Source organism: Rhizobium sp. TRM96647 (genome assembly GCF_025780115.1).
Classification (GTDB): Bacteria; Pseudomonadota; Alphaproteobacteria; order Rhizobiales; family Rhizobiaceae; genus Mycoplana.
Genome location: NZ_JAOXHF010000005.1, coordinates 228,892 through 285,344 on the forward strand (window position 1 = coordinate 228,892; position 56,453 = coordinate 285,344).

The 56,453-nt window shown below is 66.8% G+C and carries 51 protein-coding genes and 1 other RNA gene (2 of these 52 only partly in view); 26 read left to right on the forward strand and 26 right to left on the reverse strand.

All coding sequences use genetic code 11. The features are described from left to right. The 4 genes from OCK02_RS11640 to OCK02_RS11655 all read right to left on the reverse strand — a co-directional run. Positions 1 to 2,149, reverse strand: the 5' portion of a protein-coding gene (locus OCK02_RS11640; protein WP_263813202.1) for an ATP-dependent helicase. 545 nt of this gene lie to the left of the window's left edge; 2,149 of the gene's 2,694 nt are visible here — the first part of the coding sequence; the start codon lies at positions 2,147 to 2,149; its stop codon lies off the left edge, out of view. A 105-nt stretch (positions 2,150 to 2,254) separates the two neighbouring features. Beyond that, positions 2,255 to 2,941 (reverse strand): L,D-transpeptidase, encoded by a 687-nt coding sequence (locus tag OCK02_RS11645; protein ID WP_263813203.1) that lies wholly within the window; start codon positions 2,939 to 2,941, stop codon positions 2,255 to 2,257. A gap of 213 nt (positions 2,942 to 3,154) precedes the next feature. Further along, positions 3,155 to 3,562, reverse strand: a complete 408-nt coding sequence (locus OCK02_RS11650; protein WP_263813204.1) for a carboxymuconolactone decarboxylase family protein — start codon at positions 3,560 to 3,562, stop codon at positions 3,155 to 3,157. A 75-nt stretch (positions 3,563 to 3,637) separates the two neighbouring features. After that, on the reverse strand, positions 3,638 to 4,456 hold the full coding sequence (locus tag OCK02_RS11655) for a cyclase family protein (protein WP_263813205.1): 819 nt from the start codon (positions 4,454 to 4,456) through the stop codon (positions 3,638 to 3,640). Positions 4,457 to 4,745: 289 nt separating this feature from the next. Here OCK02_RS11655 and OCK02_RS11660 point away from each other — a divergent pair, with 289 nt between their 5' ends. From OCK02_RS11660 to OCK02_RS11670, 3 genes are all read left to right on the forward strand, one after another. Then, entirely contained in the window at positions 4,746 to 5,924 is a 1,179-nt protein-coding gene (locus OCK02_RS11660) for an efflux RND transporter periplasmic adaptor subunit (protein ID WP_263813207.1), read from the forward strand. Next, positions 5,924 to 9,112, forward strand: a complete 3,189-nt coding sequence (locus OCK02_RS11665) for an efflux RND transporter permease subunit (protein WP_263813208.1) — start codon at positions 5,924 to 5,926, stop codon at positions 9,110 to 9,112. The genes OCK02_RS11660 and OCK02_RS11665 overlap by 1 nt, the downstream gene beginning before the upstream one ends. Positions 9,113 to 9,353: 241 nt before the next feature. After that, on the forward strand, positions 9,354 to 11,003 hold the full coding sequence (locus OCK02_RS11670; RefSeq protein ID WP_263813209.1) for an MJ1477/TM1410 family putative glycoside hydrolase: 1,650 nt from the start codon (positions 9,354 to 9,356) through the stop codon (positions 11,001 to 11,003). A gap of 81 nt (positions 11,004 to 11,084) precedes the next feature. Here the strand turns inward: OCK02_RS11670 and OCK02_RS11675 are convergent, their stop codons facing one another. Next, a complete protein-coding gene (locus OCK02_RS11675; RefSeq protein WP_263813210.1) occupies positions 11,085 to 11,318 on the reverse strand; it encodes a hypothetical protein in 234 nt (77 codons plus the stop codon). Positions 11,319 to 11,485: 167 nt separating this feature from the next. Here OCK02_RS11675 and OCK02_RS11680 point away from each other — a divergent pair, with 167 nt between their 5' ends. Next, positions 11,486 to 12,898, forward strand: a complete 1,413-nt coding sequence (locus OCK02_RS11680) for an FAD-binding oxidoreductase (protein ID WP_263813211.1) — start codon at positions 11,486 to 11,488, stop codon at positions 12,896 to 12,898. Between the two features lie 131 nt (positions 12,899 to 13,029). Next, positions 13,030 to 16,761: an AsmA family protein gene (locus OCK02_RS11685; protein ID WP_263813212.1), complete on the forward strand. Its 3,732-nt coding sequence runs from the start codon at positions 13,030 to 13,032 to the stop codon at positions 16,759 to 16,761. A 39-nt stretch (positions 16,762 to 16,800) separates the two neighbouring features. Here OCK02_RS11685 and OCK02_RS11690 read toward each other — a convergent pair whose 3' ends face one another. From OCK02_RS11690 to ssrA, 4 genes are all read right to left on the reverse strand, one after another. Then, positions 16,801 to 17,025, reverse strand: a complete 225-nt coding sequence (locus tag OCK02_RS11690; RefSeq protein ID WP_230804846.1) for a ribbon-helix-helix domain-containing protein — start codon at positions 17,023 to 17,025, stop codon at positions 16,801 to 16,803. 112 nt (positions 17,026 to 17,137) lie between these two features. Beyond that, positions 17,138 to 17,323 carry a DUF4169 family protein gene (locus OCK02_RS11695; protein WP_230804847.1) on the reverse strand — a complete coding sequence of 62 codons (186 nt, stop codon included), beginning with the start codon at positions 17,321 to 17,323 and terminating at the stop codon, positions 17,138 to 17,140. Positions 17,324 to 17,333: 10 nt separating this feature from the next. After that, positions 17,334 to 17,858, reverse strand: a complete 525-nt coding sequence (locus OCK02_RS11700) for an SspB family protein (protein WP_263813213.1) — start codon at positions 17,856 to 17,858, stop codon at positions 17,334 to 17,336. Positions 17,859 to 18,056: 198 nt separating this feature from the next. Beyond that, positions 18,057 to 18,415: a transfer-messenger RNA gene (ssrA, locus tag OCK02_RS11705) on the reverse strand. A gap of 181 nt (positions 18,416 to 18,596) precedes the next feature. Here ssrA and OCK02_RS11710 point away from each other — a divergent pair. The 8 genes from OCK02_RS11710 (at position 18,597) to OCK02_RS11745 (ending at position 25,320) form a co-directional block, all read left to right on the forward strand. Beyond that, positions 18,597 to 18,908: a DUF2853 family protein gene (locus OCK02_RS11710; protein WP_230804850.1), complete on the forward strand. Its 312-nt coding sequence runs from the start codon at positions 18,597 to 18,599 to the stop codon at positions 18,906 to 18,908. 135 nt (positions 18,909 to 19,043) lie between these two features. Next, positions 19,044 to 19,838, forward strand: coding sequence for a thymidylate synthase (locus OCK02_RS11715; protein WP_263813214.1), 795 nt, complete (start codon positions 19,044 to 19,046; stop codon positions 19,836 to 19,838). A 63-nt stretch (positions 19,839 to 19,901) separates the two neighbouring features. Further along, positions 19,902 to 20,489 (forward strand): glutathione S-transferase family protein, encoded by a 588-nt coding sequence (locus OCK02_RS11720; protein WP_263813215.1) that lies wholly within the window; start codon positions 19,902 to 19,904, stop codon positions 20,487 to 20,489. Between the two features lie 29 nt (positions 20,490 to 20,518). Further along, the gene (locus tag OCK02_RS11725; RefSeq protein ID WP_263813216.1) at positions 20,519 to 21,040 is read left to right on the forward strand and encodes a dihydrofolate reductase; all 522 of its coding nucleotides are present in this window, start codon (positions 20,519 to 20,521) and stop codon (positions 21,038 to 21,040) included. Between the two features lie 169 nt (positions 21,041 to 21,209). Continuing rightward, positions 21,210 to 22,340, forward strand: a complete 1,131-nt coding sequence (hflK, locus tag OCK02_RS11730; RefSeq protein ID WP_263813217.1) for an FtsH protease activity modulator HflK — start codon at positions 21,210 to 21,212, stop codon at positions 22,338 to 22,340. Beyond that, positions 22,340 to 23,281, forward strand: coding sequence for a protease modulator HflC (gene hflC / locus OCK02_RS11735; RefSeq protein ID WP_263813218.1), 942 nt, complete (start codon positions 22,340 to 22,342; stop codon positions 23,279 to 23,281). Before hflK ends, hflC begins: the two co-directional genes overlap by 1 nt. 11 nt (positions 23,282 to 23,292) lie before the next feature. Then, the gene (locus tag OCK02_RS11740; RefSeq protein WP_263813219.1) at positions 23,293 to 23,478 is read left to right on the forward strand and encodes a DUF2065 domain-containing protein; all 186 of its coding nucleotides are present in this window, start codon (positions 23,293 to 23,295) and stop codon (positions 23,476 to 23,478) included. A gap of 225 nt (positions 23,479 to 23,703) precedes the next feature. Beyond that, on the forward strand, positions 23,704 to 25,320 hold the full coding sequence (locus OCK02_RS11745; protein WP_318530104.1) for a DegQ family serine endoprotease: 1,617 nt from the start codon (positions 23,704 to 23,706) through the stop codon (positions 25,318 to 25,320). A 265-nt stretch (positions 25,321 to 25,585) separates the two neighbouring features. Here OCK02_RS11745 and OCK02_RS11750 read toward each other — a convergent pair whose 3' ends face one another. Both OCK02_RS11750 and serB read right to left on the reverse strand, forming a co-directional pair. Continuing rightward, a complete protein-coding gene (locus OCK02_RS11750; RefSeq protein WP_263813220.1) occupies positions 25,586 to 26,170 on the reverse strand; it encodes a GNAT family N-acetyltransferase in 585 nt (194 codons plus the stop codon). Further along, positions 26,167 to 27,069 (reverse strand): phosphoserine phosphatase SerB, encoded by a 903-nt coding sequence (gene serB, locus OCK02_RS11755; protein WP_263813221.1) that lies wholly within the window; start codon positions 27,067 to 27,069, stop codon positions 26,167 to 26,169. Before serB ends, OCK02_RS11750 begins: the two co-directional genes overlap by 4 nt. On the opposite strand from serB, the gene miaA reads away from it, so the two are divergent. Further along, a complete protein-coding gene (gene miaA / locus OCK02_RS11760; protein ID WP_263813222.1) occupies positions 27,068 to 27,982 on the forward strand; it encodes a tRNA (adenosine(37)-N6)-dimethylallyltransferase MiaA in 915 nt (304 codons plus the stop codon). The two genes, serB and miaA, sit on opposite strands and share 2 nt — an antisense overlap. Positions 27,983 to 28,133: 151 nt before the next feature. Here miaA and OCK02_RS11765 read toward each other — a convergent pair whose 3' ends face one another. Further along, complete coding sequence (locus tag OCK02_RS11765) at positions 28,134 to 30,188, reverse strand: ATP-binding protein (protein WP_263813369.1); 2,055 nt, start codon at positions 30,186 to 30,188, stop codon at positions 28,134 to 28,136. A 399-nt stretch (positions 30,189 to 30,587) separates the two neighbouring features. On the opposite strand from OCK02_RS11765, the gene OCK02_RS11770 reads away from it, so the two are divergent. Then, positions 30,588 to 32,366 carry an acetolactate synthase 3 large subunit gene (locus OCK02_RS11770; protein WP_230804877.1) on the forward strand — a complete coding sequence of 593 codons (1,779 nt, stop codon included), beginning with the start codon at positions 30,588 to 30,590 and terminating at the stop codon, positions 32,364 to 32,366. A 22-nt stretch (positions 32,367 to 32,388) separates the two neighbouring features. After that, positions 32,389 to 32,961, forward strand: coding sequence for an acetolactate synthase small subunit (gene ilvN, locus OCK02_RS11775; RefSeq protein ID WP_230804886.1), 573 nt, complete (start codon positions 32,389 to 32,391; stop codon positions 32,959 to 32,961). A gap of 12 nt (positions 32,962 to 32,973) precedes the next feature. Here the strand turns inward: ilvN and OCK02_RS11780 are convergent, their stop codons facing one another. From OCK02_RS11780 to OCK02_RS11790, 3 genes are all read right to left on the reverse strand, one after another. Beyond that, positions 32,974 to 33,456 (reverse strand): DUF2269 family protein, encoded by a 483-nt coding sequence (locus tag OCK02_RS11780; protein ID WP_263813223.1) that lies wholly within the window; start codon positions 33,454 to 33,456, stop codon positions 32,974 to 32,976. Further along, positions 33,453 to 34,727, reverse strand: a complete 1,275-nt coding sequence (locus OCK02_RS11785; RefSeq protein ID WP_263813224.1) for an SDR family oxidoreductase — start codon at positions 34,725 to 34,727, stop codon at positions 33,453 to 33,455. Before OCK02_RS11785 ends, OCK02_RS11780 begins: the two co-directional genes overlap by 4 nt. 62 nt (positions 34,728 to 34,789) lie before the next feature. Then, a complete protein-coding gene (locus tag OCK02_RS11790) occupies positions 34,790 to 35,635 on the reverse strand; it encodes an aldo/keto reductase (protein WP_263813225.1) in 846 nt (281 codons plus the stop codon). Between the two features lie 121 nt (positions 35,636 to 35,756). On the opposite strand from OCK02_RS11790, the gene OCK02_RS11795 reads away from it, so the two are divergent. After that, positions 35,757 to 36,350 (forward strand): LysE family translocator, encoded by a 594-nt coding sequence (locus OCK02_RS11795; protein WP_263813226.1) that lies wholly within the window; start codon positions 35,757 to 35,759, stop codon positions 36,348 to 36,350. A 13-nt stretch (positions 36,351 to 36,363) separates the two neighbouring features. Here the strand turns inward: OCK02_RS11795 and OCK02_RS11800 are convergent, their stop codons facing one another. Genes OCK02_RS11800 through OCK02_RS11810 form a run of 3 tightly spaced genes read right to left on the reverse strand, consistent with a single transcriptional unit; the run spans position 36,364 to position 38,130 of the window. Next, positions 36,364 to 37,176, reverse strand: a complete 813-nt coding sequence (locus OCK02_RS11800; protein WP_263813227.1) for an anti-sigma factor family protein — start codon at positions 37,174 to 37,176, stop codon at positions 36,364 to 36,366. After that, a complete protein-coding gene (locus tag OCK02_RS11805) occupies positions 37,173 to 37,754 on the reverse strand; it encodes an RNA polymerase sigma factor (protein ID WP_263813228.1) in 582 nt (193 codons plus the stop codon). The genes OCK02_RS11800 and OCK02_RS11805 overlap by 4 nt, the downstream gene beginning before the upstream one ends. Next, on the reverse strand, positions 37,738 to 38,130 hold the full coding sequence (locus OCK02_RS11810) for a hypothetical protein (RefSeq protein ID WP_412178809.1): 393 nt from the start codon (positions 38,128 to 38,130) through the stop codon (positions 37,738 to 37,740). The genes OCK02_RS11805 and OCK02_RS11810 overlap by 17 nt, the downstream gene beginning before the upstream one ends. Before the next feature lie 230 nt (positions 38,131 to 38,360). On the opposite strand from OCK02_RS11810, the gene OCK02_RS11815 reads away from it, so the two are divergent. Beyond that, positions 38,361 to 39,170: a Ku protein gene (locus OCK02_RS11815; RefSeq protein WP_263813229.1), complete on the forward strand. Its 810-nt coding sequence runs from the start codon at positions 38,361 to 38,363 to the stop codon at positions 39,168 to 39,170. A gap of 36 nt (positions 39,171 to 39,206) precedes the next feature. On the opposite strand, the gene ligD is transcribed toward OCK02_RS11815, so the two are convergent. The 3 genes from ligD to OCK02_RS11830 all read right to left on the reverse strand — a co-directional run bounded on the left by ligD (position 39,207) and on the right by OCK02_RS11830 (position 43,959). Continuing rightward, on the reverse strand, positions 39,207 to 41,822 hold the full coding sequence (ligD, locus tag OCK02_RS11820) for a DNA ligase D (RefSeq protein WP_263813230.1): 2,616 nt from the start codon (positions 41,820 to 41,822) through the stop codon (positions 39,207 to 39,209). 3 nt (positions 41,823 to 41,825) lie between these two features. Then, entirely contained in the window at positions 41,826 to 42,716 is an 891-nt protein-coding gene (locus OCK02_RS11825; protein WP_263813231.1) for a Ku protein, read from the reverse strand. A gap of 157 nt (positions 42,717 to 42,873) precedes the next feature. Then, positions 42,874 to 43,959, reverse strand: a complete 1,086-nt coding sequence (locus OCK02_RS11830; RefSeq protein WP_412178810.1) for an AbrB family transcriptional regulator — start codon at positions 43,957 to 43,959, stop codon at positions 42,874 to 42,876. Between the two features lie 206 nt (positions 43,960 to 44,165). Between OCK02_RS11830 and OCK02_RS11835 the strand changes: the two genes are divergently transcribed. Beyond that, positions 44,166 to 45,293 carry an ATP-dependent DNA helicase gene (locus OCK02_RS11835; protein ID WP_230804903.1) on the forward strand — a complete coding sequence of 376 codons (1,128 nt, stop codon included), beginning with the start codon at positions 44,166 to 44,168 and terminating at the stop codon, positions 45,291 to 45,293. Between the two features lie 50 nt (positions 45,294 to 45,343). Here OCK02_RS11835 and OCK02_RS11840 read toward each other — a convergent pair whose 3' ends face one another. Further along, positions 45,344 to 46,018: a MerR family transcriptional regulator gene (locus OCK02_RS11840; protein ID WP_230804906.1), complete on the reverse strand. Its 675-nt coding sequence runs from the start codon at positions 46,016 to 46,018 to the stop codon at positions 45,344 to 45,346. A 211-nt stretch (positions 46,019 to 46,229) separates the two neighbouring features. Next, positions 46,230 to 47,348 (reverse strand): hypothetical protein, encoded by a 1,119-nt coding sequence (locus tag OCK02_RS11845; RefSeq protein ID WP_263813233.1) that lies wholly within the window; start codon positions 47,346 to 47,348, stop codon positions 46,230 to 46,232. Positions 47,349 to 47,620: 272 nt separating this feature from the next. On the opposite strand from OCK02_RS11845, the gene OCK02_RS11850 reads away from it, so the two are divergent. Further along, positions 47,621 to 48,373, forward strand: coding sequence for a pyridoxine 5'-phosphate synthase (locus OCK02_RS11850; protein ID WP_263813234.1), 753 nt, complete (start codon positions 47,621 to 47,623; stop codon positions 48,371 to 48,373). 70 nt (positions 48,374 to 48,443) lie between these two features. Here the strand turns inward: OCK02_RS11850 and OCK02_RS11855 are convergent, their stop codons facing one another. After that, positions 48,444 to 49,331, reverse strand: coding sequence for an SDR family oxidoreductase (locus OCK02_RS11855; protein ID WP_263813235.1), 888 nt, complete (start codon positions 49,329 to 49,331; stop codon positions 48,444 to 48,446). Positions 49,332 to 49,479: 148 nt separating this feature from the next. Between OCK02_RS11855 and OCK02_RS11860 the strand changes: the two genes are divergently transcribed. Both OCK02_RS11860 and OCK02_RS11865 read left to right on the forward strand, forming a co-directional pair. Further along, on the forward strand, positions 49,480 to 49,896 hold the full coding sequence (locus OCK02_RS11860; protein ID WP_263813236.1) for a winged helix-turn-helix transcriptional regulator: 417 nt from the start codon (positions 49,480 to 49,482) through the stop codon (positions 49,894 to 49,896). Between the two features lie 140 nt (positions 49,897 to 50,036). Continuing rightward, a complete protein-coding gene (locus OCK02_RS11865; protein WP_263813237.1) occupies positions 50,037 to 51,359 on the forward strand; it encodes an NAD(P)/FAD-dependent oxidoreductase in 1,323 nt (440 codons plus the stop codon). A 111-nt stretch (positions 51,360 to 51,470) separates the two neighbouring features. Here OCK02_RS11865 and OCK02_RS11870 read toward each other — a convergent pair whose 3' ends face one another. Together OCK02_RS11870 and OCK02_RS11875 are read right to left on the reverse strand one after the other, a co-directional pair. Then, on the reverse strand, positions 51,471 to 51,680 hold the full coding sequence (locus OCK02_RS11870; RefSeq protein ID WP_230804918.1) for a cold-shock protein: 210 nt from the start codon (positions 51,678 to 51,680) through the stop codon (positions 51,471 to 51,473). A gap of 302 nt (positions 51,681 to 51,982) precedes the next feature. Further along, a complete protein-coding gene (locus tag OCK02_RS11875) occupies positions 51,983 to 52,366 on the reverse strand; it encodes a hypothetical protein (RefSeq protein ID WP_230804920.1) in 384 nt (127 codons plus the stop codon). Between the two features lie 448 nt (positions 52,367 to 52,814). On the opposite strand from OCK02_RS11875, the gene OCK02_RS11880 reads away from it, so the two are divergent. The 4 genes from OCK02_RS11880 to OCK02_RS11895 form a co-directional block, all read left to right on the forward strand. After that, on the forward strand, positions 52,815 to 53,501 hold the full coding sequence (locus OCK02_RS11880; protein ID WP_263813238.1) for a TetR/AcrR family transcriptional regulator: 687 nt from the start codon (positions 52,815 to 52,817) through the stop codon (positions 53,499 to 53,501). Between the two features lie 45 nt (positions 53,502 to 53,546). Next, a complete protein-coding gene (gene ilvC / locus OCK02_RS11885; RefSeq protein WP_230804923.1) occupies positions 53,547 to 54,566 on the forward strand; it encodes a ketol-acid reductoisomerase in 1,020 nt (339 codons plus the stop codon). 314 nt (positions 54,567 to 54,880) lie between these two features. Continuing rightward, a complete protein-coding gene (locus OCK02_RS11890; protein WP_412178811.1) occupies positions 54,881 to 55,834 on the forward strand; it encodes a glycine betaine ABC transporter substrate-binding protein in 954 nt (317 codons plus the stop codon). Positions 55,835 to 55,875: 41 nt separating this feature from the next. After that, positions 55,876 to 56,453, forward strand: partial view of a L,D-transpeptidase gene (locus OCK02_RS11895; protein ID WP_412178818.1) — the 5' portion only. The gene runs 76 nt beyond the window's last position; the window shows 578 of its 654 coding nt (coding positions 1-578); its start codon is at positions 55,876 to 55,878; the stop codon falls past the right edge of the window.

Sequence of the window (56,453 nt, forward strand, 5' to 3'; positions counted from 1 at the left end):
GGCGCTCCTCCTCCAGCCCCGAGCGGCCGCCTTCGTCGAGGGCGCGCTGGTGCGGGAACAGGCCTTCCTCCCAGCCGGGCAGGAACACGGTCTCGAATTCCAGCCCCTTGGCCGAGTGCAGCGTCATGATCGAGACGGCGTCGAGGTCCTCGTTCTGCTCGGCATCCATGACAAGCGAGACGTGCTCGAGGAAGCCGCGCATGCTTTCGAACTGCTCCATCGAGCGGATCAGTTCCTTCAGGTTCTCCAGTCGTCCGGGGGCTTCCGCCGACTTGTCGTTCTGCCACATCGCCGTGTAGCCGCTCTCGTCGAGGATCTGCTCGGCAAGCTCGGTGTGCGGGGTGTTCTCCAGCAGTTCGGACCAGCGCTTGAAGTCGGCGACGACGTCGAACAGCGCCTTGCGCGCCTTCGGCTTCAGCTCGTCGGTCTCGACGATGTCGCTTGCGGCCGCCAGCATCGGGATGTCGCGGGCGCGGGCATAGTCGTGCAGGTTGCGGACGGTGGTGTCGCCGAGGCCGCGCTTCGGCGTGTTGACGATGCGCTCGAAGGCGAGGTCGTCGGCCGACTGGCAGACGAGGCGGAAATAGGCCATGGCGTCGCGGATCTCGAGCCGCTCGTAGAAGCGCGGGCCGCCGATGACGCGGTAGTTGAGGCCGAGGGTGACGAAACGGTCTTCGAATTCGCGCATCTGAAAGGAGGCGCGCACGAGGATCGCCATGTCGTTGAGGTTGTGGCGCCTGCCGTTCCTGTCCGGCCGCTGCAGGCTCTCGATCGTCTCGCCGACGGCGCGGGCTTCCTCCTCCGAATCCCAGGCGGCATGGACGACGACCTTGCCGTCTTCCGGATCGTGGCGGTCGGTGAACAGCGTCTTGCCGAGCCGGCCCTCGTTGTGCGCGATCAGGTGGCCGGCGGCCCCCAGGATATGGGCGGTGGAGCGGTAGTTCCGCTCCAGCTTGATGACCTTGGCGCCGGGGAAATCCTTCTCGAAGCGGAGGATGTTGTCCACCTCGGCGCCGCGCCAGCCGTAGATCGACTGGTCGTCGTCGCCGACGCAGCAGATGTTTATCTGCTGCTTTTCGTTTGCGCTCACGCTGTCGCCGCTGCGCGGCTCGCTCCGCGGGGACGCGCCATCAGGCGCGACGGCCGCTTGGCCTTGCCGTCCTTCGGACGGATAGGCGCCTACTTCATCCCATGGCCCGGAACTCGGCGCGGCCTGTCCCTCCCCCTCGTGGGGAGGGGGTGGGGAGGGGTTTTTCCTCGCGGATGACCGTTGCGCCAGCAACCGCAGCCACATGTACTGGGCAGTGTTGGTGTCCTGGTATTCGTCGACGAGGATGTAGCGGAACTTCTGGTGATAGTCCTTCAGGATATCGGGATTGGTGCGCAGGATGCGGATCGGGTGCAGCAGCAGGTCGCCGAAGTCGCAGGCGTTCAGCGTCTTCAGACGGTTCTGGTAGGCGGCGTAGAGTTCGCGGCCCTTGCCGTTGGCGAAGGCGCGGGCGTCGCCTTCGGGGATCTGCGCGGGATCGAGGCCCTTGTTCTTCCAGGTGTCGATCATGCCGGCGAACTGCTTGGCCGGCCAGCGCTTGTCGTCAAGCCCCTCGGCCTGGATGATCTGCTTGATCAGGCGGACGACGTCGTCGGTGTCGAGGATGGTGAAGTCCGACCGCAGCCCGGCCAGTTCGGCATGACGGCGCAAGAGCTTGACGCCGATCGAGTGGAAGGTGCCGAGCCAGGGCATGCCCTCGACGGCGCCGCCGACGAGCAGGCCGATGCGCTCCTTCATCTCGCGGGCGGCCTTGTTGGTGAAGGTGACGGCGAGGATCTGCGAAGGATAGGCGCGGCCGGTCGCCAAAATATGGGCGATGCGGGTCGTCAGCACGCGGGTCTTGCCGGTGCCGGCGCCGGCGAGGACGAGCACCGGGCCGTCCAGCGTCTCGACCGCCTCGCGCTGCTCCGGGTTCAGGCCGGAGAGGTAGTCGGGCACGCGGTGCTGGTCGCGAGCGGCCATGGCGCGCGCGGCGATGCCGCCGCCTGCGGGACTGCCGCCCGGGGTCCTGTTGCCGGAACCGGGTGTCGGGGCAGGGGTCTTCTTCAGCGCCGGATCGTCGTCGTCGAAGAAGGGAATGTCGTCGTAACCGCTCATCATGCGGCCCAATGTAGTGATTCGGGACCGAAAGGCCAGTTGCGCGTTCCTCTTTTATTCCGGTCGCCGCGGCTTGCGGGGCGACCGGATCGGAGGAAAACGGGCCGCCTACTGGTAGACGACGATCGGTGCGTGGTACTTCACACGGCCATAGAGGTCGATGACGTCCTGATTCATCAGGCGAACGCAGCCTGAGGAGACCGCCTTGCCGATCGAGCGCCATTCCCGGGTGCCGTGCAGGCGGTAGAGCGTGTCCTGGCCGTTCTGGAAAATGTAGAGCGCACGCGCACCGAGCGGGTTCTTCAGGCCCGGCTCCATGCCGCCGTTCTCGATGGAGTATCTCGCCAGTTCCGGCTGCCGGGCGATCATCTCGTTCGGCGGCTTCCAGCGCGGCCAGGGCTGGCGCCAGTGGATGATGCCCTGGCCCTGCCAGGCGAAGCCTTCGCGGCCGATGCCGACGCCGTAGCGCATCGCCGTGCCGCCGGGTTCGACCACGTAGAGGAAGCGATTGGGCGTGTCGACGACGACGGTGCCTGCCGGCTCGCCGGTCGGGTCGATCACACGCTGGCGGTAGAATTTCGGGTCGATCTCCTGAAAGGGAACCGCGGGGATCAGGAAGCCGCCGTCCTCGACCGGGCCGTACATGACCTGCAATTCCGCATCGCTCGGCGGGATGATGGGGCGGCGGGGGGCGACCGGGACGGGCGCGTTGCGGGCGGGCAGGGAGGTGGAGCAGCTTGCCAGCGCCATCGAGGCTGCTGTCAGCAGGAACGATCTCCGGGAGGTGAACGTCATTTTAGTGCAGGTCTTTCAAGGGATGGTTGGCGTGAGGTCGGAAATCCGTAACGGGATTGTCTGCGCGAACGCAAGACGGGACTGCGATCACATCTTTGTCACGGCGAACGCCGCTGCATCAAGGGAAGCAGCCCGCCAAAACCGGCTGGCGGCGCATGTCCGCGCGCCGGTGGTGCGCTTCGGCAACGCTGTTACCAGGATCCGGCCCCGCGACTAGTTGCGGTCTGCGTCGAAGGCGGGGTCGACGGGGACCTGCAGGGCGGTCGCGAGCTGGTTGGTCCTTGCTGCCAGCGAGATGATCGAGAGAAGCTCGGCGTGCTGGGCCTCGTCCATGCCTTTGGCCTTCGCCGCCGCCGTGTGGGAATGGACGCAGTAGCTGCATCCGTTCGTGGCCGAGACGGCGATGTAGAGCATCTCCTTGACCAGCGGATCGAGCACTGAAGGCGTTGCCATGACGGCCTTGACGTCGCGCCATGTGCTTTCGAGCAGTGCCGGGTCGAAGGCGAGATAGCGCCACATGTTGTTGATGAAGTCGGATTTGCGCGTGGCGCGGATGTCGTCGAAGACGGCCTTGACGCGCGGATCGGCTTCAAGGTCGGCTGCGGGCTTGACGGTGCTCATGGCGTCGCTTCCTTTCGATGCGGGCTTTTCATGCGGATCGGACCGGCGGCGGTGGCCGCCGATCCGGACCAGACCTCAGACAAGGGCGATCACGCGGGACGGGCCGCCCGTGCCGCCGCGCACCTTGGGGGCGCCGACGACGAGCGTGGCGCCCGTTACCGGCAGGCTGTCGAGATTGGCGATGGCCTCGAGGCCCCAGCGGCCGGCCGGAAGCCAGATGTTGTGGGCGGCGAAATCCGGCGAGGGGCCGTAATCGAGCGAGAGCGTATAGACGGCGATGCCGGCCGCCTTCGTCTGCAGCAGGGCCTCGACCGCCTCGGCGTGGAAGCCGGGGAAGTGCATCTTGCCGTCTGCGTCCGCGTTGCGGAACTTGTCGGTGCCGAGATGCTGCGACCAGCCGGAGTTCAGGGCGACGCAGGCATTGTCGGGGATGTCGCCGTTGGCCGCCGTCCAGGCCTTGATGTCGTCGGGCGTCAGCTGCGCGTCCGGGTCGGCCGCGGCCCTTTCGCGAATATCGATGACGACGAGCGGCACGACGAGGTTTTCGACCGGGATCTCCGCGACCGAGAGTCCGTCGGCGGAAAAGTGCAGCGGCGCGCCCAGATGCGTGCCCGTGTGCTCGCCGTAGCGCAGCTCGAAGAGATTGAACGAATGTTCCTTGAAGTTGAACTTCTGCTCGCGGAAAAACTGCTGCGGGCCGAAATAGGTCGGAAATTCCTCATAGAGTTCGTGGGTCAGGTCCGTCACCTTGGTCGGCGCGGCGGCAAGCGCCGGGCTGAGGGCGCCGGTGGCCGCCACGGCGGCCGTGGCCGCTCCGGCAGCGGCGGCACGAAACAGGTTGCGCCTGGAAAGCATGTTCTTCTTGACCGTCTCGATCACACAAGCGTTGCACATCGCAGTCCCCTTTTCGAAAAAGATACACCGTCTCCAAAACAAGGCGAACCCGGTTCGCCGATGCGAAGGCTATCAAGCGGGCGGGGCGCCGTCAGCACAGTGGAATCCTGCAACCGCTACCGGTAGCGAACGAATTTTCGCGCGATCCTTACAATTGCGTTTCGCGCGATCCTTACAATTGCGTAATGATCGCATTCTTTCATTGCCGGTTCATGGGACAGGCATGATACTTGGCCCGTTCGGCGAACCGCCCTGAAGGCGGACGGCCGTGTCATGTCCGGAGTTCTGGATGCGCGTTTGGAAGCAAGTGCTTGTGAGCCTCGCCGTCGTCGGCGTCGGCATCGTCGTCTGGGGACGGCTCGCGCCCGGCGCAGCCGATACCCTGAAGGCCGCAGGCGTTCCTGACGGGGTCGTTTCCTGGGTGGCTCCGGCCGCCGATGCGGGCGAGGGCGGGCAGGGCGGCGGCCGTCGCCAGGCCGGCGGCTTCGGCGGGCCGGCGCTCGTCGTGACGAGGCCCGTCGAGCTCGCGGTCGTCAACGACCGGCTGAACGCGATCGGTGACGGCGAGGCGGTCCGCTCCGTGATCGTGACGCCCTATTCCACCGGCAACCTCATCGAGGTCCTCGTCAGGTCCGGCGACCGGGTGGCGCAGGGACAGGTGATGGCGCGCCTCGACAACGACGAGCAGCGGATCGCCGCCGACCAGGCGCGCCTGACCCGCGAGCGGGCGGAAGACAAGCTGAAGCGCTACGAGAACCTCAAGGCGGCCGCGGCCGTCACGGATGTTGCGATCCAGGATGCGCGCGACGAGCTGAAGGCGGCGGAGCTGGCGCTGCAGAAGGCCGAACTCGACCTGCACCGCCGTGACATCAACGCGCCCTTCGACGGCGTGGTCGGCATCATCCTCGTCAATGTCGGCGACTACGTCACGACCTCGAGCGAGATCGCCCGGGTCGACGACCGTTCCGACATCCTCGTCGATTTCTGGGTGCCGGAGCGCTTCGCCACAAAAGTGCGTGTCGGCGGGCCGATCTCCGCCACCGCGGTCGCGCGGCCGGGCGAAGTGTTCACCGGCTCGGTCCAGGCGATCGACAACCGCATCGACCAGGCGAGCCGCACGCTGAGGATCCGGGCGCGGATCGACAACCCCGAGGACGTCCTGCGTGCCGGCATGTCGTTCTCCGTCAGCATGCATTTCGAGGGCGACCGCTATCCGAGCGTCGACCCGCTGGCACTGCAGTGGAGCGCCGACGGCTCCTACGTCTGGCGGATCGCCGGCGACAAGGCGCAGAAGGTGCCGGTGAAGATCATCCAGCGCAATCCCGACCGGGTGCTCGTCGATGCCGAGCTCGCCGAGAACGAGGTCGTGGCCACCGAGGGCCTGCAGCGGCTGCGCGACGACGCCGAGGTCAAGGTGATGGGGGCGGAAAACAGGGCGCGCGAGCCCGCCGCCGCGGAGGGCACGTGATGGCGGCAAAGGACGATGCAGCGACCGACATCCGTGGCGGGCAGGGCGGCTTCACCGCGCTGTTCGTGCGCCGGCCGATCTTCGCGCTCGTCGTCAACACCCTGATCGTCGTGGCCGGGCTTGCCGCCTTCAACGGCGTGGAAATTCGCGAACTGCCGTCCGTCGACCAGCCGGTCATCAGCATCACCACGGAATTCGAGGGCGCCTCGCCGGAGACGGTCGATCGCGAGCTGACTGATGTCATCGAGGGCGCGGTATCGCGGGTGCAGGGGATCAAGGACATCTCCTCCTCGTCGTCCTTCGCGCGCAGCCGCGTCACCCTGCAGTTTTCCGACACGACCGACGTCAGCCAGGCCGCCAACGACGTGCGCGACGCGCTGGGCCGGGTGGCGAACCAGATCCCCGACGGCGCCGAGGAACCGCGCGTCGTCAAGGCCGATGCCGACAGCCAGCCGATCATGCGGCTGGCGCTCACCTCCGACCGCCTGTCGATGGAGGACCTGACGCTTCTTGCCGAGAACGAAGTCACCGACCGGCTTGCAGCCGTCGAGGGCGTCGCCGACGTGGACGTTTCGGGCGAGCAGGAGAAGGTCTTCCGCGTCGATATCGACCAGGCGAAGCTCGCCAGCCGCGGGCTGACCATCGCCGACCTGCGCAATGCTCTGGCGACGGCCTCCTTCGACGTGCCGGCCGGTTCGCTCACCAGCATGAACCAGGACATCACCGTGCGGGCGACGGCCGACCTGGCCAAGCCGGAAGACTTCGAGAACCTGCTGCTGCAGAACCGCGTCCGGCTCGGCGATCTCGCGACGATCACCCTCGGGCCCGACGACGGCACCACGGCGCTGCGCTCGAACGGAAAGCCGGGCATCGGGCTCGGCATCATCCGCCAGGCGCAGTCGAACACGCTCGACATTTCCGCGGGCATCCGCGCCACCGTCGAGCAGTTGAAGGGGATCCTGCCCGAGGGCACGGAACTCAGGGTGACGAGCGACGACGCCGTCTTCATCGAGGGTGCGCTGCACGAGGTGGAGATTGCGCTCGCGGTCGCGGTGATCATCGTGACGCTGGTGATCTATCTCTTCCTGCTCGACTGGCGGGCGACGCTCATTCCGACGATCTCGATGCCGATCGCGCTGATCGGCACCATCGCGGCGATCTACCTCGCCGGCTTCTCGATCAACATCCTGACGCTGCTGGCGATCGTGCTGGCCACCGGCCTCGTCGTGGACGACGCGATCGTGGTGCTGGAGAACATCGTGCGCCGCCGTGCCGAAGGGCTCGGCCCGCGGGCGGCCGCCGTGCTCGGGACGCTGGAGGTGTTCTTCGCCGTCATCGCCACCACGGCGACGCTGTGCGCGGTGTTCGTGCCGCTGTCTTTCCTGCCGGGCCAGACCGGCCGGCTGTTCCGCGAATTCGGCTTCGTGCTCGCCTTCGCGCTGCTCCTGTCGGGCTTCGTCGCGCTGACGCTGTGCCCGATGCTCGCCTCGCGCATGCTGACGAAGGAGAATGTCGAGCATGGCCATGGCGGCATCCTCGGGCGGTTCGGCGATCTCTGCGCCGGCTTCTATCGCCGCTCGCTGAACGCCTGCCTCAACGCGCCGGTGGTCGTCTTCGCCGTGGCGCTTCTGTTCACCGCCTTCGGCGCCGGATCGTTCCTGTCGCTGAAGTCCGAACTGACCCCCAGCGAGGACCGCTCGCTGGTGATGATGCGCATCCAGGCGCCGCAGGGCGTCTCGCTCGAATATGCGCAGGACCAGATGCGCCTGATCGAGGACAGGCTGCGCCCGCTCTACGACAAGGGGGAGATCGTCAACATCTATTCCGTCTCGGGGCAGGGCAGTTCCACCAACAACGGCTTCATGGTGCTCACGCTCGCCCCCTGGGGCGAACGCGAACGCACCCAGCAGCAGATCGTCGCCGACATCAATGCGGCGGCGGCCGGTGTGCCTTCGGTGCGGGCGTTCGCCATCCAGCCCAACAGCCTCGGCATCCGCGGCGCCGGCAACGGCCTGCAGGTGGCGCTCGTCGGCAACAATTACGAAAAGCTCGGACGGGCGGCGGCGGAACTCGTCCGGCAGATCGAGGACAGCGGCCGGTTCGAGAACGTGCGGCTGAACTACGAGGCGAACCAGGCGCAGCTTTCCGTCACCATCGACCGCGAGCGGGCGTCCGACCTCGGCGTCGACATCAACGGGCTCTCGGCGGCGCTCAAGGCTATTCTCGAGGGTACGAGCATCGTCGACGTCTATGTGGAGGGGCAGGCCTATCCGGTCGTCATCTCGTCCACCACGAACCCGGTGAACGATCCGACCGACCTGGAGAACATCTTCCTCAAGACCGGCGACGGCAAGATCGTGCCGATGTCGTCGATCGCGTCGCTGGAGGAAAAGGCGGTGGCGCCGCAGCTCTCCCGCGAGCAGCAATTGCGGGCCGTCTCGCTTTCGGCGGGGCTGAAGAGCGGGCTGGCGCTCGGCGATGCGCTGGCGATGGTGGAGCAGATGGCCGAGCCGCTGCTGCCGCCGGGCTCCCGCCTCATCCCGATGGCCGAGGCCGCGACCCTCGACGAGAACACCAACGGCCTGGTCATCACCTTCGGCTTCGCGCTCGTCATCATCTTCCTCGTCCTGGCCGCCCAGTTCGAAAGCGTCGTCAGCGCGCTGATCATCATGACGACGGTGCCGCTGGGGCTGGCCTGCGCCATCTTCGCCATGATCCTGACGGGGACCTCGCTGAACATCTACAGCCAGATCGGCCTGGTCCTGCTCGTCGGCATCATGGCCAAGAACGGTATCCTGATCGTCGAGTTTGCCAATCAGTTGCGCGACCGCGGGCAGGACGTGCGCAGCGCGATCGAGAACGCGTCCAACATCCGCCTGCGGCCAGTGATGATGACCATGATCGCGACCGTCGTCGGCGCCCTGCCGCTGGTCCTTGCGAGCGGTGCGGGTGCGGAAGCCCGCATCGCGCTCGGCTGGGTGCTCGTGGGCGGCCTCGGCCTTGCCGCCGTCGTCACGCTCTACCTGACGCCGGTCGCCTATCTCGCCATGGCGCGCTTCGCCAAGCCGCATGCGGACGAGGAACGGCGGCTGCGGACCGAGATGGAGGCCGCCGCCGGCCTCAAGCCGAAGGCGATCGAGACGGAGGGGCGCCAATTGCTGCCGCCGCCGGCGCAGGCCGCGGAGTGAGGCAGGCGCCGGCGGACGGCGTTGCGCGGTCGCCGAAGGGCAACCTGTGATCCGGCCGGCGATGAATTCGGGCCTTCACTCCTCGGCAACCCTTTCTGGCGATTCCGTTCGCGTGCCGTATTCCGTTAGCATTCGCGTCGTATTCATCCGCAGAATCGTTCCGCTGTGATCGACGCCTGATGGCGGGCCGGGCATGGCGGGCCGGTCGGGTGCGCAGGACAAGACGGGATCGGGCAGTGCAATGGTGAAATTCAGGACGTCCACGGGGACCGTCACGGTCGACAACTGGGGCTATGCCCTGCAGGGGCTGAACGGCAAGGCGGCCAAGGCCGACCTGCTCGCCCGGGCGACCCACGACCTGCTGGTGATCGACGCCTCGCGCGACGGCACGACTGCCGGCCGCTTCTCGCATGACGAGATCGCCCGCATAAAAGACGGCATGGGCGGCCGGTCGGTGGTCGTCTCCTACGTCTCGATCGGCGAGGCTTCGGATTTCCGCGGCTACTGGCGCGACGAGTGGACCACGGGCGGCGATGCCCCCGATAAGCTGACCGGCAAGGCGCCCGATTGGCTCGGGCCGCTCAATCCGGACTGGCCGGAATCGCGCAAGGTCCGGTACTGGGATCCCGACTGGCAGAAGATCATCTTCAACGACAGGAAGACCGGCGAGCTCGACGCCATCGTCAAGGCCGGTTTCGACGCGGCCTATCTCGACATCGTCGACGGTTACTACTTCTGGGGCGCCGAAGTCGCCGACAGGGACCGGGAGGCGGGCGATCCGAAGAACGTCAAGCAGGCGGCGCAGCGCATGGTCGATTTCATCGTCGCGCTGACGGAGCACGCGCGCGAGACCAATCCGGACTTCTTCGTCATCCCGCAGAACGGCGCTTGGATCATCAACGATCTCGGCTCCGACATTGCGCGCAAGACGGCCTATCTGGATGCGATCGGGGGCATCGGCGTCGAGGACCTCTACTATGGCGGCGACGCAGACGAAAACAACCGGCTCGATCCGGACGAGGAGACGATCGCGATCCTCAAGCGGGACTTCCTCGAAAACGACAAGCCGGTCTTCGCCGTCGACTATGTCAACGGGAGCAAGCGGGTCGCGCAGTTCAACAAGCTGGCGCTCGAGGATGGATTCATTCCGTTCGCAGCACCTGAGCGCGATCTCGACCGCCTGGTCGGCACCCATGACGGCGATCCCGCCTATATCAGGCCGACGGCCGGGTCCGACACGCTGCGCGGCTCGAAGCTCGCCGACAGGATCGAGGCGCTTTCCGGCAACGACAGGGTGGACGGGCGCGCCGGCAGCGACACGCTCTACGGCAATGCCGGCAGGGATCACCTGCTCGGCGGCGCCGGCAACGACCGCCTTTATGGCGGCAGCGGCGACGACCGCCTCAACGGTGGATCCGGCAAGGATACGCTCAGTGGCGGCTCGGGAGAGGACAGGCTTTCCGGCGGCACGGGCAACGATACGCTTTCGGGCGGGAGCGGTGCCGACACGCTTCTCGGCGGCGGTGGCGACGACCGGCTCAAGGGCGGTTCAGGAAAGGACAGCCTTGCCGGCGGATCGGGGAGGGACCAGTTCGTCTTCGACACGAAGCCGGGCAAGGGCAATGTGGACAGGATCGCCGATTTCGACGTCTCGCAGGACCGCATCCTGCTCGACGGCGACGTGTTTGCGGCGCTGAAGACCGGCCAACTCGCGCGATCGGCCTTCGCCGTCGGGGCGGAGGCGCAGGATGCGGGCGACCGGATCATCTACCACAGCCGGAGCGGCGATCTCTTCTATGACGCCGACGGTTCGGGCAGGGGAGACGCCCTCCGGTTCGCGCGACTGGAGGCGGGCCTCGACCTCACCGCTGCGGATTTCCTGATCTTCTGACCGTATCGAGCGTCAACGGGGCAGGCCCCGCGGCGATGCGTGGGGCACACCGCCGTGGTAAGGTGGCGGACCGCGACGATGTCAGTTGCCCGTTGCCGGCTGCTGCGTACCCTCGACCGGTTTCGGTTCCGTCGCCATGTCGGTCGCAGGCGCTGCGGTGCCCGTGGTCGTCGATCCCGTCTGTTCGCTCGACGGGGGCGGGGGCATGGCCGTGGTCTCGGTCGTCCCTCTTTCGCCGGTGATCCGGTAGCCGACCGTCAGGATCGCCAGAAGGATGACGATGGCGATGATTGTCCAGACGCTGCGCTGGCTCATGGCTTGCGCTCCTCTTTCCATCAACGGCTGCAATTATCCGCCATCACGTTGTATATTACAAACTAATTACATAAGCATGCGGCAGCGTGGAGGGCTTGCGAAACGGCTCTGGACAGAAGCACTGCAGGTCGCCCATATGGCGGGCGGACATGCAGCGGAGGACGATCATGGCGCTTTCGGATATCAGGACGGGGTTGCGGAACGAGGAGGCGATCGCGACGGCGGTCTCGGCCTTCCGGCAGGTCTTCGGGGACCGGTTCCAGACCGGGGAGGCGATCCGCGCGCAGCATGCCCATACGACCACCTATATTCCGGCCCAGCCGGCCGATGGCGTGCTGTTCGCGCAGAGCAAGGAGGATGTGGCGACCGCGGTGCGGCTTTGCGCCGAGCACAGGGTTCCGGTCATCCCCTTCGGCACCGGGTCCTCGCTGGAGGGGCAGGTCAACGCGCCGCATGGCGGCATCTCCATCGATTTCAGCCGGATGAACCGGGTTCTTGAAGTGAACGCCGAGGATCTCGACTGCACGGTGGAGCCCGGCATCACGCGCGAGGAACTGAACGCCTACCTGCGCGATACCGGCCTGTTCTTCCCGATCGACCCGGGTGCGAACGCCTCGATCGGCGGCATGGCCTCGACGCGCGCTTCCGGCACCAATGCGGTCCGCTACGGCACGATGAAGGACAACGTACTGGCGGTGAGTGTCGTGACGGCCAGGGGCGAGGAGATCCGCACGGCCAGGCGGGCGCGAAAGTCGTCGGCCGGCTACGACCTGACGCGGCTCTATGTCGGCTCGGAGGGCACGCTCGGCGTGCTCACCTCCGTCACCCTGCGCCTGCAGGGCATCCCGGAGATGATCGCCGGCGGCATCTGCGGGTTCCCGACGCTGAAGGATGCCTGCAACGCGGTGATCATGACGATCCAGCTCGGCATTCCGGTGGCCCGCATCGAGCTCGTCAATACGCTGCAGATCAAGGCCTGCAACGCCTATTCCGGCCTCACCCTGCCCGAGCAGCCGACCCTGTTCGTCGAGTTCCACGGCAGCGAGGAGAGCGTCGCCTTGCAATCGCGGCAGTTCGGCGAGGTCGCGTCGGAATGCGGCGGCGGCGACTTCCAGTGGACGGCGGATGCCGACGAGCGGGCGCGGCTCTGGAAGGCGCGCCACAACGTCTACTGGGCCGCCAAGGCCTTGCGCGCCGGTGCGGCGGTGCTTGCCACCGACGTCTGCGTGCCGATCTCGCGGCTTGCCGACTGCGTGGCGGAGACGGAAGCCGACATCGAGCAGCACGGCCTGCTGGCGCCGATCGTCGGGCACGCCGGCGACGGCAATTTCCACGTCAGCGTCGTCTTCGACGACCAGGACCCGGGCGAGATCCAGAAGGTCGAGGCCTTCGTCGGCCGGCTCAACGCGCGGGCGCTGTCGATGGACGGCACCTGCACCGGCGAGCACGGCATCGGCCAGGGCAAGCAGGCCTTCCTGCCGCGGGAACTGGGCGAGGCGGTGGACGTCATGCGGCAGATCAAGCGGGCGCTCGATCCCGACAACATCCTCAACCCCGGAAAGATTTTTCGCTTGGGGTGAGACATGGGCCCAGCATCTGCCTATAGTCGTAGAGGATACGAGGGCGGAAGATCCGCCGGGTATGGAAATGGACATGAACGTAGGCCCGCTCCCGGCGGCAAGCGTGTGTCGGTAGTGTCGGGATTGGCAGCGTGCTCGCACGTGTGATGTTGGCGATTGGCGGTCTGGTCGTGCTGGCGCTGTTCGGCGCACTGCTGGCCCCGTATTTCATCGACTGGACGGGCTTCCGGCAAGATTTCGAGCGCGAGGCGAGCCGGATCGTCGGCCGTACCGTCGTCGTCCACGGCAAGGTGGATGCAAGGCTCATCCCCTTTCCCTCCGTCACCCTGCACGACGTCCGCGTCGGCGAGGACGCCGAGGGCGATGCGGCCGTCACCATTCGCCGATTCTCCATGGATGCGGAGCTGGCGCCGTTCCTGAGCGGCGAGGCGCTGATCTTCGACATGCGCATCGACGAGCCGAAGGTGCGCCTGAAGCTGATGGCCGACGGCACGCTCGACTGGGCGCGCGAGCGCAAGTCCGACATTCCGGCCAAGACCGTCGTGCTCGAGAACGTGGCCGTGACCGGCGGCGAGATCGAGTTCATCGACGAACAGGCCGGGCGCACGCGCCGTATCAGCACCCTCGACGCCAGGATGTCCGCCCGCTCGCTGAACGGGCCCTGGCGGATCGACGGCCGCGGCGTGCTCGACGGCAATGCCGGCGCCTTCCAGATATCGACCGGGCAGACCGACGAGCGCGGCATCCTGAAGATGAAGGCCCGCATCGTCCCCGACCAGATCGGCTTTGCCGTCGATCTCGACGGCGACCTGGAGGTCGTCGATTTCCGGCCGCAATACCGGGGCACCTTCGCGCTGGGGCAGAAGCCGGCGGCCGACGGCAAGCCGGTGGCGAACCCGATCCGCGTCGCCGGAGACTTCGAGCTTTCCAACGACCGCCTGCGCGTTCCCCGTTACAATCTCCAGGCCGGCGATCCGGCCGATCCCTATCTCGTCACCGGGGAGGCGACGCTCGATACCGGCAGGCAGCCGGAGTTCCTGCTGATCGCCGACGGCCAGCAGATCGACGTCAGCCGGATCGGCCGCAACGGCGAGCAGGGCAAGACGGGACGCAACGCACAGACCTCGGCGCGCCAGCGACTGGAGGGGCTGCTTTCGATCCTGGCGGACATCCCGGTGCCGCAGGTGCCGGGGCGGGCAAGCCTGAAGCTGCCGGCGATCGTCGTCGGTGACACCACCATTCGAGACGTCATGCTCGACGTGGAGCCGGACGGCGACGGCTGGACCGTGGCGCGTGGCACCGCGCAGTTTCCGGGCCGCACCACCGTGGACGCGAAGGGGCGGCTGACGCTCAAGGGCACGCGCGCCTTCGTCGGCGACCTGCTGGTCGCCTCGAACCAGCCGTCCGGCTTTGCCAGCTGGGTTGCCGGTTCGGTGGATCCCGAGATCCGCAGGCTGCGCAGTGCGGGCTTTGCCGCGGAAGTCCAGCTGACCGACCTGGTCCAGCGCTTCGACAACCTCGAAATCGCCGCCGGCGGCGCGACGCTGAAGGGCCGGATCGAGCGCCTGTCACCGGCTGACGAGGCGCCCAGCCTTTCGATCCAGCTCGGCGGCGACGCGGTCGAGCTCGAGACGCTCCGGGCCTTGGCGGGGCTCGTGGCGGGCGAGGCGTCCGCCGACGTGCTGCTTGGCCATTCGATCGCGCTCGACCTGAAGGCCGAGCGGTTTACCGCTTTCGGCGAGGAGGCGCGCACCGTCGATGCGCTGCTGACGCTGAGGGACGGCGCCCTGAGCGTCAGCCGACTGGACATCGGCTCGGTTGCCGGTGCGTCCGTATCGGTCAAGGGGCAACTCGGCGGCACGCTGGCCCTGCCCTCGGCAGGGCTGGACCTGTCGATGCGGGCGGAGCAGATGCGGCCGGTCATGGAGATGCTTGAACGGCACCTGCCTGCACATCCGGCTCTCGCGCGCCTCGTCACGAGCGCCGGCTACTATGACGACGCCGACCTGAAGATGACGCTGGCCCTGCCGGGCAACCGCAACGGGCCGATCGGCCTGATCCTGTCCGGAACGGCCAATGGCGGGCGCATCGAGGCACGCGCTTCGGCCGGCGAATTCGGCGACTTCCTCGCGGGCGGCAATTTCGAGGCCGAGGCGACCCTCACCAATCCGCGGACGGTGGTGCTGGCCGGCCAGCTCGGCCTCCAGCCGCTGCCGTTCGACGGCGAGGCGGACGGTACCGTCGCGATCAAGGTCTCGCAGCCCGCGGCCGGTGCGGCCGCCGATCTCGATTTTGCCTTCACGACGGCCGGTACCTCCATCACGGCGGAGGGAACGGCGAACCTTTCGGCGGAGCATTTCCTCCAGGGTGAACTGAGCCTGTCGGCCGAAGCCGGCGACATCGAGCCCTATCTGGTGATGAACGACATCGTGCTGCCGCAGACCGGCACCGGCCTTCCGGTGGCGTTGAAGGCGAGGGCGATCGTCGACGGCGGCACGGTCCGCCTTGCCGACATCTCGGGCACGGTCGACCGCAACGGGGTCTCGGGCGAGCTTGTGTTCGATCGGTCGGCCGAGATCCCCAAGGGGACGGGCAGCCTGACCTTCGACACCGTCGATCTCGGATGGCTCGCGGAAGCGGTCCTCGGTCCCGTCGATGACCTGGAGGGGCTCGGGTTCAGCCGTGCCGCGATCGGCAGCCCGGCACGCGAGAACGCCGACTTCCGGCTGCGGCTGGCCGCTGGCCGGTTCTGGACGGGGCTCTATGGGCCGGTCGAGAACTTTGCGGCGAGGCTCGCCTGGACCGGCGGCGACCTGGCGCTGGAGGAAATCGGCGGCGACTGGCTCGGCGGCAGGGTCGGTGGCCGGTTGAAACTGGCGAATGCCGGAGCCAACGGTCTTCTGGAGGCGCGGGTGACGCTCGCGGGTGCTGCGCTTTCGCAGCTCGTCTGGAGCGGCGAGGGCGGCCCGGTGGCAGAGGGCAAGGCTTTCGTGAACCTGGCGCTGGACGCTTCCGGCGCGAGCATCGCCGACATGGTATCGGCGGCGAGCGGCTCGGGCGAGGCGCAACTCGAGGACTTGCGGCTACGGGGGATCAAGAGCGGCGGCTTCGCGGCGATCCTTTCTGCGGCGGACGCGATCGACGGCGAGATCGGCGTTGGCAGCGTCGAGGCGATTGTGCGCGAGCAGGCGCTCGGCGGCGACGTCTCGCTCGGCACCGTCAACATCCCGTTCACGATCGCTTCGGGCCGGGTGCGCGCCGATACGATCACAGGCGCCGACGGGGCAGCGAGCTTCAACGGTGCCGCCGAGATCGGCCTGGCCGAGCGGACCTTGCAGGGCCAGCTCATGATGCGCCTGCGGGCAGGCGAGGAGGCGATGACCGGCGGTGAGCCCGAAGTGGCGCTCGTCTTCGAGGGGCCGCTCGCCGCGCCCCGGGTGCGCCTGGATGCGCAGCCGCTGACCAATTACCTGTCGCTCCGCCGCTTCGAGCGCGAGCGGCGGCGGGTGGAGATATTGCAGTCGAGCATGCTGGAAAAGCAGCGGCTGCGCCGCGAGGCGGCGCTCTATCGCTCGCGCGCCGAGCAGAGGGCGGCGCTGGCCGAAGCCATGCGCCTGCAGATGCTGGAGGAGGAGCGCCGGCGTGAGGCGGCGCGGCTGGAGATCGAACGCCAGCGGGCTGCGGAGCGCGCGAGGCTGGAGGCGGAGCGCCGGGCCGCGGAGAAGCAGGCCGCGGAGAGGCGGCAGCAGGCCGAGCCCGAGGGCGGATTCCGTGTCGCTCCCGAGGAGGGCGTCGTGCGCGAGCCGTTGCCGCCGGTCAGCGGCCAGCGCCTCAATTTCGATTCGCTTCCCGGGGTGAACTGAGGGCCTGCCGTGTCTGCGCGGGCCGTGCCGAACCTCGCCTCAGCCGTGGGGATCGCCCTTCCGTTTCAGCGTGTCGAGCACATAGACGCGCAATGCAGAGGACAGGTTGCTGCCCGGCGGGCGGGCGTCGTCGATTTCGCAGAGCAGTTCGGCAAGCGCCATCTCCCGGGTGGCGGCGATGGCCTTCAGTTCCAGCCAGAACGGTTCCTCCAGGCTGAAGCTGGTGCGGTGGCCGTGCAGCGTGGCGGAATGCTTGCGGATCACCGCGTCTCGCTTTCGATCTAGCCGCCTTCGATCTGACCGCTTTCAGGGAGTTCGCGGATCGATTCAGCCAAGGGCCACAAGTCCCTGATGCGGGGCGCTTTTACGGCTCCGGTCATTCCGGCTTTTCGATCCGCCCCTGGTCCAGCGACTTCTCGGCCTTGTCGTTCAGGGCGCGGGTAAGGTTCTTTTCCGCCTTGGTGCGGCCGTGAGCGATGCGGTTCTGTTCGGCCTGTCGCTCCTTGTCGGAGCGGGCCTTCTGCTTGCGGAACTGGCGAAGATTGACGACGTCGCCGCTCATGCCGCCTCCATCAGTTCTTCTTGCGGAAGGAATCGAGCGAGACGACGGAACCGCCGGGCTTCTTGTCGCCGTCGTCGCCGGTGGCTGCGGTCTCGCCGTCGCCTTCCGGGGCCTTTTCGAGCGGGTAGGCGGTGATCTCGGCGGTATCGGCTTCGTCCTCTTCCTCGTCCTCGCCGGCTGCGACGTCGAATTCGAGCTCGAAGCTGACCGAGGGGTCGTAGAAGCCGCGAATGGCGTTGAAGGGGATCACGAGCTTTTCGGGCGTGTCGGAGAAGGAAAGGCCGATCTCGAACAGGCTCTCGGTGACCTTCAGCTCCCAGAACTGGTGCTGGATGACGATGGTCATCTGCTCGGGATACTTGGACTTCAGGTGCTGCGAGATGCGCACGCCCGGCGCGCCGGTGAGGAAGGTGATGAAGAAATGATGATCGCCGGGGAGGTGGCCCGTTGCCGCCACTTCGCTCAAGACTTTGCGGATGACGCTGCGAAGCGCGTCCTGGGCGAGTATGTCGTAGCGGATGTGGTCTTGCGCCATCAGAGCCCGTCTTTCCTGCTGTTTCACATGTCTGTTCGCATTTTTTTGCCTTTTGCCGAAAACCGGCGCCGGCGTCAAACGCGATCGGCCGTTTCCGGCCGGTTATTCCTCCAGCATTCCTCCGGCACGCGCCTGCGCGTTCGCCTGCTGCGAGTCATCCCGAATGACAGCTATAAACCATTTCGAAAGAGGGGAGAAGGTGAAGGCTTCTGTTGCCAGGTGCCTTCGGACCCCGCCTTACGGTGCTACCCGCAAGGGCTTGATTTGAAGTGTCGCACCGCCGTTAGGCAGCGAGACGTGCTTCAGCATAGTTGTCGTTTGCAACTACAATTTTAGCCCGATAACGGTGGTACAATGCCGAGCAAAAAGTCGATCTTTACGCCCTTGTCGATCCTATTTCGCCCCCATCAAAAGCCGATCCGCGAAAGATCGGTTTTTGGTGGAGGCGCCGGGTACCGCCCCCGGGTCCAATGGGTTTATTACACCGCCCGTTTATTGCCATAGCTGCACGAGGCAGCAGCAGAGATATAGGCGCTTCCGGGGCCCAAGAAAAGGTCTTTGTGACATTTTTTGAGGCAGCCGGACGGTTGAAAACCGGCTTGCTCGCGGGATTGCGCTTGACTTGCCATCTTTGCGTGAAACACTGCCGCCGTTGACCCTAGAGCAATGAATCCATTCACACATCGGATTGCTCTCATATCGACCCGGCCTGCCGGGCCAACTGACAGAGGAGACAGCATGACCGACTATCTGGCAGATGTTCGCAAGTATGACAGTGGCGCCGACGAGGCCGTCGTGAAGAAGATCGTCAGTCACCTGGGGATCGCGTTGCGCAACCGCGATTCCTCGCTCGTCTCCTGCTCGGACCCTGAGGAACTGGATCGGGTGAAGGAGAAATGGTGCGGCAAGAAGCTCGGCGTGACCGGCGACGCCGCCGACAAGGCCGTGGAGAAGGTCTGTGCCGCCATGGCCGACGACCGCACGAAGTCGCGCGTCACCTTCTACTATCTCACCGCCAAGGAACTGGACAAGCTCGGCGCGCTTGCCTGAGCCGGGCCTTTCAGGTCGCCTGCCGGCCGGTCCTGGCCGGCAGGCCCAAAAGAACTGGAAACTTCCCTTTTGCCGTTGGTCTTGAGGCCGCGCTCGCCCTAGATTAGGAGCGACACCAGAATCGGCGACCGACCCATGAAGCAGTATCTCGACCTTCTCAGCCACGTGATGACGAACGGCACGAACCGTTCCGACCGGACCGGCACGGGCACGCGCTCGGTCTTCGGCCACCAGATGCGCTTCGACCTGTCGGAGGGCTTCCCGGTGCTGACGACGAAGAAGCTGCACCTGCGCTCGATCATCCACGAGCTGCTGTGGTTCCTGCAGGGGGACACCAATGTCGCCTATCTGCGCGAAAACGGCGTCACCATCTGGGACGAATGGGCCGACGAGAACGGCGACCTGGGGCCGGTCTACGGCTACCAGTGGCGCTCCTGGCCGGCACCGGACGGGCGTCACATCGACCAGATCGCAGCCGTCGTCGACAGCATCCGCAAGAACCCGCACTCGCGCCGCCATATCGTCTCCGCCTGGAACCCGGCGCTCGTCGACGAGATGGCGCTGCCGCCCTGCCATTGCCTGTTCCAGTTCTATGTCAGCGACGGCCGTCTCTCCTGCCAGCTCTACCAGCGCTCGGCCGATATCTTCCTCGGCGTGCCCTTCAACATCGCCTCCTATGCGCTGCTGACGATGATGGTGGCGCAGGCGACCGATCTGTTGCCGGGGGACTTCGTCCATACGCTGGGCGATGCGCATATCTATTCGAACCATTTCGAGCAGGCCGAACGGCAACTCGGCCGCACGCCGAAGCCGCTGCCGTTCATGAAGCTCAATCCGGCGGTGAAGGATCTCTTTGCCTTCCGGTACGAGGATTTCGAGCTCGTGGGCTACGAGGCCGACGCGAGCATCAAGGCGCCGATCGCGGTCTAGTCGCATCCGGGGGCTCCGGATCCCGGATCCTGGGGCGCTTTTGGCCGGCAAAGGGAGGATACCATGCTCACGCTCGTGCATGCGCGGCAGTCGCGCTCGTTTCGCATGCTCTGGCTGCTGGAGGAACTGGAGGCGGACTACGACATCCGCCTCGTCAACATCCGCCGCGCCGACGGTTCCGGCGGGCCCGATCCGGACAATCCGCATCCGCACGGCCAGGTGCCGGCGCTGATCCACAACGGCACGTTAGTGACCGAATCGACGGCGATCGCGCTCTACCTGACGGATCTCTTCCCCGGCTGCGAGATGGGGCGGGACATCGGCACGCCGGAGCGCGGGCCGTATCTTTCCTGGCTCTCCTACTATTCCGGCGTCGCCGAGCCCGCGGCGATCGGGCACATGAGCGGCTGGACGGCGAGCAATGCGGAGGCCGCGCGCCTCTACCAGGCGATGGCGGAGCGCTTCATCACGACGCTGGCGCGCCAGCCCTACCTCATCGGCGAACAGCCCTGCGCGGTCGACGTGATCCTTGCAAGCTCGCTGATGTGGTTCCGCGGCATCCTGCCGGACAGCCCGGCCGTCGACGCCTATATCGGCCGCATGGCCGGGCGCCCGGCGCTGGCCCGCGCGCAGGCGCGGGAGAACGGATAGCATGAACCGGCATGGCAAGAGGTGCGGGCATGAGTGAGCCGAAGATCGTCCTGGTGGTGGCCGCGGCGCTGAACGGCGTAATCGGGCGGGACGGCGACCTGCCGTGGCGGCTGCCGTCGGACCTGAAGCGCTTCAGGCGCCTGACGATCGGAAAGCCGGTGGTGATGGGCCGGCGGACCTACCAGTCGATCGGCCGGCCGCTGCCGGGGCGGCCGAACATCGTCGTCACGCGCGACACCGCCTTCCGCCCCGACGGCGTCATCGTGGCCCGCTCGGTGGACGAGGCGCTGGTCTATGCCCGGCGCGAGGCGCAGGCGCTCGCCGCCGACGAGATCTGCATCATCGGCGGCGGCGACATCTACCGCCAGACCATCGCGGACGCCGATGCCATCCATGTCACGGAAGTGCAGGCCGAGGTCGAAGGCGACACCCGTTTCCCCGCGATCGATCCCGAGGTCTTCGAGGTCGTGACCGAGGAGGAGATCCCGCAAGGGGAGAGCGATAGCCACCGGATGCACTTCCTGACCTATGCGCGGCGGAATTCGACGTGATTTTAGCCTTCTAAAGCCCTGTTCACGAACTATTTTGCCGCATCTGCGCCGGAAGTTGGGCCGCCTCCGTTGAAAGCCGCATGGGGGATACATATAACGGGTTCACATCATGTGACCGCGGCACTGCCGTGCCGCATGAGAGCGGGAGATTCCAGAGAAAGAGGTATTGATGCCCTGGAGCAATCAGAATGGCGGCGGCGGCCCTTGGGGGGGCGGCGGCGGCAACAATCAGGGACCATGGGGGCAGGGACCGAACCGCCCCCGCGGCAACGGCAGTGGCGGTCCGCCGGATCTCGAGGAGATCATCCGGCGCGGACAGGACCAACTGAAGAACGTGGTTCCCGGTGGCTTCAACGGCGGCATCTTCGTCATCGCGGCACTGCTGATCGGCGTGTTCTGGCTGATGAACTCGATCTACACTGTCCAGCCGGACGAGCGCGGCGTCGAACTGCGCTTCGGCAAGCCGAAGGACGAGGTCTCCATGCCCGGCCTGCACTTCCATTTCTGGCCGTTTGAAACCGTCGAGATGGTGACGATCACCGAGCAGCAGCAGAACATCGGCCGCAAGGGCGCCTCGGTGAACGCCGAGGACAGCGGCCTGATGCTGTCCGGCGACCAGAACATCGTCAACGTGCAGTTCTCGGTGCTCTATTCGGTCACCGATCCGCGCGCCTATCTGTTCAACCTCGAAAACCCGTCCTCTACCCTGCAGCAGGTGTCCGAAAGCGCAATGCGCGAGGTGGTCGGCCGCAGGCCCGCCCAGGACATCTTCCGCGACAACCGCCAGGCGATCGCGGAAGCCGTCAAGGCGACGATCCAGGCGACGATGGACGGCTACGGCGCCGGCATCTCCGTCAACACCGTCGCGATCGAGGATGCGGCTCCGCCGCGCGAAGTGGCCGACGCGTTCGACGAAGTGCAGCGTGCCGAGCAGGACGAGGACCGTTTCGTCGAAGAGGCGAACCAGTACTCCAACCAGAAGCTCGGCCTTGCCCGCGGTCAGGCCGCGCAGATCCGCGAAGAGGCGGCCGCCTACAAGAACCGCGTCGTCAACGAGGCGGAAGGCGAGGCGCAGCGCTTCATCTCGATCTACGACCAGTACCGGCTGGCACCCGACGTGACCCGCCAGCGCATGTTCCTTGAAACCATGGAGGGCGTCCTGAAGGGCTCCAAGACCGTCGTCATCGACGAAAAGCAGGGTGGCCAGGGCGTCGTGCCCTTCCTTCCGCTCAACGAGCTCAGCAGAACCCCGCCGGGCCAGGCGCAGGGCCAGATCCAGGGCCAGGGAGGGACGCAGTAATGGGAAGCCGTTTGCCAGCTATCCTCGTCGGCATCGCCGTCGTCCTGTTCCTCGTCTACTCGTCGGTGTTCATCGTCAATGCCCGCGAGCAGGCGATCGTCGTCCGCTTCGGCGAGATCCAGTCGGTGAAGACCGAGCCGGGCATCTATTTCAAGCTGCCCTTCGCCTTCATGGACGCCGACCGCGTGACCTACGTCTCCGATCAGGCGCTGCGCTTCGACCTGGACAACATCCGCGTCCAGGTTTCGGGCGGCAAGTTCTATGAGGTCGATGCCTTCGTCGTCTACCACATCAGCGATGCGCGCCGTTTCCGCGAGGCCGTCTCGGCCGACCGCGATGCGGCCGAGGCGCGGCTTCGCACGCGTCTCGACGCAGCACTCCGCCGCGTCTACGGTCTGCGCGGTTTCGAGGCCGCCCTGTCGGAAGAGCGCGCTTCGATGATGCGCGAAGTGCGCAACGAACTGACGCCGGATGCGGAAAACCTCGGTCTGACGATCTCCGACGTCCGGATCCGCCGCACCGACCTGACGCAGGAAGTCTCGCAGCAGACCTTCGAGCGCATGAAGGCCGAGCGTCTTGCTGAGGCCGAACTCATCCGCGCCCGCGGTAACGAGCAGGGCCAGACCCGCCGCGCCATCGCCGACCGCCAGGTCGTCGAGATCGTGGCCGAGGCCCGCCGCGAATCGGAGATCATCCGGGGCCAGGGCGACGCCGAACGCAACCGCGTCTTCGGCGAGGCCTTCGAACGCGATCCGGGCTTCTTCGGCTTCTACCGTTCGATGGAGGCCTACCGGCAGAGCCTCGGCGTCTCCGACACGACGCTGGTGCTGTCGCCGGATTCGGAGTTCTTCCGTTACTTCGGCGACGTCAACGGCGGCGCTGCCGCAGCCGGCGCCCCGGCGGCGCCTGCTGCACCGGCGGCTCCCCCGCCGGCGGAGTGATCCGCAGGACCATGGCGGATTTCCTGACGGGGTTCGCATTCTTTCTGGTGATCGAGGGGCTGGTGTACGCACTGGCCCCTTCGTCCTTGAAGCGAATGGCGGCGCTGCTGCCGGCGGTCCCGGAGGCGCAACTGCGCCTCTTCGGCCTCGGCTCCATCGCGCTCGGCGTCGGCCTCGTCTGGCTGATCCGGGGCTAGGCGCGTGCCTGGTGGAGTGCCTTGTGGATAAGGCGGGCGGTGCGATTGCGGGATGCCGCCCCACCGACGCATCTGTCCGGCAGCGGCTGCGGCCTGATCGCGGGCCGATCACGAAGATTTAACGGACGACGGCTGGACGGCCGCGGTCCGGCGGTTCCAATATCCCCAATTCCGCCGCATCCATGGCGATGATTGAGGGTCCAGCGAAGCGAAAGGACAGCGCAGATGGCATCGAGCAGCAGGTCACGACACTACGGCACGCGGGTGCTGGCGACGGCGCTTTCGGTGCTCGTCGCAGGCACGGCGCTGCCGTTCGCGGCCGCGCATGCACAGGCGCAGATCGCACCGCAGGGGGCCGTTCAGCCGACGCCTCCGGCTGGAACGCCGGCACCGCCGCCGCCGGGCGGCGCGATCCAGCCGCCGGCGATGGCGCCGCTGCAGTCGCCGCAGGGGCCGGAGTCGGTCGCAGACCTCGCCGAACGCCTGCTCGGCGCGGTCGTCAACATCTCGACCTCGCAGAACGTCAAGGCCGACGACGACGCGCCGACGCCGCAGGTGCCGGAGGGCTCGCCGTTCCAGGACCTCTTCGACGATTTCTTCAAGGGCCAGGAAGGCGAGGGCGGCAACGCGCCGCGCACCGTCAATTCGCTCGGCTCCGGCTTCGTCATCGATCCGGCCGGCTTCATCGTCACCAACAACCACGTGATAGAGGGGGCCGACGACATCGAGGCGAATTTTGCCGACGGCTCGAAGCTGAAGGCCACGCTCGTCGGCGTCGACAGCAAGACCGACCTGGCGCTGCTGAAGGTCGAACCCAAGGAGCCGCTGGTGGCGGTGCCTTTCGGCGATAGCCGCCAGATGCGCATCGGCGACTGGGTGATGGCGATCGGTAATCCGTTCGGCCTCGGCGGCTCGGTGACGGTCGGCATCATTTCGGCGCGCGGCCGCAATATCAATGCCGGTCCCTATGACAACTTCATCCAGACCGATGCCGCGATCAACCGCGGCAATTCCGGCGGACCGCTGTTCAACATGAAGGGCGAGGTGATCGGCATCAACACGGCGATCATATCGCCGTCGGGCGGCTCGATCGGCATCGGCTTCTCGGTGCCGACGGAACTGGCGCAGAACGTGATCGGGCAGTTGCGCGAATTCGGCGAGACCCGCCGCGGCTGGCTCGGTGTGCGCATCCAGCCGGTGACCGACGAAATCGCCGAAAGCCTCGGCATGGCCGATGCGAAGGGCGCTCTGGTGGCCGGTGTCATCAAGGGCGGGCCGGTGGACAACGGCGTGCTGAAGACGGGCGACGTGATCATCCGCTTCGACGGCAAGGACGTGGTCGAGATGCGCGACCTGCCGCGGGCGGTGGCCGAAAGCCCGGTCGGCAAGGCTGTCGACGTGGTGGTGATCCGTGACGACAAGGAGGTGACCGTCAAGGTGACCCTCGGCCGGCTGGAGGATGGCGAGAAGATCGCGGAAGCCAAGGCCACGCCGGATGCGAAGCCGGAGGACAAGGCGGCCCCCGGGCAGGCGCAGCCTGCGGCCCCCGTCGTTCTCGGCATGACGCTCGGCGCGCTCGACGAGGCAACGCGCAAGTCCTTCTCCATCGCCGATACGGTCAAGGGCGTGGTTGTCACCGCCGTCGACGGGGCCTCGGCTGCCGCCGAACGGCGGGTCCAGCCGGGCGACGTGATCGTCGAGATCGGCCAGGAGGCCGTGTCCTCGCCCGAGGATGTGAGCAAGCGCATCGGCGAGCTGAAATCGCAGGACCGCCGCAACGCGCTGCTGATGCTCGCCGACAAGACCGGCGCCTTGCGCTTCGTCACGGTCCGCATCGAATAGGACGCAACGCCAGGGTGCGCGCGTCACGCTTGCTGGCGTGGCGCGGGGAGGCCTCTGCGCCGCGCCGGCGGCGCAGGACAGGCTCTTTTCGCGCAAGGACTTGCGCGGCGGGGGCCGGTATGATGGAGGAAGAGCGGCAGCCGGAGGGGCGTTCTGCGTCTCGCGCGGAATGAAGATTTAGCGCGTGCGGAATGGATTTTTTCAGTTTTTTCCGTGGCTTGTCCGGACAATCGCCGAAATCGATTCACCGACTTCGCATCTCGATTCAGCGTCTGCCTGACACCGTCTTTCGTCCCTCCCACTGCGCGCGGGTGATCGCGTAGAAGGCGTGGCGGATGAGGTGGGGGTGGCTCGCCGGGACGCGCGGATGGTCGAAGTCGCGCGCGGGGTCGGGCCGCATGCCGATGCGGCTCATCACGGCAGTCGAGCGGGCGTTGTCGGAAACGGCGAAGGAGACGATCTCCTCGAGGCCGCAGCTTTCGAAGCCGTGATCGAGCAGCCCGGTCGCAGCTTCAGTCACGTAGCCCTTGCCCCAGTGCGGTCGCGCCAGGCGCCAGCCGATCTCGACGGTGCCGTCCGGCAGGATGGGTTCGAGATCGGTGCGGGCGAGGCCGCAGAAGCCGATCGGACGGTCGTTTTCGGCAAGAGCGATCGCGAAGAAGCCGAAGCCGGTTTCGCCGATTGCGTTCCGGAGCTTGTCGAACAGGGCGTCGGACTGGGGACGGCTGCGGCGGAAGGGGAAATAGGCCATCACCTCCGCATCGGAATTGATCTCGTGAAAGAGATCGCGGTCGGTCTCGACCCAGTTGCGGATCCGTAGCCGCTCCGTCCTGAGGATCGCCGTGCTCATGCGGACCGGGCGGGCGAGACGAAGTCGGCCTTGCGATAGCCCTGGATGTAGAGCAGGGCGGTCAGGTCGCCATGGTCGATGCGGATCCGGGCTTCGGCCGCCACCGCCGGCTTGGCGTGGAGGGCGACGCCGGCGCCGGAACGATACAGCATGCCGAGATCGTTGGCACCGTCGCCGACGGCCATGGCCTCTTCGGTGGAGATGCCGAGCCGGGCGCAGATGTCCTCCAGCGCGTCGACCTTCGCCTGCTTGCCGAGGATCGGTTCGCGGACCTCTCCGGTCATCCGTCCACCGTCCTCCAGCAGCACGTTGGCCCGGTTCTCGTCGAAGCCGAGCTGTGCGGCGATGCGGCTGGTAAAGACGGTGAAGCCGCCGGAGACCAGCGCGGTGTAATGGCCGTTCGCCTTCATGGTGGCGATCAGTTCGGGGCCGCCGGGGGTGAGCGTGATGCGCTTTTCGATGACGTCGTCGACCACCGAAAGCGGCAGGCCCTTCAACAGCGCCACGCGCTCGCGCAGCGCCGGCTCGAAGGCGATCTCGCCGTTCATGGCGCGGGCGGTGATCGCGGAGACCTCGTCCTTGAGGCCGACTTCGGCGGCCAGCTCGTCGATGCATTCCTGGCCGATCATGGTCGAATCCATGTCGGCAATCAAAAGCCTCTTGCGCCGTGTCTCGGCCTCCTGGACGACGAGGTCGACCGGGGCCGTGCCGATGGCGGCGGCCAGTTGCCGGCGCGCCGCCGCCTCGTTGGTGCCGTCGCGAAGCGGGATGTCGCAGGCGATGCCGTCGGCGAGCCAGTAGAGGCCGGAGGCTGCGACAGCATCCGCGGCCCGCTCGCCGAGCGCAGCTTCAAGGACCGGATTTGACGGATTGGCGATAAGCGTGGCAACGAGAGCCATGACGAGAATTCCTGAAGCTGAGACTGGCGCCATCCTGATAACCGGCCCGACCGCGAGCGGCAAGTCCGCTCTCGCGGTCCGGCTCGCCGCCAAGCACGGCGGCGTCGTCGTCAACGCCGACAGCATGCAGGTCTACGACACGCTGAACGTCCTGACTGCGCGGCCGCAGCCGGAGGATATGGGCGGCATCGAGCACCGGCTCTACGGCCATGTGCCGGCCGGGCAGGCCTATTCCAGCGGTGCATGGCTGCGGGAGGCGGCCGAGGTGACGCAGGATCTGCGCGCCAAGGGAAGGCTGCCGGTCTTCGTCGGCGGCACCGGCCTCTATTTCAAGGCGCTGACGGGCGGGCTGTCGGACATGCCGCCAATCCCGGCCGGCGTCCGCGACGCCTTGCGGGCGCGACTGGCCGAGGAGGGGGCGCTGGCGCTGCATGGCGAGCTTGCGCGGCGCGACCCGCAGACGGCCGCGACGATCCGGCCGGCCGACGGGCAGCGCATCCTGCGGGCGCTGGAAATCCTCGACGTTAGCGGCCGCTCGATCCGGGCGTTCCAGTCGGCGGCGGGGCCGGCGATCGTCGATCCCGCCCGCGCGCTGAAGCTCGTCGTCCTGCCGGATCGCAGCCTGCTGCATGTGCGCATCGACGGGCGTTTCGCGCAGATGCTGCGCCTGGGCGCCGTCGAGGAGGTGCGCGCGCTGCTGGCACTCGGCCTGCCGCCGGAGATGCCGGTGATGAAGGCGATCGGCGTGCCGCAAATCGCAGCACTCCTGGCTGGGGAGATGAGCGAGGCCGAGACGATCGAGCGGGGTGCTGCGGCGACCCGGCAATATGCCAAGCGGCAGATGACGTGGTTCCGCAACCAGATGGACGAAAGCTGGATCAGGACCGACCGCCTTTCGACCGCCTTCGGCTGACGGCCGGCCCGAACCGCCGGCGGTCGATCAGAGCGCGGGCAGCAACGCTGGGCCAGCAATGTGCTGCTGGGCTCAATGCCGGTTGCGGGCCAGCAGCACGGCCGATCTGCCGCCCACAGCAGCGCCGAGGGCAGGGTCGGAGCCCCCCGGATCACTTCCGCAGCAGGCTGCTCAGCGGCTTCTTCAGCAATTGCTCCCGGATCGACCCTTCCTTGCGGATCTCGCCACCGCCCTCGCCGAAGGCCGGGCGTTGTGGCTGCCGGGCCTGTGCGGCCCGGTCGCCGGCCTGCTCGTTCAATTCGCGCCGCAGTGCCTCGAAGCGGTCATGCGCCGACAGCGGGCTCGGCCCCTCCTGCATGCGCGGTAGCATTTCCGGTCGGTAGGGCTCGATTCCTGCGGGACCGGCCGGGGGCGGATCGTGCGGGAGTTCGTGGGCGGATGGCTGCGGGTCGCTCCAGGCCCCGCCATCGTCGGCACCGGTGCGCGAGGCCTCGTATTCTGCCGTCTGGCGTTGCGCGAATTCTGTCTCGGCGCTCAGGACGGAATTCTGGAAGGCGGAGATGTCCGGACCGGAGACGGAGCGCATGCGACCGACGATGGAGCGTAGGTCAACGCTGTCTGGCGTATCGTCGCTGGCCTTGACGGTGATGCCGTTCGCCTTTGGCAGGCGGTTTTCCTGCACGCGGGTGAATTTCATGCGCATCGGCACGGTCACGGCCTCGCCGAAGGCGATCGCCTCGCCATTGCCGATCGAGGAGATGAAGCTCGTGGTCGACGACGACGAGTTGGGGATCGCCGAGCGGATGATCTCCTGGTCCTGGTCGTTGGCGAGCCGCATGGCGAAGACGGTCGAGCACTGCGACAGGATCGTCGGGTCGAGTTCGCCCGGGCGCTGGGTGATGATGCCGAGCGAGACGCCGTACTTCCGGCCTTCCTTGGCGATGCGCGCGATCGCCTGGCGGGTCGGCAGGAAGCCGAGCCCGGCATCGGCCGGAACGTAGCGGTGCGCTTCCTCGCAGACGACCAGCATGTGCACGCCGCCGCTGCTCCACAGCCCGATCTCAAAGGCCATGCGGCAGAGCACCGAGGCGACGGAATTGACCACTTCGGAGGGAATGCCGGCGAGCTGGAAGGTGGTGATCGGCTTGCCTTCGCCGGGGATGCGGAAGATCCGCGCGATCGTGTCGAGGATGGTATCGGTAATCGTGTTCGAGGAGAACATGAAATGGTAGCGCGGGTCGTTGATCGCCGACATGACCTTGACCTTCAGCGAGCGAAGGTAGGGCTTTTCCGAGCGGCCCTCGAGCCGGCCGATGCGTTCGTCAACGAGCGCCAGCAGATCGGCGATGCGGTAGGGCACCGGCGTGTCGGCGGTGATCGAGCTCTTCTCGTTGCCGCGGCGCATGAGGCTCGATTCGCCCGAGCCGCGGAAGGCCTTCTTCGCCTCCGGGATCAGGTCGCGCAGCACGTCCAGTTCCTCGGGCACGGCCGGGCGGCCGCGGAAGATGACTTCCGAGAACTCGTCCAGCCGGAACAGCCAGAAGGGCAGGTCGAGCGTATCCGTCTCGATGACGACGGAATGATCGGGGAAGGCGGCTGCGAATTCGTTGTGCGGGTCGAGGATGAGGACGCGCAGCTTCGGATCGGCCTGGATCGCCTTGTGCAGAAGCAGCGTGACCGCAGTCGACTTGCCGACGCCGGTGGTGCCGACGATGGCGAAGTGCTTGGCCAGCATCGAGGGTACGTGGATCGTCGCGTCGAGCGTTTCGTCCTGCGTCAGCTTGCCGATCACGCAGACGTCGTTCAGCCCGGTGTCGTAGACGCGGGCGAGGTCGGCGGCGCGGATGCGGTGGGCGATCGCGCCGAGATAGGGATAGCGGGTGATGCCGGCGGAGAATTCCTCGCGGCCGTCAGGGCCCATGTGGACCTCGCCCAGCAATTCCACCTCGACATGGAAGACGGTGTCGCCGCCGATGGACCAGGTCTGCTGGTCGGTGCCCATCGCATAGACGAGCGCCACGACCCGGTTGTCGCCGACGGAGATGGAGATCAGCCGACCGACGGACCAGAGTTCGGTGAGCGCGGTTTCGCCGGCCTCGGCAACGGCGCTGATGGTCGCGCGCGATCCGCTGCAGGCGACGACCCGCCCGAGAAGGCGGTTGCCGGGCGCTTCCTCGTCGCGCCGTTCCTGTTCGCCGGCCGCCATCGAGTGGTGAAAATCGGTGTTCCGCAAATCGAAGCACTCCGGGTCCGTTTGCCGGGGGAATAACAGCAGTGGCTAAACCATTAACAGCCGCCGCTTAACAATGCGTTTCGCGGCCGCACGCCCGCATGCGGCAATCCATCGCCGGCGGCCACGGCCCGGCCGGAGAACGGGGGACGTGGATAACTGATTGACGGCCTGTGCATTAGCGTCTATCACTCCGCCCCATGATTTCGAACGTCGCGAAGATTCTTGTGGTGGGATGGCGCATGGGCAAGGTGGTGTAACCACCGGGCGAAAGCTCCCATGCGCGGTAAGCAGGCTCCACACGGGGCCTTTTTTTATGCCCCCGATTTCGCTAATCACATTTTCAAAACACGAGCTACGGACGGAAACATTCCGATGAGTGCAACTGAGAACCAGATGACGGGCGCCGAGATCGTCCTGCAGGCGCTGAAAGACAACGGCGTCCAACATATCTTCGGCTATCCGGGCGGCGCAGTCCTGCCGATCTACGACGAGATCTTCCAGCAGGAGGACATCCAGCACATCCTCGTTCGCCACGAGCAGGGGGCCGGCCATGCCGCCGAGGGTTATGCGCGCTCCACCGGCAAGGTCGGCGTCATGCTGGTGACCTCGGGCCCCGGCGCCACCAATGCGGTGACGCCGCTTCAGGATGCGCTGATGGATTCCATCCCGCTCGTCTGCCTGTCCGGACAGGTTCCGACCTCGCTGATCGGCTCGGACGCGTTCCAGGAATGCGACACCGTCGGCATTACCCGGCCGTGCACCAAGCACAACTGGCTGGTCAAGGACGTCAACGATCTCGCGCGCGTCATCCACGAGGCCTTCCGCGTCGCCCAGAGCGGCCGTCCCGGGCCGGTCGTCGTCGACATCCCGAAGGATATCCAGTTCGCCACCGGCACCTATGTCGCCCCGTCCGCCGCGCCGGCGCAGCATGCCTACGCGCCGAAGGTCCAGGGGGACCTCGCGCGGATCAAGGAGGCGGTCGAGCTGATGCAGGGCGCGAAGCGGCCGGTCATCTACTCCGGCGGCGGCGTCGTCAATTCCGGGCCGGAGGCCTCGCACCTGTTGCGCGAACTGGTCGAGCTGACCGGCTTTCCGATCACCTCGACGCTGATGGGCCTCGGCGCCTATCCGGCCTCGGGCAAGAGCTGGCTCGGCATGCTCGGCATGCACGGCACCTACGAGGCGAACCTCGCCATGCACGACTGCGACGTCATGGTCTGCATCGGCGCCCGCTTCGACGACCGCATCACCGGGCGGCTGAACGCGTTCTCGCCGAATTCCAAGAAGATCCACATCGACATCGATCCGTCCTCGATCAACAAGAACGTTCGCGTCGACATCCCGATCCTGGGCGACGTCGGCCGGGTTCTGGAGGACATGGTCCGGCTCTGGCGCGCCACCTCGAAGCAGGCGGGCAAGGAGCATCTTTCCGACTGGTGGGCCTCGATCGCCCGGTGGCGGGCGCGCAACTCGCTGGCCTACAAGCCGAGCGACGACGTCATCATGCCGCAATACGCAATCCAGCGGCTCTACGAGCTGACCAAGCACCGCGACACCTACATCACGACAGAGGTCGGCCAGCACCAGATGTGGGCGGCGCAGTTCTTCGGCTTCGAGCAGCCCAACCGCTGGATGACTTCGGGCGGTCTCGGCACGATGGGCTACGGCCTGCCGGCAGCGCTCGGCGTGCAGATCGCCCATCCGGACGCGCTCGTCATCGACATTGCCGGCGACGCCTCGATCCAGATGTGCATCCAGGAAATGTCAGCTGCGATCCAGCACGACGCGCCGATCAAGATCTTCATCCTCAACAACCAGTACATGGGCATGGTGCGCCAGTGGCAGCAGCTGCTGCACGGCAACCGCCTGTCGCATTCCTATACCGAGGCGATGCCGGATTTCGTCAAGCTTGCCGAGGCCTATGGCGCCGTCGGCCTGCGCTGCGACAAGCCCGGCGATCTCGATGGGGCGATCGAGGAGATGATTTCGGTCAAGAAGCCGGTGATCTTCGATTGCCGCGTCGCCAACCTCGCCAACTGCTTCCCGATGATCCCGTCCGGCAAGGCGCATAACGAGATGCTTCTGCCCGACGAGGCGACGGACGAGGCGGTCGCGAACGCGATCGACGCCAAGGGCCGGCAACTGGTCTAGAGACACCGGAGGAGAGAAGACCATGAACGCACATCTTCAGCCGACCGGTTCGGCCTATTTCATCGCTCCCGAGACCCAGGTTTCAGAAAACCACACGCTTTCGGTTCTCGTCGACAACGAGCCGGGCGTGCTTGCCCGGGTCATCGGCCTGTTCTCCGGCCGCGGCTACAACATCGAGAGCCTGACGGTGTCGGAAACCGAGCACCAGGCGCACCTGTCGCGGATCACCATCGTCACCCGCGGCACGCCGCACGTGCTCGAGCAGATCAAGGCACAGCTGGAGCGGATCGTGCCGGTGCACCGCGTCGTCGACCTGACCGTGCGCGCCAGGGACCTCGGCCACGAGCGGCCGCTGGAGCGCGAGCTGGCGCTGGTGAAGGTGTCGGGCACCGGCGACCACCGGGTCGAGGCGCTCCGCCTCGCCGACGCCTTCCGGGCCTCGGTCATCGACGCCAATACCGAGCACTTCGTCTTCGAGATCACCGGCAAGGTGTCGAAGATCGACCAGTTCATCGCCATCATGAAGCCGCTCGGCCTGATCGAGGTCTGCCGCACGGGGATTGCCGCGATGAACCGCGGCCCGCAGGGGATGTAGGCCGCCGGCGCGTCAGAACAGGCTGATGTCGGGCTTCTCCAGCATCAACCAGAGGATGACGAGCACGGACAGGAAGGCGGGAAAGCCGCAGGCGAACCAGATGCGGTAGAGCCTGCGCCATTCCGGCGGCAGCGGCGTCCCGCCGGCTGCCGCCACGCGCGCCAGGTTGCGCAGGCGGATCTGGATCCAGACCACCGGCAGCCAGAAGAGGCCAGTGAAGACGTAGAGCATCAGCGACAGGGCGATCCAGCCCTCGCTCAGCGACCAGCCGATTTCGCGGGCGAGCAGATAGCCGGTCAGCGGCTGGGCCACGACCGCAGTCGCTGTGAAGATGGTGTCGGCGATCACCACCGTTCCCGCCACATGGGCAATCAGCGCCGGCTTGCCGGTGCGGCCTGCCATGACCATGAAGAAGGCGATGCCGGCGCCGGTGCCGAACAGCACGGTGGCGCCGATCACGTGCAGCAGGCGGTAGACGAGTTCGGCTTCGATCATCGCTCATCCAGCAGTGCAAGGGTGGTCAGGGTGAGGGCGAGGGCCGGCAGCACCTTGACGTACGGGCCGAGCGGATCGAGCCAGAGCGCCGGTTCGAGCAGGGTGCCGCCGGCGAGATAGGCGAGGGCCAGCGCAGCCTGGCCGACGAGGGCGATGCGCGCGGTCGGCCGCCAGAGCAGCAGCAGCCCCAACACGATATCGAGGAGCGAGGTCGCGGCCGTCAGGCCGAGTGCCGCCGCCTGCGGCATGAACGGCGCGAAATGGGCGGCCGCACGGCCGAGGTCGAGGAACGGCACGAGCCCGGAGAGGATCCAGAACAGGGCGAGCGTGACGATGAGAACCGGCTTGGCGAGATAGAGCCTTGCAAACCACAGGTCCTGCACGCCGGCAGGGTTGCGGACGAGCGTTTCGCGCGCCGACGACAGCGGCCGGTCGAGCCTTGTTTCGCCGGCCGCAATGCCGCCCGCCATGACCTGCATGGCGGTGCTGCGCAGCGGCGAGCGCCAGCCGAGGCGCCCGGCAAGGTCCGCCAGCCGCGATACCGGCGCTGCGATCGCGTCGGGCAGGGCAAGGGTCTTCGCAGGCGGCAGGCCGAGCCATGCGCGATGCAGGGCGACCAACTTGCCGAGATCGGGCGCATCGGCTGCGAGATCGACGTCCGTTCCGGACGGCAGTCTGCCCTCGATCGCCTCGTGCACGCATTCCGCCACGTCCTCGACCGAGACCGTCTCGACACGGCGATCGGAAAAGGCCAGCGGCGTCACAAAAGGCAGGGCGGCCAGCGCCCGCAACAGCGCCGAACCGCCATGGGCGTTGCGGCCGAGCACGAGCGCCGGCCGCAGGATGACGTGGTCGAGGCCGGATGCGGCCAGTGCCATGTCCGCTTCGGCCTTCGTCGAGAGGAAGGGCAGGTCTTGTCCGCGGTCGGTCCGGGCGGAGATCTGCACCACGAGCCGGAGACCGCTTTTCCGGGCGGCCTGATAAAGCGCCAGCATGGCGTCGCGTTGCGTGGCCACAACGTCGTCGCGCTGTCCGTCCTGCAGCGCGCCTGCGCAATTGACGACAACCTCGACGCCGTCGAGATACGGTGCCCAGCCTTCCACGCTCTTGAGACCGGACAGGTCGGCGCGATGCCAGCGCACGGACGGGAAGCGGTTTTTTGCGTGCACAATGTCACGGCCGAGGCCGGCAAGAACGTGGCCGTCGCGGGCAAGCCGGGCGAGCACCGCGGAACCGACAAAGCCGTTTGCGCCGAGAATCAGGATGGTCATGCGCACGACTATTGCGTTTGGCAGCCCCGCTGCACAAGCGTTGCGACAGGCCTGTCCGTCGTTCAGATCATCGCAAGCGGCGTCTTCCGCTTCGGCGGCGGGAAGGCGGCGTCGAGGGTGGCCATGTCCTCGGGCGTCAGCTTCAGGTCTGCGGCCTTGCGGTTTTCCGCCACGCGTTCGAGCGAGGACGATTTCGGGATGGCGACGATCTGGTTCCGCGCCAGCACGAAGGCGAGCGCGACCTGGGCTGCGGTGGCACCGCGGCTGCCGGCGATGCGGACGAGCGCCGGGTGGCGGACGAGGCGGCCCTCGTCGAGCGGCGAGTAGGCCATGGTGACGATGCCGCGCTGCGCGCTCCAGGGCAGGAGGTCGAACTCGACGCCGCGGCGGGCGGGATTGTAGAGCACCTGGTTGGCCGCGACGTTGCCGCCACCCTCGACAGCAAGCAGTTCCTCCATGTCGTCGACGTCGAAATTGGAGACGCCCCAGGCGCCGATCTTGCCCGCCGCCTTCAGGTCCTCGAAGGCCGCGACCGTGTCGGCAAGCGGATGGCGGCCGCGCCAGTGCAGGAGATAGAGGTCGATCCGCTCCGTGCCGAGTCGCTTCAGGCTGGCCTCGCAGGCGGCAACGGTGCCCCTGCGACTGGCATTGGAAGGCAGCACCTTGCTGACGAGAAACACGTCGTCGCGCCGGCCGCGGATCGCTTCCCCGACCACCTGTTCCGAGCCGCCGTCGGCATACATCTCGGCGGTGTCTATCAGCGTCATGCCGAGGTCGATGCCGGCCTGCAGGGCGCGGATTTCGGCCGGCGCGGCAGCACCGCTCTCGCCCATGTGCCACGTACCCTGGCCGAGGGCGGGCACGCTGCGACCGTCGGGAAAGGTGATCTCGTGCGGGTTGGCGCTCATGTCGTTCTCCGGGGAAGGGGCATTCATCACGCTGACGAATGACAGTATGACAAGAATTGGCTGGTCCTTCCATGCGCATCGCCTATCAAGGGTGGAGATGACACGCGCCGCGGAGGGCGTCTTGCCGTTCGAGATCTTCCTGACGCTCGTCGTTTTTGCTTTCACCACCTCCATCACGCCGGGACCGAACAACATGATGCTGTTCGCCTCCGGCGTGAATTTCGGCTTCGTCCGTACCATTCCGCACATGTGCGGCATCGGCGCCGGCTTCCTGACGCTGCTTCTCGGCGTCGGGTTCGGGCTCGGGGCGCTCCTGGAAGCCGTTCCACTCGTCTATACGGCGCTGAAATTCGCGGGCGGCGGCTACCTTGTCTGGATCGCCTGGAAGATCGCCACCTCCGACAGCCTGAGCGACCGCAAGGCCGGCGCCCGGCCGATGACGTTCCTGGAGGCGGCAGCGTTCCAGTGGGTCAATCCCAAGGCGTGGGTGATGGCGGTCTCGGCCATGGCGACCTATACCGAGCCTGCCCACTACACGATGAGCGTGCTTCTCGTCGGGGTGGCGTTCGCCCTCGTCAACTTCCCGAGCGTTTCGACCTGGGCGGGATTCGGATCGGTGCTGCGCGAATGGCTGTCGGTTCCGGCGAGGCTGCGCGCCTTCAACGTGACGATGGCGCTGCTGCTGGTGGCGAGCCTGTGGCCGATGCTGCGCTGAGGCCGCCGCGGCCTCATGCGTCTTCCATCTGCCGGTAGCATTCGTCGGCGACGGCGCGAAGCGCCTCGGCGGAGATCTCGCCGGTGACGGCATAGCCGATCGGGCCGTCAATCCAGTAGAAGGTGCGCAAGGGATCCTGCACGTCGAGGCGGAAGCTCGTCTCGCTGTTTTCGTCGTTGCGGCCGATCAGCATCGTCAGCCGCCGGCCGGCCGGGTTCTGGTACATCAGCAGCGCGCCGGGCTTTCCCGCGACCGGAACCAGCCGGCCGCCGACGAGGGCGTAGCCGAGGCCTGAGAGGTCGGGGACGCGCAGGCGGTAGTCCAGCCGCTTGCCGAGCCAGGTGGCCAGATGCTCCTGCTGATCCGCCCCCACCTCGACGGGATGGCGGACCTCGCTGGCATAGATGAGGAAGGCCGAGCGCGCCTCGGCCGCCAGTACCGTGTCGGCGGTCCCGGCCGCGGGGGAGGCGCCTGCGGGCAGCATCCGGCCGGTGCCGAAGCCTGCGGCGAAGACCAGGAGCGCTGCCGCGGCGGCGATCCCGGTGCGTAGGATGCGGGCGCGCACCCTGCCGTGTCCGGCGCTGGCGGATGCGGACGGCCCGCCTTCGGGCCTGAGCAGGTCGGGGTCGCCCAGGCGGGAGACGTAGTCGCCGGCGAAGGCGTCGCGGATGCGTTCGTTCTGGCTCCACCAGCCGGCCACGCGCTCCGCCTCCTGCGGATGGGCCTCGAGCCAGGCCTCGACCTCGGCGCGGCGGCCGTCATCCAGCAGGCCGTCGACATAGGCGTGCAGGTCGTTCTCGCCGACTGTGGCCTTTCCTTCGTTCATTTCGGTCTCCTGAGGGGGACGATGTTGTCCTTTGCCAGCCGCTCGGCCAGCTGATGGCGGGCGCGCGACAGCCGCGACATGACCGTGCCGATCGGGATCTGCATGATCGAGGCCGCCTCCTGATAGGTGTAGCCTTCGACGACGACCAGCATCAACGTGGTGCGGATGTCGGGGTTGAGCGTGTCGAGGGCGGCACGGATGCGGGCGCGTTCCAGCGGATCGCCGGTGCGGTCGGTATCGGCGAGTTCCTGCGCCTCCTCGATCGCCGTGGTCGGCCACCGAACCCGCACGCGGTGACGGTTGCGATAGAGATTGGTCATGATGGTGAAGGTCCAGGCGCGCAGGTTGACGCCGCGCCATTGCGCGCGCCGTTGCAACGCCGTCTCCACGCAGTCCTGCAGGAGGTCCTCGCCATCGGCATCCGTGCGGGTGAGGCTGTGCGAATAGCGCCTGAGGCCGGGGACCAGCACCAGCAGGGCGTCCTCGAAGGCACCGGCCGTGCCGTCCTCCGGCGCCTGCCGGGCATGGCCTGCCCGGTGCCTCGATCCGTCTGCGTCATCCTCAGGGCCGTGCGGCATCCCAGACGCCTTTCACACCGTCGCCGGCGACGTCGCCTTCCTTCTTGTCCTTGATGAAGAAGTAGAGCGGCATGCCGTCCTTCGCCCACTGTTTCGTGCCGTCCTTGCGCTCGACGAGGCTGTAGCCGTCGCCGGGCGCCGCATCCGCGCCGGCCATCAGCGGCGGCCAGTTGACGGCGCACTGATCGTAGCAGGTCGAGGCGCCCTTGCTATCCTCCTTGTAGGTGTAGAGCGTCATCCCGTTCTCGCCGGCCAGCACCTCGCCCTTGTCGGTCTTGACGGTCTTGATGGGGGCGGCGGCGAGGGCGGCCGCGGCAGAAAGCAGAAGGGCGGTGGCGGTCGTTGCAAGCATCGTCGTTCTCGTCGTCGTTCTCATGGCAAGGGTTCCTCGTTGCGAATTGGTCGATCCCGGCTCACGCGGGTGCAGCCACGGGACAAACATCGGACAAAGGAGATCGGCGGTTTATTCCCGCATCGGTCGCGCTGCGGCTTGCCATGGAGCGGCAGCGGGCGCAGGCTCTGCCGTCGAGCCGCGGAAGCGGAACGAATGCAGGCGGAACACGTTTCGCCTCCTGCCTACAGGGTCTGCTCACCGGGAAGGACGCCATGGCGACGCGCATCTTCTGGAAAGGCTATCTGAAGCTCTCTCTCGTCACCTGCCCGGTGGCGATGACGCCGGCGACGAGCGAGGACGAGAAGGTGCGGTTCCACACGCTGAACCGCGCCACGCAGAACCGCGTCGTCAGCCGATACGTCGATTCCGTCACGGGCAGGCACGTCGACCAGGACGACGAGGTGAAGGGATACGAGCGCGGGGAGGGCGAGTTCGTCCTGCTCGAAGACGACGAGCTCGATGCGGTCGCGCTCGAAAGCACGCGCACGATCGATATCGAGACCTTCGTGCCGCGCGACAGCGTCGACTGGATCTGGTTCGACAAGCCGCATTACCTGACGCCCAACGACCCGGTCGGCGAGGAGGCGTTCAGCGTCATCCGCGATGCGATGGCCGCAAGCAGGATGGTCGGCATCTCGCGGCTCGTGATGTATCGCCGCGAGCGCGCCGTGCTGCTGGAACCGCGGGACCGGGGCATCGTGCTCTGGACGCTGCGCTACGGCGAGGAGGTGCGCCAGCCCGACGCCTATTTCGAGGACATGAAGACGATGAAGACGGAGGCGAAGCTGATGACGCTCGCCGAGACCTTCATCGAGGAGAATACGAAGCCATGGACGCTGGAGATGGCGCAGGACCCGGTGCAGGACAGGCTCCTGGAGATCATCGCGGCGAAGAAGAAGGGGCACAGGAAGCCCACGAGGGAGAAGGCGGAGGCGCCGCAGGCGACCGCCTCCAATGTCATCAACATCATGGATGCGCTGCGAAAGAGCGTGGCGGCCGAGCGCAAGCCGAAGAAGACGTGACCGGCCTTCGGGGGCGTCCATCAATCCGGGCCGCGGTCAGGCGGCGCGCCCCTTGCGCGCACCGGCGCCGGGAAGCGGGGCGGCGGACTTGCGGAAATCGGCCCAGGGATCGGACGGCAGCGCCGCGAGCCGCTTTCCCGCATTGAGGACCGTGAAATGGGCGGGGCCGAGGGACGCGTCGAGTTCGTCCCAGGCGAGCGGCATCGAGACCGGCGCGCCCGGCCGCGCCCGGGTGGAGTAGGGGGCAACCGCGGTCTGGCCGCGCTGGTTGCGCAGGTAGTCGATCAGGATCTTGCCGCCCCGCTTGGCCTTGGCGATCGTCGCGACGTACTTCTCCGGGTTGTCGGCGGCCATGCGGTCGGCCAGATCCTTGGTGAAGGCCTTCGCGTCCGGCCATTCCGCCTTCGGCTTCAGCGGCGAGACGACGTGAAGCCCCTTGCCGCCGGAGGTCTTGACGAAGGTGGCAAGACCCAGATCCTTCATCCGGTCGCGGATCTCCAAGGCCGCCGCGATCACGTCGCTCCAGGCCACGCCCGGCCCGGGATCGAGGTCCATGATGATGGTGTCGGGCTTTTCCCAGTCGGCGGTCGTCGCTCCCCAGGGATGGATTTCGAGCGCGGCCGACTGCACGAGGCCGGTCAGGCCGTCGAAATCTCCGATCGCGATATAGGGCGCCTCGGCGGGTTCCCTTGGATCGGCCACGAGCGTGATGTGTTCGTTGATCCCCTTCCAGGGATGCTTCTGGAAGAACTGCTGGCCGTCTATGCCGTCCGGGCAGCGCAACAGCGCCAGCGGCCGGTCGACGACGAAGGGCTCCATGAAGGGCCAGACCTCGGCGTAGTAGTCGGCAAGGCCGCCCTTGGTGACGCCCTCCTTCGGCCAGTAGACGCGGTCGGGATGCGTCAGTTCCACGGATGAATTCGGTCTGGCGGCGGATTTCGACATGGTCGACCTCTTGTTTCCGTTTCCGTTTCTGCCTCTGGCAGCGGTTGCGGCCGTCTCGCGAACGATGTCCTTCGGCGACTTGTCCTCGCGGATGCCGCGGAAGGCGGCGTGGCGCAGGTGGCCGTCGGCCGTCCAGGCCCGGAATTCGACCTCGGCGACCAGTTCGGGTCGCACGAAGCGGGTGCCGCGGGCCTCGATGGCGGTGAGCGGCGCCGCAAAGGGGCTGGCATCGGCCTTCAGGCGTTCGAGGCGCCTTGCCAGGTCGATCGCGAGCGCATGGCTGAAGCCCGTGCCGACGCGGCCGATGTGCTCCAGCCGGTCGCCGTCGTAGACGCCGAGGACGAGCGATCCGACCGCCTTGCGTGCGGTCGAGGAGGGGACCCAGCCGGCGATGACGAATTCCTGGCTGAGGGCGCACTTGGCTTTCAGCCAGCCCTTGCTGCGGCCGGACCGGTAGGGATCGTCGGCCACCTTCGAGACGATGCCTTCCAGTCCCAGCCGGCAGGCGTGCTTCAACAGCACCCCGCCGTCGTCCTCGAAGTCGGAGCTGTAGCGAAGCATGCCCGTCTCGGAGGAAACGATCGTGCGCAGCAGGGCCTTGCGCCGGACGAGCGTCGCCGCCGTCAGGTCGTAGCCGTCGAGATGCAGGAGGTCGAAGGCATAGTAGACGAAACGGTCGGTCCGCCCCTCGCTGAGGTCCGCCTGCAGGGCGGAGAAGTCCGATGCGCCGGAGCCGCTTTCGACGACGAGTTCGCCGTCGATCAGCGCGTTGCCGACGGGCAGGTCGCGGAAGGCGGACAGGAGCTGCTTGCCGAACCTGTCCGTCCAGTCCAGCCCGCTGCGAGTCAAGAGCTTGGCCTTGCCGGCCTCGACGCGCGCCTGCAGCCGGTAGCCGTCGAACTTGATCTCGTGCAGCCAGCGCGTGCCGGCCGGAGGCTTCGCCGCGAGCGTCGCCAGCGACGGCTCCACGAAGGCCGGCAGCCGTGCCTTCCGGGCGCCCTCGATCTTCGCTGGATCGCCGGGCGTGATCGCCGCCGGCCCGGCTTCGTCGATGCCCGCCTCCCTTGAGCCGGCCGCAGCCTTGCCGGTCTTGCGCGCGGCCTTCTTCGTGATCCGGCCCGTCTTCGACGACCAGCCGGGTTCTTCGCCTGCGACATCGGCGATGAGGCGGCCGGTCTTGACCGATTCCGGCCGCTCCTCGAGGATGTCGGGATCGCCTTCGTTGCGGGCGTCGTCGTCCTCGCCCTTGATGAGCAGCCAGTTCTCCCGGCGTTCGCCGGGCTTGCCTTCCATGCGCACGAGATGCCAGAGGCCGTGCAGTTTCTCGCCGTGGAGCGCGAATTCGAGGTGGCCCTTGGCGTAGCCTCTGTGCGGATCCTCCAGCGGTTCCCAGGTGCCGCGATCCCAGACGATCACCGTGCCGCCGCCATATTCGCCCTTCGGGATGGTGCCCTCGAAGCCGCCGTATTCGAGCGGGTGGTCCTCGACATGCACCGCCAGCCGCTTCTCGCCGGGAACGAGGCTCGGGCCGCGCGTCACGGCCCAGCTCTTCAGGACGCCGTCCATCTCGAGCCGGAAATCGTAGTGCAGCCGGCGTGCGTCATGCTTCTGGATAACGAAGCCGGCACCGCCGGCCTTCGTCCTGCCGCCCCGCGGCTCGAAGGTCTTGTCGAAGTTGCGCTTGCGGCGATAGGTTTCGAGCGCCATCGGTCATCCGGCCTTGCGCCGCGCCGCCGGCGCCTTCCTCGCGGCAGCCGCGGCTCCCGTCTTGCCGACGCTCTTGGCCGCCGTCTTCGATCCGCCTTTTGCCGGTTGATCCTGCTTGCTGCCGAGTGCGGCGCTCTGGCGGAGCGCTTCCATCAGGTCGGTGACCTTCTCGCGCTTCGGCTCCTTGCGGCGCGCGATCGTACGGCCCTCGATCTTCGCCTTCACCAGTTCCGCCACCGCCTCCTCGTAACGGTCGTGGAAGCCGGTCGGATCGAACGTGCCTTTCTTCGTGCCGATGATGTGTTTGGCGAGGTCCAGCATCTCGCCCTTGATCTTCAACGGGGCAATGTCGGAAAACGCGTCCTTCGCCGGCCGGATCTCGTAGTCGAAGTTCAAGGTGGTGGCGATCATCCCGTCGCCCTGCGGCCGGATCAGCACCGTGCGCATGCGCCGGAAGAGCACGGCCTGCGCAATGGCGGCGGACTGCCGCTTCCCCAGCGCGTCGCGGATCAGCGCATAGGCCTCGTCGGCCATGCGATCGGCCGGGGCGAGGTAATAGGGTTTGTCGAAATAGAGGTCGTCGACCTCCGCCAGCGGCACGAAGGCCTCGACGGCCAGCGTCTTGTCACTTTCGGGGATCGCGGCCGCCACTTCCTCCGGCTCCAGCACGATGTAGTCGTCCGTGCCGACCTCGTAGCCCTTCACCTGGTCGTCGCGCCCGACCGGCTCGCCGGTGACGCTATCGACGAACTCGCGGCGGACGCGATTGCCGGTGTCGCGGTTGACGGTGTGGAAGGCGATGCGGTCGGACGTGGAGGCGGCCGTGTAGAGCGCGACGGGGCAGACGACCTCGCCGAACTTCAGAAAGCCTTTCCATTGCGCGCGCGGTGCCATGTGCGGTGTCCTCGAAGCCGGCAGGAGGACCGGCGGGAAAGGGGCAGCAAGGAAATTGAACGCAGGCGATTTTTCTTTGTTCCCGACACTCTACCCTGAAGACGGGGGAAAATCAGGTGAATTGCGCGGCAGCGGTGATTCGCGCGCGCCTGCGACCTCAGGTGCGGTCGGCGACGAAGCGGGCGATCAGCGGGCCGATCAGCGTGATGATCACCAGCCGCGCCGTCTGCAGGGCCATGACGAAGGAGAGATCGACATTGCTGGAGGCGGCGATGACGGCGATGGAATCGAGGCCGCCGGGGCTGGTGGCGAGATAGGCGGTCATCGGATCGATCCCGAGCCAGATCACCAGCAGGTAGGCGAGCAGGCCGGAGAAGGCCAGAAGCACGACGATCGAGACGACGGTGGGGACGAAGGCACGGCGGGCATGCCGCAGGATCGAGCGGGTGAAGCCGAGACCGATGCTCCAGCCGAGCAGCGCGAAGGCGCTCGCCAATAGCCAGGGCGGCAACTCGACATGGATCGTCCCGGTCAGGCTCAGCAGGGCGCCGATGCCGAAGGGCGTCAGGAAGCTGCCGGCGGGTATCCGCAGGAGCCGGCCGAGAATGCCGGCGCCGACGCCGATGCCGAGCGTCAGCGCGAAGGCCTGGAGGTCGAACGGGCCGAAGAACGGCAGGCGCTCGGCCATCGCCTGATGGCCGCCGAAATGGCCGATCAGCGTGGCGAGGGTGGCGACGAACACCACCCGCAGATATTGCATGAAGGCGACGAGGCGGATGTCGGCGCCGTAGGCGCCGCCCATGACGAGCATGGTCGATGCCGCACCGGCCGACGACCCCCAGATCGCCGTCGTTCCGGGGAGGATGCCCATGCGGGCGATCACCCAGCCGCTCAGCGTGCTCATCGCGATCACCGAAAGCACGATCGCAAGGAAGATGGGCCAGCGGCTGAGGAAGGTGTCGATCAGGTTCGGCGACACCATGCCGGCGATCATCATGGCCAGCACGACCTGCACGCCGAAGAAGCAGACGCGCGGCAGCCGGATCGTGCCGCCGTTGATGGCGACGACGACGCCTGCGAACATCGGGCCCATCATCAGCCCGGCGGGGATGCCGGCGATTTCGAAGAACACCGCAAGCGGCGCGGAAAGGACGAACAGGACCAGCCATTGCACGGGTTTGCGAAGCAGGCCGATTCCGGATCGGGCTTCAGGGTCATCCGGATGCTGGGGCTTGTCTTTCACAGGGGGCATTCCACGATGCAGATGTCGATTGCGACAATCATGGCGTCTCCTTACGAACAAATGCTGCAACGCGCCATTGAAAAATGCAGCATGCAGGGGCTGGGTGACGTGCGGGAACTGTCCTCATAGCCCGGAATGCCGGTCCCGTTCATGACGCGGCACCGCTTTTCCTTGCGTCCGAGGGTCGAATCCTGCCAAGTCGGCGCATGGAATTTGCACCGCAACAGGATGAGGCGCTCAAGGCCGTCTCGCGCTGGCTGAAGGAAGGGCGCTCGCCGCTGTTCCGCCTGTTCGGCTATGCCGGCACGGGCAAGACGACGCTCGCCCGCCATTTCGCCGAGCATGTCGACGGCGAGGTGCTGTTCGCCGCCTTCACCGGCAAGGCCGCCCAGGTGCTGCGCTCGAAGGGGGCCAGCAACGCCCGGACGATCCATTCGCTGATCTACCGTCCCCGCGGCGAGGAGGAGGTCTCCGACGAGGAGACCGGCAAGACCTCGATCGCGCCGATGTTCTCGATCAACCGCCAGAGCCCGGTCGCGAAGGCGGCGCTGATCATCGTCGACGAATGCTCCATGGTGGACGAGGCGCTCGGCAAGGACCTGATGAGCTTCGGGACGCCCATCCTCGTGCTCGGCGATCCCGGCCAGCTGCCGCCGGTTTCGGGGGGGGGCTTCTTCACCAGCCAGGAACCGGATTTCCTTCTGACCGACATCCACCGCCAGGCGCGCGACAATCCGATCATCCAGCTCGCCATGCATGTGCGCGAAGGCAAGGAGATCATGCACGGCGACTGGGGCACCGCCAAGGTGATCGGGAAGGGCGACGTGACCCAGCCGCTCGTGCTCGACGCCGACCAGGTTCTGGTCGGGACCAACAGGACGAGGCGGCGCTACAACGTCCGGCTCCGCGAATTGAAGGGCTTTACGACGGAGTATCCGCAATCGGGCGACAAGCTCGTCTGCCTGCGCAACGACCCGGCCAAAGGGCTTCTGAACGGATCGCTCTGGCAGGTGATGACCTCGTCCAAGGAGACGGTGAAGCCGGGCATCAACCTGATGATCCGGCCCGAGGACGACGACATGGACAGGGGGGCTGCGAAGATCAAGCTCCTGAAGGCCGCCTTCGAGAACCTCGAGGAGGAGATCCCCTGGTCAACGCGCAAGCGCTATGACGAGTTCGACTACGGATATGCGCTCACCGTCCACAAGGCGCAGGGTTCGCAGTGGGACAATGTGGTGCTGTTCGACGAGAGTTGGGCGTTCCGCGATACGCGCGAGCGCTGGCTCTATACGGCGATCACGCGCGCAGCGGAGACGCTGACCATCGTGCGCTGACGGCGCCTGAGTGAGGTGCAGGCCGAGCTGCCGCCCGGCCGGTTCTTCGATCAGTGCCCGATGATGCCGAGAAGCACCGCCTTCGCCACCGCCTGAAAGCGGTTGTTGCTGGCGAACTTGCGGATGATCTCCTTTTCCATCCCCTGCACCTGGCCGGGATCGACCTCCAGCGCACGGGCGATCCGGGTGGTCGGATAACCCTCGGCCATCAGCGTCAGGCACCGCAGTTCCTGGTCCGACAGTGCTTCCGGGCGGGTGTTGTCGTTCAGCTCGATTTCCTGGCCGGCGCTGAATTCGAGCATTTCGCCGATCTGCTGCATCTGGCGGCGGATCGTCGACTGCTGCGCGGTCAGTTCGCGCTTGCGGGCGATCATGGCGCCGCGGAAGATGGCGTCCGCCTCCTGCTGGCTGCCGGCGTCGCAAAGCGCCTCGAGAAGTTCCTGGATCGCAGCCACCGGCATGCCGGTCTCGCGGCAGGTGTTGACCACCGCCATCTGCTGGATCTCCTGTGGGCCGTATACGCGCATGGGCCCGACGCGCGTGGCGCTGAGCAGGCCCTTTTCCTCGTAGAAGTGCAGCGTCCGGTGGGTGACCCCGAAGGCGTTTGCCATGTCGGCAATGGCGAGCCGGCCTTCCGGCAGGTCCTCCGGCAGGGGGGCGGACGGCAGGAAGCGAATGGCACGTTCACCGGCGGCAGTGGTTTTTCTGGTTTCGCTGATCGTCACGGCAACCACCCGCATGAAAGTGTCGACATTAGCACACATCCCTCGCTGTTCGCAGGATCGAGCGCCAAGATGTGCGACATTTCCCGAACCCGCGCTCCATTCCCCTGTTCCGGAACGCACGTGGCGAATCCGGACAAAAAAGACTAGCGCTGGGTGGAGTGGTTTGAATACCCCTATATCTAGGGATGTATCCGAAATGGCGCCGGGCGTTTCAGAGCGCGCGGGCCAGGGGCGGGAGCCTGTCGGTGGATGGCTGGTCGGTCGTCTCCGGGGCCGTCGAGGCCTGCAGCAGCGGAAGATGCAGGCAGTCGGAACCGGGCTCGCGCCGGCGGTCGGCTTCCTGCAGACAGCGCATCGTCGGGCTGGCGGCGCCGAGCCGCTGCGCATGGAGATAGATGCGGCCGTTCGCCGACAGGATGCGGCCGGCAAAGGTGAAGGCCTCGTAGCTGATCGTGGCCTCGTTCAGGTCTGCGGCGCGGAACTGCTCGGCATGCACCGTCAGGCCGCTCTGGGCATGGATGAGACGCGCATACATCGTCTCGCCATTGCCCTGCGCCTCGATGCGGATCCGGTAGGCGAGCGGGTCGCCGTCGCCGCTCATGCGGCTGTCGCCAAGCTGGACGGTCCCGTAATAGCCGATCGCCTTCTCTATGGCGTCGGCGAGCTGGCGGCAGACGCCGGTTCCGGGCCAGCAGCGCTCGATGCCGACGACCGGAATCCGGCCGCTGAGGCCGATGGCGGCGCGTGCCTTCTCGACATGGATGCGGGTATTCGCAATCGCAGTGATCGCCACGCCGGAATGCGGGGCCGGGGCGAGCAGCAGCATCGGCAGGAGCGTGAACAGGGCGAGGTGCGAGGATATGGGGGCGGGCCGCCAGCTGTCGCGCGGGAGGTTTCGCCGCCTGCGGGCCAGTGGCGGCGGCGGTGGCATCGGTTCGGGCGCGGGAGCGGCGGCCGCGGCCAGGCTCGCGGCCGCCTGCGAAGGGCTGCGCCGTTCCCAGGCGATCTGCGGGGCGTAGCTGCCGAGCGGAATGCGGATGCGCAGCGGCGCGCGCGCGCCCTCCGCGTCATAATACTGATCGAGCAGCTTCCTGAGCTTGCCGGCCTGAACGCGGACGATCGGATCGCTGCCGGCGTCGAAGCCGACCGGCCTGCCGAATACGTCGATGCCGATCGTATAGCCCTTCAGCTGGCCGGCCTTGCCGGCGAGGGCGCATTCGACGACATAGTCGAGAAAAGCGCGCAGACGCCCGGAGCGCGCGAAGGTCCTGCTGGAGAGGATCTCGTCCACGTGCGCCCTGATGACAGCCGCCTGCGCTGCGCTGTTCACTGCTGATGTCCCGTTGCGATCATCCCTGATCGTCCGCCCCGCATGTTCCCCAAGGTGATCAAGGCTCACCTTTCGCCAGCTTGGGACCCTATCGTTGATTCTGATAGGGCGGCAAGCGGCCGGGAACCGAAAATCACACGTTATTGCGGTCCCGCAGGGCCGGCGTCGCCACGCAGGCGCTCAAGGGGAGGTACGCGGGGCCGGATCGGCCCGATTGAACGACGGGCGGCAACAGGCTAGAGCTTGTCGAAGACAACGGGAAAGATATTGCGATGCCTGCGAAACTGTCGGTCAATCTGAATGCGATCGCGATGCTGCGCAACCGCCGGGACCTGCCGTGGCCGAGCGTTCCGGACCTCGGGAAGATCGCGCTCGCGGCCGGCGCCAGCGGGCTGACGGTGCATCCGCGGCCGGACCAGCGGCACATCCGCTTCACCGATCTCGGGCCGATCCGCTCGTTGATCGACAACGCGTTTCCGGAGGCCGAATTCAACATGGAGGGCTATCCGGAGGAGGGCTTTCTGCGCCTCGTCGAGGAGCACCGTCCCGAACAGGTGACGCTCGTGCCGGACGATCCCGCGCAGGCGACCTCCGATCACGGCTGGGACTTCCGCAGGGACCGCGGCCTGCTGGAGAAGGTGGTCGGCCGGCTCAAGGGGCTGGGCCTGCGGGTCTCGCTGTTTGCCGACGCCGAGCCCGACCGCGAGGCGCTGACGATCGCTCGGGCCGTGGGCGCGGATCGCATCGAGCTCTATACCGGTCCCTATGGCGGCTGCCATGACGACCCGGCCCGGGCGGCCGTTCTGGTCGAGGCGCTCGGCGCGACGGCCGATATCGCCGCCGAACTCGGCCTCGGCGTCAATGCCGGGCACGACCTGACCGTTGCCAACCTGCCGGCGCTCGCCGCCCGCATCCCGGCGCTCGCCGAGGTTTCCATCGGCCACGGGCTCACCGCCGATGCGCTGGAATACGGAATGGCCGAGACGGTACGGCGCTTCTGCCGGGCCTGCGGGCAGCCGGTCTAGGGTCAGGATCTATCCGGTTGCAGGCCGCGGCTGGCGCGGCCTACGGGGGCAACATGCCGGGGCGTTCCTCTCAGGCCGTGAGCGCCTTGGCGTTCTCGGCGAGAAATGCGTCGAGACTCAGGGACTTGCGGCCCGTCAATTCCTCGACGTCGCCTGTCGCCATGGCAATCTTGCCTTCGCGCGTGTTGGTCTCGAAGGAGACGACGGTGGGCACCACGGCCTCCGGCAGTCCCGCGGCCTTCAGTCCTTCGGCGAGCTGTTCGTCGGTGACGTGGACGACCTGGAGCGTCCGGCCGGTTGCCCGCGACGCGGCTGCGGCGATCTCCTCGGTGGTGTGGGCCACGGACCCGGTGAGCGTGTAGATGCGGCTCTCCCCATCGGCGGCGAGCAGGCCGGCGGCGATCGCCGCGCCGACGTCCCGACGGGCGACATGGGCGATCCTGCCGTCGCCGGCGGCGCTGAACCACTGGCCGGCCTGCAGCGCATGCGGCAGGGCCATGAACAGGTTTTCCATGTACCAGCCGTTGCGGAAGATCGTGTAGGGGACCCCGCTCGCCTTGATGGCGTTCTCCGTGCCGAGATGGTCGCCGGCGAAGGTGACCGCCGAATCGTCCGGCTGCGGCAACGAGGTGTAGAGAATGCGCTTTGCCCCGGCCTTGACCGCTGCCTCGACCGCGGCGACATGCTGGGCAAGGCGCTTGCCGGGTTCGCCAAGCGCATCGGTCGAGATGATCAGGACCCTGTCGGCGCCGGCGAATGCGGCCGGCAGCGATGCGGGATCGTCGAAGTCGGCCTTGCGCACGGTAACACCCCTTGCGGCATAGTCGGCGAGCTTTGCGGGGTCGCGCGAGGCGGCGATGACCGAGGTCGGCGCCACCTTGCCCGATGCGAGAACCTGGTCGAGCACGATGCGGCCGAGCTGGCCGGAGGCGCCGGTGATGAGGAGATTGTTCGACATGGCTGCTTCCTTTCGTTGGCGTCCGGACGAAACGATGGTATCTGTCCGGTATATGGTCTCAAAAAGAGAGTGCGTCCTTCATCGACCAGGGGACGGACCTTGTAAAGGAGGCAGTTTTGGCTCCACTGGTTACCTGGAGGGAACCGCGATGAACAAGATTGCGAGCAGGATCGAGGGCGAGAGGGTGCTCGTCATCGACGGCGTGGCCATGTCGATGGACGATTGCCCGGTCCGCGACGTGCTCGACCATATCGGCGGAAAGTGGAACTCGCTGATGCTTCTGGCGCTCGCCGACGGGCCGATGCGCTTTTCGCAATTGCGCCGCTTCATCCCCGACATCTCGCAGCGGATGCTGACGCAGACGCTGCGCGACCTGCAGCGCGACGGCTATCTGGTCCGTACGGTCTATCCGACGCTGCCGCCCAGCGTCGAATATGGGCTGACCGATCTCGGGCATTCGCTGCTGACGCCGGTGCGGGGGCTGGTGCAGTGGTCGCAGGCCAACCACGCCACGATCCGGCAGGCCCGCAGCGCCTATGACGCGCAGGACGGCAAGGGACGCTAGAACCTTGTGACGACTGCCTCGTGACGCGTGCCGGCAGCGCAGGGCACGCATGTCGAGACGGCCATTGTGCGCCTCCCGTCGAATGCCCAGATTGTACGGTGCGCGCGCACGGTTCGACATGAACGAAACGGGATAAAGCCATGCAAAGCCTTCATCATCTGGTCGTCGTCGGTGGCGGTTTCGGCGGCCTTCAGCTCGTCAACGCCCTGAAGGGCGCACCCGTCCGGATCACGCTGATCGACCGCAGGAACCATCACCTGTTCCAGCCGCTGCTCTACCAGGTCGCGACCACGGTGCTGGCGACGTCGGAGGTAGCCTGGCCAATCCGGCATCTCTATCGCAACCGTCCGGAGGTCACGACGCTGCTCGACCAGGTGGTCGGCGTCGACCCGGCCGCGAAGACGGTCAGCCTCGCCAGTGGTGGCGCCGTCGCCTACGATACGCTCGTGCTCGCGACCGGCGCAACGCATGCCTATTTCGGCCATGACGAATGGGAGCCGTACGCGCCCGGCCTGAAGACGCTGGAGGATGCGACGACGATCCGGCGCCGGCTGCTGCTCGCCTTCGAGCGCGCCGAACTTTCGACCGACCCCGCCGAGCGCGCGGCACTCTTGACCTTCGTGATCATCGGCGCCGGCCCGACGGGCGTGGAACTCGCCGGCATCATCGCCGAACTCGCGCAGCGCACGCTGCCCGGCGAGTTCCGCCGTGTCGACACACGGCAGGCCAGGGTCATGCTGGTGGAGGCCGGCCCGCGCATCCTGGCCGGCTTCGGCGAGCCCTTGTCCGACTATGCGCGCCGCTCGCTGGAGAAGCTCGGCGTGGAGGTGCGCACCGGCGTGCCGGTGACATCGTGCACGGCGGACGGCGTGACGATCGGCGATGCCTTCGTGCCCGCGCGCACGATCGTCTGGGCTGCGGGCGTGCAGGCCTCGCCGGCGGCGCGCTGGCTCGGCATTCCGGCCGACAGGGCAGGGCGGGCGATCGTGTCGCCGGACCTGTCGGCGCCCGGCCTGCCGGACGTCTTCGTGATCGGCGACACGGCTGCGGTGACGCAGGAGGGCGGAAAGCCGGTGCCGGGGATCGCGCCGGCGGCCAAGCAGCAGGGCGCCTATATCGCCCGCCTGATCCGGGCGCGGCTCGCCGGCAAGCCTTCGCCGGGGCCGTTCCGCTATCGCCACCAGGGCAGCCTGGCCACGATCGGCCGGCGTGCCGCCATCATCGAACTCGGCCGTTTCAGGATGAAGGGCGCATTGGCCTGGTGGCTCTGGGGCATCGCCCACATCTATTTCCTGATCGGAACGCGCAGCCGCTTCGCCGTCGCCTGGAGCTGGCTGTGGACCTACCTTAGCGGCCAGCACAGCGCCCGCCTGATCACGCAGAGGGAGACGATCCCCGAGCGCGAGGCCCGCAAGCCCGTGGCCGAAGGACCGGCTTCCCGCGACCGGGAAGCGGCCGGCTGAGGCACTGTCCCGGCAAGATCCACCAACGAAAAAAGGCCGGCGATTGCCGGCCTTTCCTCTGATCCCTGTCGCGGCAGCCACGGGCGTGGCTGTCGGCGGAACCGGCTATGCTCAGGCTGCCTGCAGCTGGTCTGCAGACATCTTGCCCGACTTGCGATCGCGGACGAGCTCGTAGCTGACCTTCTGGCCTTCGTCGAGGCCTGCGAGGCCTGCGCGCTGTACGGCCGAGATGTGCACGAATACATCCGGTTCACCATTGTCGGGAGCGATGAAGCCGTAGCCCTTGGTGGTGTTGAACCATTTAACGGTACCTGTTGCCATGACGAAACCCTTTTTTCTCCGGCGTCTTTTAGGTGGATACCCGGCCTTTGAGCCGAAAATCCGGTCTTAGTCGAATTTGAAGGGGAAGTTCGTCAAACTGCGCCGGAGCGCAAAAGCAAAAGTCGTCGTTCAAATCTCGATGCGGCGCAAGATAAGTGCTTCGCCCGATGAGGTCAAGATATGCTGCAAGGCTGCCATCCGTCCCAAATCGGCACGCGAAACCGCCTTTCAAGCGGCGGCGCAGCAGCGATTGCCGCGCCCGGCAGGAGCGCGGCGACCGTGTCGAACGCGGGCAAAAGCCCTCAGTGAAGCGACGGCGGCGTGAGGCGCGAGGCCTCGACGAAAACCGCCTGTGCCTCGCCTTCCTGGCGGCGGCGCTTGCGGATCAGCACGCCCATGATCCGGGCGGCGGTGGAGAACGTCATGACGTCCAGCGGGCCGTCTCCGTCCCAGCGCTTGGTCAGCCGTTCGGCCACCATTTCCATGACGCTCTTGGGCACGATGTCGGTGCATCCGCGCATGGCCTCGAAAACGGTGCTGATCGGGATCAGCGTTCCCTCGTGCATGACGGAAGGCTCGGGTTCGTCCGTCTTCCAGTCGTAGAAGGTATCGATCGCATCGCGAAAGAGGTGTTGCAGGGTGATCGGAGCGTGTCCTTCGTGAAGGTCAGGCAGGAAATTCATCATTTTCTGTCTCCTTGGCGTCGGGGCTGGCTGCTTACTCCTGCAGCGGCGGTAAAAGGCGATAAAACATGTCCTGTGTTGCCGCGTGATGACCACTGTCGTTCATGAGCGGCCTCACCAATTCTATCGAGTTGAAATGTCTTGGGAAGAGAAAAATGATGCGCGAAAGCGCGTCTGGATCTCAGGTTTCAAGAATAATGTTTCAATTCAATCGGTTGATGTTTGCTCTTAAGCCGCAAATTCATCTCCCGTTCAGCTTTCTCGCTTGCCGGTCCTGCGCGTTTTCCGGAAGAATCGTGCCGCCTCCGCTTCGATTGCGGTCCGCCCTGCGCTCCCGTCCCTCAAAAATCTGTTGACCCCGGTTTGCGATCGGCATAGAACGACGCCGAACCGTACCGTACGGTACGCATTCGTTCGGGCTTGGACCGGGCGGATTGCCGAGGGAGCAGACGTGCAGATCGTCGACGAAAACCGGGCGAAGGCGGAGAGGGCGGGCTTGAGCGAGCGCCAGAACGCCGTGCTGGAAAGCGCGCTCAAGCTGCTGGTCGACGGCGGCGAGAAGGCGGTGACGACGGCCGGGGTCGCGCGGGCGGCCAATTGCTCGAAGGAATCGCTCTACAAATGGTTCGGCGATCGCGACGGGTTGCTGTCGGCGATGATATCCTACCAGGCCGGCAAGGTGCGCACCGTCGAGGTCGGGGCCGAGACGCTGACGGCGGACGGCCTGCGCAAGCACCTGGCGGCCTTTGCCCTCGATCTGCTCGACGTGCTCTCGGGCGAGGTCTCGCTGGCGCTGAACCGGCTGGCGATCGGGCAGACGGTCGGCAGGACCGCCATGCGCGGCGCGCGCGGGTCCGGGCCGACGCTCGGGCGGCTTCTCGAGGAGCGGGGGCGGCGGCAGATCGGCCGGCGCGCGACCATGCTGCTGGAAGCCGGGCGCAAGGCAGGGCTTCTTGCGTTCGATGATGCGGACGAGGCCTATGGCACGCTCTACGGGCTGATCGTGACCGATGCGCACCTGCGCATGCTGCTGGGCTTCGACCCGGCGGCGCTGAAGAAGGAATTCGCCGGGCGGGCGGAGAGGGCGGCAGCGTCCTTCCTGACCCTCTACGGCGTGGGAGCAATGGCGGACGCATAGGGCGGCCGACCGAGACCGTTTGACAAGCAAGGGAAGGAAACATCGATGCGCGTCTATTATGATCGTGATGCCGATCTCAACCTCATCAAGGCGAAGAACGTCGCCATCATCGGCTACGGCTCGCAGGGCCGTGCCCACGCCCTCAACCTGAAGGATTCCGGCGCCAAGAACGTCGTGATCGCGCTCAAGGCGGGCTCGCCGACGATCAAGAAGGCCGAGGCCGACGGCTTCAAGGTCATGACGGTGGCCGAAGCCGCCAAGTGGGCCGACCTGATGATGATGGCGACGCCGGACGAACTGCAGGCCGACATCTACAAGGCCGAGATCGCCGGCAACATCCGCGACGGTGCCGCGATCGCATTTGCCCACGGCCTCAACGTCCACTTCGGCCTGATCGAGCCGAAGGCCTCGGTCGACGTCGTCATGATCGCGCCGAAGGGGCCGGGCCACACGGTGCGCGGCGAATACCAGAAGGGCGGCGGCGTTCCCTGCCTCGTCGCCGTTCACCAGAACGCTTCCGGCAACGCGCTCGATCTCGCGCTCTCCTATGCCTGCGGCGTCGGCGGCGGCCGTTCGGGCATCATCGAGACCAACTTCAAGGAAGAGTGCGAAACCGACCTCTTCGGCGAGCAGGTCGTTCTCTGCGGCGGCCTGGTCGAACTGATCCGCGCGGGCTTCGAGACGCTGGTGGAAGCCGGCTATGCGCCGGAAATGGCCTATTTCGAGTGCCTGCACGAAGTGAAGCTGATCGTCGACCTGATCTATGAAGGCGGCATCGCCAACATGAACTACTCGATCTCGAACACCGCCGAGTGGGGCGAATACGTCACCGGCCCGCGCATCATCACCGACGAGACCAAGGCGGAGATGAAGCGCGTCCTGAAGGACATCCAGACCGGCAAGTTCACCTCGGACTGGATGCAGGAATATCGCTCCGGTGCCGCCCGCTTCAAGGGCATCCGCCGCGTCAACGACGCCCACCAGATCGAGGAAGTCGGCGCCAAGCTGCGCGGCATGATGCCGTGGATCGGCAAGAACAAGCTGGTCGACAAGGCCGTCAACTGATCGGGCGATCATCTGATCGGCCGCCTATGCGCCCGGGCCGGCAACGGCTCCGGTCGCAGGCTAACTGAAACGTCATGGAAGCCGGGCATCTGCCCGGCTTCTGTTTTTCGCACCTGTCGAAATTTGGCAACGGCAAGTTGACGCGGCCGAGCAAGCTGGTGCATCCTCCCGGGCGAAATGCGGACCCGCTGCTGGAGAGGGCGCTTCGACCTTTCGGAGCGTTGCAGCGACAATTCCACGACAGACGACCCTTTCGCATGCATGCGGTTCTTTCTGGAATGCCTGTTCTTCTTGGAACGAGGGAGGAATGCACTGTGAAGCGAAATGCATCGCGCCTTCTTGCGCCGGCCGTTTTTGCGGGCCTGCTCGCGGCCCAGCCGGCACAAGCGGCCGACCTGGCCATCTCGGCGCCCAACTGGCCCTCCGGGCAGGCCACCGCCAACATCCTCAAAGTCGGCATCGAGAAAGATTTCGGCCTCCAGGTGGAGGTCAAGCCGATGGGGACGATGAACTCGTTCGTCGGTCTCGAAACGGGTGCGGTCGACATCCAGCCGGAGATCTGGCGGCCCAATTTCGACGATCTGGTCAAGAAATACGTCGACGGGAAGGGGGCGGTGAAGCTTGCGGACCATCGCATCACCGCCTGGCAGGGCCTGTGCGCGACGCCTGCCGCGGCGGCCACGTTCAAGTCGGTCACCGATCTCGGCGATCCGGAAAAGACGAAAGTGCTGGACACGGACGGCGACGGGCAGGGGGAGATCTGGATCGGCGCCCCGACCTGGCTCTCCACCGGGATCGAGCGGGTGCGGGCCAGGAGCTACGGCTATGAGAAGAACCTGAGCCTCGTCGAGGTGGAGGAGGACGTGGCGATGGCGGCCGTGGACGCGGCGGTCGCGACCGACCAGCCGATGGTGTTCTATTGCTACGCGCCGCACCATGTCTTCGAGCTGCACGACATCGAACGGCTGGAGGAGCCTGCGCACGATCCGGCGAAATGGAACCTGGTATCGGCGCAGGACCCGCTCTGGATTACCAAGTCGAACGCCACGACCGCCTGGGATGCGGCGCATTTCCAGATCGGCTACGCGACGGCCTTTGCCAAGGAGCGGCCTGAGGTCGCGCAGTTCCTGGAGAAGGTGGACTTCACCCCGGAAGAGGTGACGCAGATGAGCTACGCACTCGGGGTCGAGCGCCAGGAGCCGCTCGAATATGCGAGGAAATGGGTCGAGCAGAACGCTGCGCGCGTCGAAGGGTGGGGCAAGCCATGACGATGGGAACAGACGGCCAGCGCGGCACGATCGTTGGGAAGATGCGCCGCTTCGGACTGGTGCTTGCGGCCGCCAGCCTTTGCCTCGGGCCGCTCGTGGCGCTGGCCGAGACGCAGATCTACGATGCGCGCACGGGCAAGTGGGTCGACTACGACAAGAAGAAGGCGCGCCAGCTCTACGCCCGCAACAAGCAATTGCCGGAGGCATTCCGCCGGCAGGTCGTGCCGTTCCGCACGGCCGAGGCGCCCGGCACGATCATCATCGACGGCAACCAGCACTTCCTCTACCTCGTGCAGCCGGGCGGGCAGGCGATCCGCTACGGCATCGGCGTCGGGCGCGAGGGCTTCGGCTGGGCCGGCATCGTCCGCGTCGGGCGCAAGGCGGAAAACCCGACCTGGACGCCGCCGCCGGAAATGGTGGCGCGCGACCCCAATGCGGCGAAGTGGGCGGCCGGCATGCCCGGCGGGCGGCCGGACAACCCGCTCGGCCCGCGCGCGCTTTATCTCTATGTCGGCAACAGCGACACGATCTACCGAATCCACGGCACGATCGAGCCGTGGACGATCGGCCTCGACGTCTCCTCCGGCTGCATCCGGCTGAACAACGAGGACGTGATCGA

Coding starts and splice junctions, on each gene's coding strand:
- OCK02_RS11810 (WP_412178809.1), bottom strand. CDS start 38,130: ATGAGAACGACGACGAGAACGACGATGCTTGCAACGACCGCCACCGCC.
- OCK02_RS11780 (WP_263813223.1), bottom strand. CDS start 33,456: ATGATCGAAGCCGAACTCGTCTACCGCCTGCTGCACGTGATCGGCGCC.
- OCK02_RS11825 (WP_263813231.1), bottom strand. CDS start 42,716: ATGGCACCGCGCGCGCAATGGAAAGGCTTTCTGAAGTTCGGCGAGGTC.
- OCK02_RS11770 (WP_230804877.1), top strand. CDS start 30,588: ATGAGTGCAACTGAGAACCAGATGACGGGCGCCGAGATCGTCCTGCAG.
- hflK (WP_263813217.1), top strand. CDS start 21,210: ATGCCCTGGAGCAATCAGAATGGCGGCGGCGGCCCTTGGGGGGGCGGC.
- OCK02_RS11695 (WP_230804847.1), bottom strand. CDS start 17,323: ATGAGCGGCGACGTCGTCAATCTTCGCCAGTTCCGCAAGCAGAAGGCC.
- OCK02_RS11740 (WP_263813219.1), top strand. CDS start 23,293: ATGGCGGATTTCCTGACGGGGTTCGCATTCTTTCTGGTGATCGAGGGG.
- OCK02_RS11855 (WP_263813235.1), bottom strand. CDS start 49,331: ATGTCGAACAATCTCCTCATCACCGGCGCCTCCGGCCAGCTCGGCCGC.
- OCK02_RS11785 (WP_263813224.1), bottom strand. CDS start 34,727: ATGACCATCCTGATTCTCGGCGCAAACGGCTTTGTCGGTTCCGCGGTG.
- OCK02_RS11700 (WP_263813213.1), bottom strand. CDS start 17,858: ATGGCGCAAGACCACATCCGCTACGACATACTCGCCCAGGACGCGCTT.
- serB (WP_263813221.1), bottom strand. CDS start 27,069: ATGGCTCTCGTTGCCACGCTTATCGCCAATCCGTCAAATCCGGTCCTT.
- OCK02_RS11835 (WP_230804903.1), top strand. CDS start 44,166: ATGGAATTTGCACCGCAACAGGATGAGGCGCTCAAGGCCGTCTCGCGC.
- ilvC (WP_230804923.1), top strand. CDS start 53,547: ATGCGCGTCTATTATGATCGTGATGCCGATCTCAACCTCATCAAGGCG.
- OCK02_RS11800 (WP_263813227.1), bottom strand. CDS start 37,176: ATGAACGAAGGAAAGGCCACAGTCGGCGAGAACGACCTGCACGCCTAT.
- OCK02_RS11650 (WP_263813204.1), bottom strand. CDS start 3,562: ATGAGCACCGTCAAGCCCGCAGCCGACCTTGAAGCCGATCCGCGCGTC.
- OCK02_RS11725 (WP_263813216.1), top strand. CDS start 20,519: ATGAGTGAGCCGAAGATCGTCCTGGTGGTGGCCGCGGCGCTGAACGGC.
- ligD (WP_263813230.1), bottom strand. CDS start 41,822: ATGGCGCTCGAAACCTATCGCCGCAAGCGCAACTTCGACAAGACCTTC.
- OCK02_RS11720 (WP_263813215.1), top strand. CDS start 19,902: ATGCTCACGCTCGTGCATGCGCGGCAGTCGCGCTCGTTTCGCATGCTC.
- OCK02_RS11645 (WP_263813203.1), bottom strand. CDS start 2,941: ATGACGTTCACCTCCCGGAGATCGTTCCTGCTGACAGCAGCCTCGATG.
- OCK02_RS11745 (WP_318530104.1), top strand. CDS start 23,704: ATGGCATCGAGCAGCAGGTCACGACACTACGGCACGCGGGTGCTGGCG.
- OCK02_RS11710 (WP_230804850.1), top strand. CDS start 18,597: ATGACCGACTATCTGGCAGATGTTCGCAAGTATGACAGTGGCGCCGAC.
- OCK02_RS11680 (WP_263813211.1), top strand. CDS start 11,486: ATGGCGCTTTCGGATATCAGGACGGGGTTGCGGAACGAGGAGGCGATC.
- OCK02_RS11815 (WP_263813229.1), top strand. CDS start 38,361: ATGGCGACGCGCATCTTCTGGAAAGGCTATCTGAAGCTCTCTCTCGTC.
- OCK02_RS11790 (WP_263813225.1), bottom strand. CDS start 35,635: ATGAGCGCCAACCCGCACGAGATCACCTTTCCCGACGGTCGCAGCGTG.
- OCK02_RS11675 (WP_263813210.1), bottom strand. CDS start 11,318: ATGAGCCAGCGCAGCGTCTGGACAATCATCGCCATCGTCATCCTTCTG.
- OCK02_RS11655 (WP_263813205.1), bottom strand. CDS start 4,456: ATGTGCAACGCTTGTGTGATCGAGACGGTCAAGAAGAACATGCTTTCC.
- OCK02_RS11870 (WP_230804918.1), bottom strand. CDS start 51,680: ATGGCAACAGGTACCGTTAAATGGTTCAACACCACCAAGGGCTACGGC.
- ilvN (WP_230804886.1), top strand. CDS start 32,389: ATGAACGCACATCTTCAGCCGACCGGTTCGGCCTATTTCATCGCTCCC.
- OCK02_RS11665 (WP_263813208.1), top strand. CDS start 5,924: ATGGCGGCAAAGGACGATGCAGCGACCGACATCCGTGGCGGGCAGGGC.
- hflC (WP_263813218.1), top strand. CDS start 22,340: ATGGGAAGCCGTTTGCCAGCTATCCTCGTCGGCATCGCCGTCGTCCTG.
- OCK02_RS11860 (WP_263813236.1), top strand. CDS start 49,480: ATGAACAAGATTGCGAGCAGGATCGAGGGCGAGAGGGTGCTCGTCATC.
- OCK02_RS11715 (WP_263813214.1), top strand. CDS start 19,044: ATGAAGCAGTATCTCGACCTTCTCAGCCACGTGATGACGAACGGCACG.
- OCK02_RS11865 (WP_263813237.1), top strand. CDS start 50,037: ATGCAAAGCCTTCATCATCTGGTCGTCGTCGGTGGCGGTTTCGGCGGC.
- OCK02_RS11805 (WP_263813228.1), bottom strand. CDS start 37,754: ATGCCGCACGGCCCTGAGGATGACGCAGACGGATCGAGGCACCGGGCA.
- miaA (WP_263813222.1), top strand. CDS start 27,068: ATGACGAGAATTCCTGAAGCTGAGACTGGCGCCATCCTGATAACCGGC.
- OCK02_RS11670 (WP_263813209.1), top strand. CDS start 9,354: ATGGTGAAATTCAGGACGTCCACGGGGACCGTCACGGTCGACAACTGG.
- OCK02_RS11750 (WP_263813220.1), bottom strand. CDS start 26,170: ATGAGCACGGCGATCCTCAGGACGGAGCGGCTACGGATCCGCAACTGG.
- OCK02_RS11875 (WP_230804920.1), bottom strand. CDS start 52,366: ATGATGAATTTCCTGCCTGACCTTCACGAAGGACACGCTCCGATCACC.
- OCK02_RS11850 (WP_263813234.1), top strand. CDS start 47,621: ATGCCTGCGAAACTGTCGGTCAATCTGAATGCGATCGCGATGCTGCGC.
- OCK02_RS11660 (WP_263813207.1), top strand. CDS start 4,746: ATGCGCGTTTGGAAGCAAGTGCTTGTGAGCCTCGCCGTCGTCGGCGTC.
- OCK02_RS11765 (WP_263813369.1), bottom strand. CDS start 30,188: ATGGCGGCCGGCGAACAGGAACGGCGCGACGAGGAAGCGCCCGGCAAC.